The organism is Gaetbulibacter sp. M235 (assembly GCF_043876835.1).
In the GTDB taxonomy this organism is placed as follows: domain Bacteria; phylum Bacteroidota; class Bacteroidia; order Flavobacteriales; family Flavobacteriaceae; genus Yeosuana.
The window spans coordinates 1-57,671 of the sequence record NZ_JBAWJZ010000004.1; the positions used below are offsets into that span (position 1 = coordinate 1).

General features: G+C 33.2%; 48 protein-coding genes and 2 pseudogenes (1 of these 50 running past the window's edge). 33 read left to right on the forward strand and 17 right to left on the reverse strand.

What is annotated here, in order from left to right:
• Positions 1–27: 27 nt before the first annotated feature.
• The 21 genes from V8G69_RS07395 (at position 28) to V8G69_RS07495 (ending at position 23,243) form a co-directional block, all read left to right on the forward strand.
• Positions 28–1,953 (forward strand): glycoside hydrolase family 13 protein, encoded by a 1,926-nt coding sequence (locus tag V8G69_RS07395; RefSeq protein WP_394881199.1) that lies wholly within the window; start codon positions 28–30, stop codon positions 1,951–1,953.
• Between the two features lie 5 nt (positions 1,954–1,958).
• The gene (locus V8G69_RS07400) at positions 1,959–3,095 is read left to right on the forward strand and encodes an alpha/beta hydrolase (RefSeq protein ID WP_394881200.1); all 1,137 of its coding nucleotides are present in this window, start codon (positions 1,959–1,961) and stop codon (positions 3,093–3,095) included.
• A gap of 5 nt (positions 3,096–3,100) precedes the next feature.
• A complete protein-coding gene (locus V8G69_RS07405; RefSeq protein ID WP_394881201.1) occupies positions 3,101–4,057 on the forward strand; it encodes an alpha/beta hydrolase in 957 nt (318 codons plus the stop codon).
• On the forward strand, positions 4,050–6,437 hold the full coding sequence (locus V8G69_RS07410) for a TIM-barrel domain-containing protein (RefSeq protein ID WP_394881202.1): 2,388 nt from the start codon (positions 4,050–4,052) through the stop codon (positions 6,435–6,437). The genes V8G69_RS07405 and V8G69_RS07410 overlap by 8 nt, the downstream gene beginning before the upstream one ends.
• Positions 6,438–6,449: 12 nt before the next feature.
• Positions 6,450–7,886: an alpha-amylase family glycosyl hydrolase gene (locus V8G69_RS07415; RefSeq protein ID WP_394881203.1), complete on the forward strand. Its 1,437-nt coding sequence runs from the start codon at positions 6,450–6,452 to the stop codon at positions 7,884–7,886.
• 71 nt (positions 7,887–7,957) lie between these two features.
• A complete protein-coding gene (locus V8G69_RS07420) occupies positions 7,958–9,766 on the forward strand; it encodes an alpha-amylase family glycosyl hydrolase (RefSeq protein WP_394881204.1) in 1,809 nt (602 codons plus the stop codon).
• A gap of 7 nt (positions 9,767–9,773) precedes the next feature.
• Positions 9,774–11,432 (forward strand): alpha-amylase family glycosyl hydrolase, encoded by a 1,659-nt coding sequence (locus tag V8G69_RS07425; RefSeq protein WP_394881205.1) that lies wholly within the window; start codon positions 9,774–9,776, stop codon positions 11,430–11,432.
• A 72-nt stretch (positions 11,433–11,504) separates the two neighbouring features.
• Complete coding sequence (locus tag V8G69_RS07430) at positions 11,505–12,371, forward strand: acyl-CoA thioesterase (protein ID WP_394881206.1); 867 nt, start codon at positions 11,505–11,507, stop codon at positions 12,369–12,371.
• Complete coding sequence (locus tag V8G69_RS07435) at positions 12,368–13,582, forward strand: NAD(P)/FAD-dependent oxidoreductase (RefSeq protein WP_394881207.1); 1,215 nt, start codon at positions 12,368–12,370, stop codon at positions 13,580–13,582. Before V8G69_RS07430 ends, V8G69_RS07435 begins: the two co-directional genes overlap by 4 nt.
• Positions 13,579–14,121 carry a DUF1697 domain-containing protein gene (locus tag V8G69_RS07440; RefSeq protein WP_394881208.1) on the forward strand — a complete coding sequence of 181 codons (543 nt, stop codon included), beginning with the start codon at positions 13,579–13,581 and terminating at the stop codon, positions 14,119–14,121. Before V8G69_RS07435 ends, V8G69_RS07440 begins: the two co-directional genes overlap by 4 nt.
• On the forward strand, positions 14,118–15,200 hold the full coding sequence (locus tag V8G69_RS07445) for a diphosphomevalonate/mevalonate 3,5-bisphosphate decarboxylase family protein (protein ID WP_394881209.1): 1,083 nt from the start codon (positions 14,118–14,120) through the stop codon (positions 15,198–15,200). The genes V8G69_RS07440 and V8G69_RS07445 overlap by 4 nt, the downstream gene beginning before the upstream one ends.
• Before the next feature lie 29 nt (positions 15,201–15,229).
• Positions 15,230–16,159: a mevalonate kinase gene (locus tag V8G69_RS07450; RefSeq protein WP_394881210.1), complete on the forward strand. Its 930-nt coding sequence runs from the start codon at positions 15,230–15,232 to the stop codon at positions 16,157–16,159.
• A gap of 54 nt (positions 16,160–16,213) precedes the next feature.
• Positions 16,214–17,119 carry a geranylgeranylglycerol-phosphate geranylgeranyltransferase gene (locus V8G69_RS07455; protein WP_394881211.1) on the forward strand — a complete coding sequence of 302 codons (906 nt, stop codon included), beginning with the start codon at positions 16,214–16,216 and terminating at the stop codon, positions 17,117–17,119.
• 86 nt (positions 17,120–17,205) lie between these two features.
• Positions 17,206–18,078, forward strand: coding sequence for a pseudouridine synthase (locus V8G69_RS07460; RefSeq protein WP_394881212.1), 873 nt, complete (start codon positions 17,206–17,208; stop codon positions 18,076–18,078).
• Between the two features lie 333 nt (positions 18,079–18,411).
• Complete coding sequence (locus V8G69_RS07465) at positions 18,412–19,812, forward strand: arginine decarboxylase (RefSeq protein ID WP_394881213.1); 1,401 nt, start codon at positions 18,412–18,414, stop codon at positions 19,810–19,812.
• Positions 19,802–20,728 carry an arginase family protein gene (locus V8G69_RS07470; protein WP_394881214.1) on the forward strand — a complete coding sequence of 309 codons (927 nt, stop codon included), beginning with the start codon at positions 19,802–19,804 and terminating at the stop codon, positions 20,726–20,728. Before V8G69_RS07465 ends, V8G69_RS07470 begins: the two co-directional genes overlap by 11 nt.
• Positions 20,718–21,695, forward strand: a complete 978-nt coding sequence (locus tag V8G69_RS07475; protein WP_394881215.1) for a deoxyhypusine synthase family protein — start codon at positions 20,718–20,720, stop codon at positions 21,693–21,695. Before V8G69_RS07470 ends, V8G69_RS07475 begins: the two co-directional genes overlap by 11 nt.
• Before the next feature lie 2 nt (positions 21,696–21,697).
• Positions 21,698–22,027 carry a hypothetical protein gene (locus V8G69_RS07480; protein WP_394881216.1) on the forward strand — a complete coding sequence of 110 codons (330 nt, stop codon included), beginning with the start codon at positions 21,698–21,700 and terminating at the stop codon, positions 22,025–22,027.
• Positions 22,028–22,060: 33 nt separating this feature from the next.
• Complete coding sequence (locus tag V8G69_RS07485) at positions 22,061–22,273, forward strand: hypothetical protein (protein ID WP_394881217.1); 213 nt, start codon at positions 22,061–22,063, stop codon at positions 22,271–22,273.
• Between the two features lie 9 nt (positions 22,274–22,282).
• On the forward strand, positions 22,283–22,699 hold the full coding sequence (locus tag V8G69_RS07490; RefSeq protein ID WP_394881218.1) for a VOC family protein: 417 nt from the start codon (positions 22,283–22,285) through the stop codon (positions 22,697–22,699).
• Between the two features lie 181 nt (positions 22,700–22,880).
• Complete coding sequence (locus V8G69_RS07495) at positions 22,881–23,243, forward strand: hypothetical protein (RefSeq protein WP_394881219.1); 363 nt, start codon at positions 22,881–22,883, stop codon at positions 23,241–23,243.
• A 20-nt stretch (positions 23,244–23,263) separates the two neighbouring features.
• On the opposite strand, the gene V8G69_RS07500 is transcribed toward V8G69_RS07495, so the two are convergent.
• Together V8G69_RS07500 and V8G69_RS07505 are read right to left on the reverse strand one after the other, a co-directional pair.
• Positions 23,264–24,592, reverse strand: coding sequence for a mannosyltransferase (locus V8G69_RS07500; RefSeq protein ID WP_394881220.1), 1,329 nt, complete (start codon positions 24,590–24,592; stop codon positions 23,264–23,266).
• 32 nt (positions 24,593–24,624) lie between these two features.
• Positions 24,625–25,737, reverse strand: coding sequence for a TolB family protein (locus tag V8G69_RS07505; RefSeq protein ID WP_394881221.1), 1,113 nt, complete (start codon positions 25,735–25,737; stop codon positions 24,625–24,627).
• 93 nt (positions 25,738–25,830) lie between these two features.
• On the opposite strand from V8G69_RS07505, the gene V8G69_RS07510 reads away from it, so the two are divergent.
• Positions 25,831–27,057, forward strand: a complete 1,227-nt coding sequence (locus V8G69_RS07510) for a M28 family peptidase (RefSeq protein ID WP_394881222.1) — start codon at positions 25,831–25,833, stop codon at positions 27,055–27,057.
• Here the strand turns inward: V8G69_RS07510 and V8G69_RS07515 are convergent.
• Genes V8G69_RS07515 through V8G69_RS07530 form a run of 4 tightly spaced genes read right to left on the reverse strand, consistent with a single transcriptional unit; the run spans position 27,054 to position 32,167 of the window.
• Entirely contained in the window at positions 27,054–28,544 is a 1,491-nt protein-coding gene (locus V8G69_RS07515; RefSeq protein ID WP_394881223.1) for a cellulose synthase family protein, read from the reverse strand. The genes V8G69_RS07510 and V8G69_RS07515 overlap by 4 nt on opposite strands.
• On the reverse strand, positions 28,541–29,233 hold the full coding sequence (locus V8G69_RS07520) for a glycosyltransferase family 2 protein (protein ID WP_394881224.1): 693 nt from the start codon (positions 29,231–29,233) through the stop codon (positions 28,541–28,543). The genes V8G69_RS07515 and V8G69_RS07520 overlap by 4 nt, the downstream gene beginning before the upstream one ends.
• 47 nt (positions 29,234–29,280) lie before the next feature.
• Positions 29,281–30,867 carry a 4Fe-4S binding protein gene (locus V8G69_RS07525; protein WP_394881225.1) on the reverse strand — a complete coding sequence of 529 codons (1,587 nt, stop codon included), beginning with the start codon at positions 30,865–30,867 and terminating at the stop codon, positions 29,281–29,283.
• 1 nt (position 30,868) lies between these two features.
• Positions 30,869–32,167: an NAD(P)/FAD-dependent oxidoreductase gene (locus V8G69_RS07530; protein WP_394881226.1), complete on the reverse strand. Its 1,299-nt coding sequence runs from the start codon at positions 32,165–32,167 to the stop codon at positions 30,869–30,871.
• Positions 32,168–32,260: 93 nt separating this feature from the next.
• Here V8G69_RS07530 and V8G69_RS07535 point away from each other — a divergent pair, with 93 nt between their 5' ends.
• Positions 32,261–33,268, forward strand: a complete 1,008-nt coding sequence (locus V8G69_RS07535; RefSeq protein WP_394881227.1) for a glycoside hydrolase family 113 — start codon at positions 32,261–32,263, stop codon at positions 33,266–33,268.
• Here V8G69_RS07535 and V8G69_RS07540 read toward each other — a convergent pair.
• The 11 genes and pseudogenes from V8G69_RS07540 to V8G69_RS07590 all read right to left on the reverse strand — a co-directional run bounded on the left by V8G69_RS07540 (position 33,265) and on the right by V8G69_RS07590 (position 41,778).
• A complete protein-coding gene (locus V8G69_RS07540) occupies positions 33,265–33,957 on the reverse strand; it encodes a TIGR04283 family arsenosugar biosynthesis glycosyltransferase (protein ID WP_394881228.1) in 693 nt (230 codons plus the stop codon). The genes V8G69_RS07535 and V8G69_RS07540 overlap by 4 nt on opposite strands.
• A complete protein-coding gene (locus V8G69_RS07545) occupies positions 33,950–34,651 on the reverse strand; it encodes a DUF547 domain-containing protein (RefSeq protein ID WP_394881229.1) in 702 nt (233 codons plus the stop codon). The genes V8G69_RS07540 and V8G69_RS07545 overlap by 8 nt, the downstream gene beginning before the upstream one ends.
• Positions 34,648–35,534 (reverse strand): annotated as a pseudogene (locus V8G69_RS07550) (sterol desaturase family protein). The gene V8G69_RS07545 and the pseudogene V8G69_RS07550 overlap by 4 nt, the downstream one beginning before the upstream one ends.
• A gap of 7 nt (positions 35,535–35,541) precedes the next feature.
• Positions 35,542–36,657 (reverse strand): inorganic phosphate transporter, encoded by a 1,116-nt coding sequence (locus tag V8G69_RS07555; protein WP_394881230.1) that lies wholly within the window; start codon positions 36,655–36,657, stop codon positions 35,542–35,544.
• A gap of 103 nt (positions 36,658–36,760) precedes the next feature.
• On the reverse strand, positions 36,761–37,729 hold the full coding sequence (arsM, locus tag V8G69_RS07560; protein ID WP_394881231.1) for an arsenosugar biosynthesis arsenite methyltransferase ArsM: 969 nt from the start codon (positions 37,727–37,729) through the stop codon (positions 36,761–36,763).
• Positions 37,730–37,838: 109 nt separating this feature from the next.
• A complete protein-coding gene (locus V8G69_RS07565; RefSeq protein WP_394881232.1) occupies positions 37,839–38,651 on the reverse strand; it encodes a purine-nucleoside phosphorylase in 813 nt (270 codons plus the stop codon).
• Positions 38,644–39,321 carry a TIGR04282 family arsenosugar biosynthesis glycosyltransferase gene (locus V8G69_RS07570; protein ID WP_394881233.1) on the reverse strand — a complete coding sequence of 226 codons (678 nt, stop codon included), beginning with the start codon at positions 39,319–39,321 and terminating at the stop codon, positions 38,644–38,646. Before V8G69_RS07570 ends, V8G69_RS07565 begins: the two co-directional genes overlap by 8 nt.
• Position 39,322: 1 nt before the next feature.
• Positions 39,323–39,814 (reverse strand): rhodanese-like domain-containing protein, encoded by a 492-nt coding sequence (locus tag V8G69_RS07575; protein WP_394881234.1) that lies wholly within the window; start codon positions 39,812–39,814, stop codon positions 39,323–39,325.
• A 3-nt stretch (positions 39,815–39,817) separates the two neighbouring features.
• Positions 39,818–40,873 (reverse strand): arsenosugar biosynthesis radical SAM (seleno)protein ArsS, encoded by a 1,056-nt coding sequence (arsS, locus tag V8G69_RS07580; RefSeq protein WP_394881235.1) that lies wholly within the window; start codon positions 40,871–40,873, stop codon positions 39,818–39,820.
• 51 nt (positions 40,874–40,924) lie between these two features.
• On the reverse strand, positions 40,925–41,260 hold the full coding sequence (locus tag V8G69_RS07585; protein ID WP_394881236.1) for an arsenosugar biosynthesis-associated peroxidase-like protein: 336 nt from the start codon (positions 41,258–41,260) through the stop codon (positions 40,925–40,927).
• 86 nt (positions 41,261–41,346) lie between these two features.
• Positions 41,347–41,778, reverse strand: a complete 432-nt coding sequence (locus V8G69_RS07590; RefSeq protein WP_394881237.1) for a hypothetical protein — start codon at positions 41,776–41,778, stop codon at positions 41,347–41,349.
• A 317-nt stretch (positions 41,779–42,095) separates the two neighbouring features.
• Between V8G69_RS07590 and V8G69_RS07595 the strand changes: the two genes are divergently transcribed.
• The 10 genes and pseudogenes from V8G69_RS07595 to V8G69_RS07640 all read left to right on the forward strand — a co-directional run.
• The gene (locus V8G69_RS07595) at positions 42,096–44,795 is read left to right on the forward strand and encodes a LuxR C-terminal-related transcriptional regulator (protein ID WP_394881238.1); all 2,700 of its coding nucleotides are present in this window, start codon (positions 42,096–42,098) and stop codon (positions 44,793–44,795) included.
• 230 nt (positions 44,796–45,025) lie between these two features.
• Positions 45,026–48,034 carry a SusC/RagA family TonB-linked outer membrane protein gene (locus tag V8G69_RS07600; RefSeq protein ID WP_394881239.1) on the forward strand — a complete coding sequence of 1,003 codons (3,009 nt, stop codon included), beginning with the start codon at positions 45,026–45,028 and terminating at the stop codon, positions 48,032–48,034.
• A gap of 49 nt (positions 48,035–48,083) precedes the next feature.
• A complete protein-coding gene (locus tag V8G69_RS07605) occupies positions 48,084–49,487 on the forward strand; it encodes a RagB/SusD family nutrient uptake outer membrane protein (RefSeq protein ID WP_394881240.1) in 1,404 nt (467 codons plus the stop codon).
• An 83-nt stretch (positions 49,488–49,570) separates the two neighbouring features.
• Positions 49,571–50,884, forward strand: a complete 1,314-nt coding sequence (locus V8G69_RS07610) for a glucoamylase family protein (RefSeq protein ID WP_394881241.1) — start codon at positions 49,571–49,573, stop codon at positions 50,882–50,884.
• Between the two features lie 70 nt (positions 50,885–50,954).
• The gene (locus tag V8G69_RS07615; protein WP_394881242.1) at positions 50,955–51,086 is read left to right on the forward strand and encodes a fibronectin type III-like domain-contianing protein; all 132 of its coding nucleotides are present in this window, start codon (positions 50,955–50,957) and stop codon (positions 51,084–51,086) included.
• Positions 51,087–51,227: 141 nt separating this feature from the next.
• Complete coding sequence (locus V8G69_RS07620) at positions 51,228–53,207, forward strand: hypothetical protein (RefSeq protein ID WP_394881243.1); 1,980 nt, start codon at positions 51,228–51,230, stop codon at positions 53,205–53,207.
• A 150-nt stretch (positions 53,208–53,357) separates the two neighbouring features.
• A pseudogene (locus V8G69_RS07625) lies at positions 53,358–53,534 on the forward strand (glucoamylase family protein); the annotation flags it as partial.
• An 11-nt stretch (positions 53,535–53,545) separates the two neighbouring features.
• Complete coding sequence (locus V8G69_RS07630; protein ID WP_394881244.1) at positions 53,546–54,355, forward strand: prolyl oligopeptidase family serine peptidase; 810 nt, start codon at positions 53,546–53,548, stop codon at positions 54,353–54,355.
• 2 nt (positions 54,356–54,357) lie between these two features.
• The gene (gene bglX, locus V8G69_RS07635) at positions 54,358–56,694 is read left to right on the forward strand and encodes a beta-glucosidase BglX (RefSeq protein WP_394881245.1); all 2,337 of its coding nucleotides are present in this window, start codon (positions 54,358–54,360) and stop codon (positions 56,692–56,694) included.
• Between the two features lie 25 nt (positions 56,695–56,719).
• Positions 56,720–57,671, forward strand: partial view of a discoidin domain-containing protein gene (locus tag V8G69_RS07640; RefSeq protein WP_394881246.1) — the 5' portion only. Its footprint extends 803 nt past the window's final position; 952 of the gene's 1,755 nt are visible here — the first part of the coding sequence; the start codon lies at positions 56,720–56,722; the stop codon falls past the right edge of the window.

Below are 57,671 nucleotides of genomic sequence, written 5' to 3' on the forward strand. Positions count from 1 at the left end.
ACAGTTTAATTTCAAAATTTAATAAATATGAAGAGCCTTGTTTTTATTGTTTCAATTTTAGCTGTTACCTTTTCTACGGCATTCAATGATAACCCTTCAGAAAAATTTAAGCAGAAAATGACTTCAGAATCCTTTAAAGAATTTAATGAGATTGAGAGAGTTGAGCCTTTTAACTGGTGGGTAGGATTTAAAAATGAGACACTTCAGTTATTGGTTAAAGATGCTAATATTTATACAGCTTCAATAGAAATCTCTTATGAAGGGGTTACTATTAAAAATGTGGTAAAAGGGACCAGTCCAAACTATTTGTTTATCGACTTGAATATCTCTCCTGAAACGAAGCCTGGAAAATTCAATATTCACTTTACATTTGATAGTGGAGAAGAAAAAATCCAAACCTATGAATTAAAATCCAGAATAAAACCAGCTGAAGATTATATTGGGTTTAGCAGTAGTGATGCTATTTATCTTATTACACCAGACAGATTTTCTAATGGAGATGCTTCAAATGATGTTGTAACTTATCTAAAAGAAAAGACCATTGATAGGCATGATGACTATGCAAGACATGGTGGGGATATCAAAGGCATTATAAATCATTTAAACTATATACATGATATGGGCTTTACGGCTATATGGCCTACCCCATTATTGACAAACGATATGTATAGAGCTTCTTACCACGGTTATGCCATGACAGACTTCTATCAGGTTGACCCTCGCTTTGGAACCCTTGATGAATATATAGAACTGGCAGATAAAGCCAGAATATTGGGCATAAAACTGGTTATGGACCAAGTGGTTAATCATTGCGGAAGTGAGCATTGGTGGATGAAGGACTTACCGTTTACAGATTGGGTTAACCAACAAAGGGCATTCGAAAACCATGCTCAATTAAAGAACTCTAATCATAGACGTACCACAAACGAAGACCTATATGCTTCAGAAAAAGATAAGCAAGGAATGACCGATGGTTGGTTTGTTGAGGCTATGCCCGATTTGAACCAGCAAAATCCTTATATGGCAACCTACTTGATTCAAAACAGTATTTGGTGGATTGAAACCTTGGGTTTAGGAGGCATAAGGCAAGACACCTATCCATATTCAGACAAGACATTTTTATCAGACTGGTCCGGAGCCATTATGGATGAATATCCAAACTTTAGTATTGTTGGAGAAGAGTGGAGCCTCAACCCATTAATAGTTGGGTATTGGCAAAGAGGCAAGATAAACAATGATGGCTATGTTTCTAATTTAAAATCCCCTATGGATTTTCCCATGCAACATCTAATAGTTGAAGCATTGAATGAAAAAGAACAATGGGATTCTGGATTTGTAAAAATGTATGAAGGATTGGCAAATGATTTTTATTATGCAAATCCAATGGATATCATGATTTTTCCTGATAATCATGACATGAGCAGGATTTTTACGCAATTGCATGAAGATATAACCAAAACCAAAATGGCATTAGGCTATATTTTCATCTTACCAAGAATCACTCAATTTTATTATGGGACAGAAATTTTAATGAACGATACGGCAAAACCGGGAGACCATGGTTTAATACGTTCAGATTTTCCGGGAGGTTGGGAAGGTGATGGAGCTAATGCTGTTACAGGTGAAGGGTTGACAGATGTACAAAAAGACATGCAATTGTTTGTGCGGAAAATGTTGAATTACAGAAAAAGCAGTAAAGCCATCCCTGATGGCAATACCATTCATTTTGCACCGGAAAATGGGGTTTATGTCTTGTTCCGAGTTTTAGATGATGAAACGGTTATAGTTATCCTAAACAAAAACAACAATCCTATAAATTTAGATTTAAATCGTTTTTCTGAAGTAGGTCTTCAAGGAAAAACCTTAAAAAACATTATATCAGGAGAGGAAGTCATTTGGAACGACACTTTAACGTTAACTACAGACGGGATCATGATGTTAACCACAAAGTAAACACTATGAAAACCTTTTTATTTATAATATGTTTTTCCATTAGCCAAATTCTGTTTTGTCAAGTAACATTCATTATAAATAATCTACCTGAAAATCACGATTACAAAAAGGATATCTACATTTCCGGTGATTTTGAAGGATGGTCTGGAGGAGAAGACCAATATAAACTGATAAAAAACCATCAGGAATATCACATTACAATTCCTAAACTAAAAGAAGCCATTAGTTTTAAGTTCACCTTAGGATCTTGGGATTCGGTAGAGTGTGGTCCAGAAAATTCCAATATAGAAAATAGAACGTATTCTTTCACACAACCACAGGATACAGTTGTAATAACCATTAGCAATTGGACAGACAAATCCCTAACTACAAAACACGCTACAGCATCAAAAAACGTGCATGTTTTTACCGAAAATTTTAAGATGCCCCAATTAAACAGGGAACGGAAAATTTGGGTCTATTTACCACCAAATTATGAAACAAGTTCTAAAAGATTCCCTGTTTTATATATGCACGATGGACAAAATGTGTTTGACAATGCAACTTCTTATGCCGGTGAGTGGGAAGTGGATGAAACACTAAATAGGTTAAGTAAAGATTACGGTTTAAATCTTATTGTCGTTGCCATAGACAATGGTGTAGAAAGACTCAGCGAATATTCTCCTTGGGAAAACAGTAAATACGGCAAAGCTGAAGGCGATGCCTACTTAGACTTTATTGTGAGTACGTTAAAACCCGAAATAGATAAAACCTACAGGACAAAAAACAATGCGAAAAATACCGCTATCATGGGTAGTTCTATGGGAGGACTCATTTCACACTATGCCGGATTAAAATATCCAAACGTTTTTGGTAAAATAGGAGTATTTTCTCCATCGTTTTGGTATGCTAGTGAAAGCTTCAACTATACTGAAGAACATGCAAACCAAAAACATTTGAAAATGTATTTTTTGGTTGGTGCTAATGAAGGAGGAGACGAACAAATGGCAAATGATATGCAAGCGATGGTTAAACTTATGAAAACCAATGGGTTCAAAAAAAAGAATGTATACTCAAAAGTAGTTCCTGATGGAATCCATAGTGAATCATTTTGGAAAGTAGAATTTGAAGCAGCCGTTCGTTGGCTTTTTCTTAAAAACTAAATAGTATGAAAAAATGCTGTCTTTTTTTATTGGTATTCATGGTGATGTTTTCGGGGATTTCCCAAAACATAGATAGTATTGTGCCCAAAAAGGTTTCTGATATCAACTTATCAAATGGAGAATTAATGAGAATTGAAAGTTTTCCATCAAAATTTATAGTCTCAAGAAATGTAGATATTTGGTTGCCTGATAATTATTCAAGCAATAAAAAATATGCTGTTTTATATATGCATGATGGGCAAATGTTATTTGATTCTACAACAACTTGGAATAAACAAGAATGGAAAGTAGATGAATGGGCTACAAAATTAATGAGTGAAAAAAAGGTTAAGGATTTTATTGTTGTCGCCATGTGGAATATTCCTGATATTCGACACAGTGATTACTTTCCAAATAAACCTTTGGGTTTTATAAATAAAGATTCCATTTTAGAAAACACAAAAGGGTTTGATTTGCAAAGATTATTTAAAGCAGATATTAATTCAGATAATTATTTGAAATTCATTGTAGAAGAGGTTAAGCCGTTTGTAGATAAAACATTTTCGGTTTTAACAGATAGGGAGGATACATTTATTGCCGGATCAAGCATGGGAGGTTTAATTTCAATGTACGCAGTTTGTGAATATCCCCAAGTATTTGGTGGAGCCGCTTGTATTTCTACCCATTGGCCAGGAATTTTACCATCTGACAATAATCCGGTTCCACAAGCTTTTTTTCAATATATGAGGTCTCGTTTACCTGACCCCAAATCACATAAAATGTATTTTGATTATGGTACAGAAACTTTGGATCAGTACTATCCTCAGTATAGTGATCAGGTAGATGCTGTTTTCTTAAACGGTGGATATGATGACACCAATTTTAAAAATTTAAAGTTTGAAGGAAAGGATCATAGTGAGAATTCATGGAATCAGCGATTGGATATACCATTGTTATTTTTATTAAGTAAAGAAAATGAATAGATATTTTTATACCATAGTAGGTTGGTTTTTTATAAGCGCTATTGCTTTCGCGCAGAACCCAAATAGGATATTTGAAAGTTTTAAAGAACACTCTGATTCAACTTTTGAAATTAAAGTAAATGATGGGAGTTACAGCATTCAGTTTTATTCCTCTGAAATTGTTGAAACCACATTTATTCCTGAAGGTGAAGTTTTCAATCCAAAATCACACGCAGTGGTTTTGACGCCTCAAAGCACTGAAACCAGTGTGAAAGATGGAGAAAACAGCATTGAGATTTCTTCAAAAGAGCTTTCAGTTATTATTAATAAAAACCCTTTTCAAATTGCCTATTCTTATAAAGGAGAAGTAGTTATTTCTGAAAAAGGAGGCTATATTAAAAATGACAATTTAGAAACTATTCAATTCAATCTGACTAAAGATGAAGTTATATATGGAGGAGGTGCCAGAGCTTTAGGAATGAACAGAAGAGGCTATAAGTTGCCACTTTATAACAGAGCCCATTATGGTTATGAAACACATTCTGAGCAAATGAATTTCGCCATACCAATTGTGTTATCATCCAAACAATATATGGTTCATTTTGATAATGCCCCTATTGGATTTTTGGATCTAGACAGTAAAGGAGACAATACATTGACTTATGAAACCATTTCAGGCAGGAAAACCTATCAGGTTATTGTTGGGGATTCTTGGTATGATTTGATAGGTAATTATACAGACTTGACAGGAAAACAACCTTTTCCACCACGTTGGACATTAGGTAATTTTTCAAGCAGGTTTGGATACCATTCTCAAAATGAAACAGAAGCTACAATAGATAAGTTTAAAGAAGACAATATTCCCGTTGATGCTATTATTTTAGATCTATATTGGTTTGGAAAGGACATCAAAGGAACTATGGGAAACCTTGAGGTTTTTAAAGATTCTTTTCCAGATTTTGAAGGCATGGTTTCACGCTTAAAAAATAAAGGTGTTAAAACAGTATTGATCACAGAACCTTTTATACTTACAACATCCAACAGGTGGCAGGAAGCTGTAGATGAAGATGTTTTAGCAAAAGATTCTCTTGGAAATCCCGGCACTTATGATTTCTATTTTGGAAATACAGGGCTGATAGATATCTACAAACCAAAAGCAGAACAGTGGTTTTGGAATATTTACAAAGGATTGGCAGACAAAGGTGTTTCCGGCTTTTGGGGTGATTTGGGAGAACCCGAAGTACATCCTTCAAGTTTGGTGCATGCCACAGGAACGGCCGATGAGGTCCATAATATTTATGGGCATGATTGGGCGCGATTAGTATACGAAGGGTATCAACGTGATTTTAAAGATCAAAGACCGTTTATTCTCATGCGGGCAGGATATTCCGGTTCGCAACGATATGGACTTATACCTTGGTCTGGTGATGTGAACAGAAGTTGGGGCGGCTTGCAATCACAACCCGAAATTGCATTACAAATGGGGATGCAAGGACTTGCCTATATGCATTCCGATCTAGGTGGTTTTGCCGGAGCAAATCTGGATGATGAATTATATGTACGTTGGTTACAGTACGGTGTTTTTCAACCAATTTACAGACCACACGCTCAAGAAGAAGTGCCTAGCGAGCCCGTTTTTAGAAGTGAAAAAGCTAAAGCCCTAGCTAAAGAGGCTATAGAATTACGTTATAAATTACTACCATACAGTTATAACCTTGCTTTTCAAAATAATCAGACAGGAGTTCCATTAATGCGTCCATTATTTTTTGAAGAACCAGAAAACCAATCACTTTTTAGTGACTCGTCAACCTATTTGTGGGGACAGGATTTTTTGGTGAGCCCTATTTTGGAAAACCATAAAGAACAACAAACCGTTTATTTTCCTAAAGAGAATATCTGGTTTGATTTTTATACAGATGAAGCAATTGAAGGAGAACAATCTAAAAATGTTCAAACTAAAGAAAATTCAATACCTACGTATATAAGGGGAGGCGCGTTTGTATTGATGGCGAAACCTATGCAAAATACAGAGGAATATAAAGCAGACAGATTGGAACTTCATTATTACAATGATTCATCAATAAAAAACAGTGAGCGTAAGTTTTATAATGATGATGGAAAAACAGCCAATGCATTTGAAAAGGGAATTTATGAAATGCTTATATTTAAAAGTAAGAGCGAGAAGAAGTGTTTAAAACTGGAATTTACAGCTCAAACAGGGAAAAATTATGTGTCATCAGACAAGCAAATTTTGGTTGTGATTCATAATATTCAAAAAGCCCCTAAGAGAGTTAAAATCAATGATAGAAAAGTTAAATTTAATTGGAATTCAATAGATAGAACACTTACTATTCCTACGGTATGGAATACTGATAAAGATGCCAAAATCATATTAAAATAAAATAACTAAAAGATGAAAAAAATAGCAGTAATCTTATTTACACTTGTCTTATTTATAGCCTGCAATGATAAAAAAGGACAGGCAAACTTAGCTGAACAAGTACAAGCTGAAGCTTTAGCCCCTATGAATTCGGATGTTATGGAAACAGCTGTGATCTATGAGGCCAACATTCGTCAATACTCACAACAAGGGACGTTTGATGAATTCACTAAAGACATTCCGCAACTAAAACAATTGGGGGTAAAAATCATTTGGTTAATGCCAATCAACCCCATTTCGGTTACCAAAAGAAAGGCTACTGGAGGTGATTTTGCATCAAAAATTGAAGATGAAACAGAGCGAGCCAAAATGCTGGGAAGTTACTATGCCGTTTCAGATTATACCAAAATAAATCCTGAGTTTGGAACCCTTGAAGATTTTAGGGAGTTGGTGAAAACCGCCCATGATAATGGTATTTATGTGATTTTAGACTGGGTGCCAAACCATACTGGTTGGGATCATAATTGGATTAAAGAGCATCCTGATTTTTATGTAAAGAATGCTGATGGTGAAATTACAGATCCGTTGAATGACGATGGTACATCAAAAGGATGGGGAGACGTTGCTCAATTAGATTATTCAAATATGGCAATGCAAGAGCAAATGATAAAAGATATGATGTATTGGGTTGAGAAAGAACAGGTTGATGGTTTTAGATGCGATCACATACAGCCGGTGCCGGTGTCTTTTTGGGAAAAGGCTATACCTCAATTGAATGAAAAAAGAGCCCTTTTCTGGTTGGCAGAAAATGATGAACCAAGGTTCATGAAAGCAAATTTATTTGATATGGAATATGGTTGGAAACAACATCATTTAATGAATAGAATTGCTCAAGGTTCCAATTCGTTGGAAGATTTTGATTCTCTTACAGAGTATATTGCTTCTGACTTTGAGAAGGATGATATCTTAATGAACTTTGTTACTAATCATGATGAAAATTCTTGGGCAGGAACAGTTGAAGAACGTTTAGGTGATGCTTCAGAGGTAATGACAGTCTTTAGCTATATGGTTCCGGGAATGCCATTGATCTATTCAGGACAAGAGTACAATTTGAACCACAGGTTAAAGTTTTTCGAAAAAGATTCCATTCCAAAAACAAAAGGAACTATGTGGCCACTTTTGGAAAAATTAGGGAAGTTAAAAAATGAAAATATTGCTTTAAATGGAGGGAAAAAGGCTGCTTCCTCTGAAAGAATAAAGACCGATAACAAAAACATTCTTATATATACGAGGTCAAAAGGAGATCAAACCATTTTGTTTGTTGCAAATTTATCTTCAGATGAGCAAGAGTTAAACTATATGCCACAAGGTACATTTTTAAACTATATGAATGATGAAGAGGTAAATTATACAGACTCAGGAATCATCAAGTTAAACCCTTGGGAATATAAGATATTAATAATGAAATAAAACTTTTTATGAAAAGGGTTGCTTACAGTATATTAGGACTATGTATAATGATGTTGTCAAATTGTAAAAAAATGGAAAAGGATCTTGAGGATCAGAATAATGAGGTGAAACATAAACAAGTAGTTTACCAGGTGTTTACCCGTCTTTTTGGGAATGCCAATACAACCAACAAACCTTGGGGGACCATTGAAGAAAATGGTGTTGGAAAATTTGCTGATTTTACCGATAAGGCCTTAAAGGAAATCAAAGATTTAGGAGTTACTTATATTTGGTATACAGGTGTGCCTCATCATGATGTCATTACAGATTACACTAAGTATGGCATCTCCAATGATGACCCCGATGTGGTTAAAGGACGTGCAGGATCACCTTATGCTGTTAAGGATTATTACAATGTAAACCCTGACCTAGCAACAGATCCGGCAAACAGGTTGGAAGAATTTAAGGCACTTATTGAAAGAACTCATAAAGCAGGATTAAAATTGATCATTGATATTGTTCCAAACCATGTGGCCAGAAATTATCAAAGTTTAAGCAATCCGGAAGGCATTGAGGATTTTGGCGCTAAAGATGATAAAACGGTTGCATATAATGTCAACAATAACTTTTATTACATTCCGGGAGAAGCCTTTAAAGTACCGGTTTTCAGAGATGGTTATAAGCCTTTAGGAGGAGATACTAATTCGTTAAGTGATAATAAATTTGAAGAAAACCCCGCAAAATGGACAGGTAATGGGTCTAGGCTTAGTCAACCCGATTTTTACGATTGGTACGAAACCATTAAAATTAATTACGGAATATCACCCGATGGCCAAAAAGATTTTGATGAATTACCGGAAGGTTTTGACTATGAAAGTTATAAGAAACACTTTGAGTTTTGGAAGGACAAACAAGTACCAAACTCCTGGGTTAAATTTAGAGATATTGCCCTGTATTGGTTAGATTTTGGTGTTGATGGTTTTAGATATGATATGGCCGAAATGGTTCCTGTGGAATTCTGGAGCTTTATGAATTCAAGTATTAAAATGAAAAATCCGGAAGCCTTTTTGTTAGCCGAAGTTTACAATCCAAGCCTTTACAGAGATTATATAAGAAAAGGGAAAATGGATTACTTGTATGATAAGGTGCAACTATATGATACCATTAAACATATCATGCAAGGACATGGAAGTACAGATCATATTTCACCTATTCAGGAAGATCTAAAAGATATTGAACATAACATGCTTCATTTTCTTGAAAACCATGATGAGCAACGTATAGCCAGTCCGGAATTTGCTGGTAACGCAGAAAAAGGAAAACCGGCTATGGTGGTGTCTGCCACTATTAGTACAGCTCCAACCATGGTCTATTTTGGTCAGGAAGTTGGTGAGCCCGGAGCAGAAGATGCAGGTTTTGGGAAACCTTCACGAACCTCTATTTTTGATTATATAGGGGTGCCACATCTTCAGCGTTGGGTCAATGACAAACAATTTGATGGAGGCCAGTCAACCGATCAAGAAAAATCCCTTCGTGATTTTTATAAGAGACTGCTTAACTTTACTGTTAACAGTTCAGCATTGATGGGACAGTATCAGGATATTCATCACTATAATAGAGCAAATACTGAGTGGTATAATGATAAAGTGTTGTCATATATGCGTTGGAGTGATGAAGAACAATTGATTATTGTGTCTAACTTCAATGATACAGATACTTTTGGTTTTGAATTGCAATTACCGGAAGATTTGGTAAGTAAGTTAGACCTCAAGGATGGTGATTATCAGGTAACCGATCAGTTGTATGGTTCATACACGTCAACATTGAAAGTTATTGATCATAAAGCGTCTGTAAGAATTGATGTTAAACCATTAGAATCCTTTATTTTAAAATTAAAATAATACTTAAATGAAATTTATTGTATTAATTATAGCATTAACGACTGTGTTAAACTGTCAGGGGCAGAAAAAAGAACAAGTTAATATTGAGAAACAAAACCCTTCTTTTATATGGGAAGGCGCTAATCTTTATTTTTTGTTGACTGATAGATTCAATAATGGTGATGAGTCTAACGATGTCAGTTTCAACAGAACAAGAGAAGCAGGTAAATTAAGAGGTTTTGAAGGTGGTGATATCAAAGGTGTCACTCAAAAAATAGAAGAAGGATACTTTACCAATTTAGGGGTTAATGCCATTTGGCTAACACCCATTGTTGAGCAAATTCATGATGCAACTGATGAAGGTACAGGGGTGACCTATGGATTCCATGGGTATTGGACACGGGATTGGACAGCGCTAGACCCTAATTACGGTACAAAAGAAGATTTAAAGCAATTGGTTGAAGTGGCACACAGTAAAGGCATCAGAATCGTTTTAGATGCTGTAATAAACCATACAGGTCCGGTAACCGAAGAAGATTCAGCTTATCCTGAAGATTGGGTGCGAACCGAAGGACAATGTACTTATCAGAATTATGAAAGTACAGTGAGTTGTACCTTGGTTAGAAACCTGCCAGATATAAAAACAGAAAGTAATGAAGATGTTGGACTACCTGATTTTTTGGTTGAAAAATGGAAAGCAGAAGGTAGGTATGAGCAGGAAGTTGCAGAATTAGATGCGTTCTTTAAACGTACCGGGTATCCAAGAGCACCACGGTTTTATATCATTAAATGGTTGACCGATTATATCACAGAGTTTGGCATTGATGGGTATCGTGCAGACACAGTTAAACATACCGAGGAGAATGTATGGCAGGAGTTTAGAACAGAGTGTGACTATGCCTTTTCAGAGTGGAAAAAGAACAACCCTGAAAGAGTACTTGACGATAATTCCTTTTACTTGGTTGGAGAAGTGTATGGCTATAATATCGTTAACAAAAAACTATATGATTTTGGAGATAAGAAGGTTAACTATTTTGACAATAGTTTTCATAGTTTGATCAATTTTGGATTTAAATATGATGCTAGAAGCACATATGAAAGTTTGTTTTCAAGATACTCAAACATTTTACAAAATGACATGAAAGGATTTGGAGTACTAAACTATATATCATCTCATGATGATGGGGGTCCTTTTGATGTAAAAAGAGAAAAGCCTTATGAGGCAATGACTAAATTGTTACTATCCCCGGGAACGTCTCAGACTTATTATGGTGATGAGACTGCAAGACCATTAATTATTGATGGGGCGGTAGATGATGCCAATTTAAGATCGTTTATGGATTGGGAATCCATTGAAAACAATCAGGATACTAAAGATTTGTTATTGCACTCACAGAAATTAGGTCAATTTAGGGCAAATCACCCTGCTGTGGGAGCAGGTACACATCAAATGATCTCACAAGACCCTTATTTGTTCTATAGAAGTTATAGTAATGGTAATTACCAAGATATGGTAGTGATAGGATTGGACTTGCCTATAGGAGTGAAAACACTTGATGTTTCTAAGGTATTTAAAGATGGAGATGTGTTGCGTGACGCCTACTCAGATCAAGAGTTAAAAGTTGAAAATGGTAAAGCCAAGTTAGAGTCTCCATTCAAAATTGTTTTATTGGAAAAAGCCGATTAGTTAAACTTATATAAAGTTTGCTGAAAGCTGATATGATTTTAATAGTTTTACAAGTTCAAAAAAAGACTATTAATGACATCAGTTCAGGACTTATTAAGCCTTTTGGTTTTAGACAAGGTTGACGATACACAATTTATTGGCTATAGTAAAACGGTAGGTAATCAATATGTGTTTGGCGGTCAGGTTTTGGCGCAAGCCATTAATGCTGCTAGCAGGACTATAACTAATCAGCGTGTTCTGCATTCCATGCACGCTTATTTTTTAGAAGCAGGACAATTGCATTTGCCAATTACTTTTAATGTGAGTTATGTCAGGGACGGAGGCAGTTTTTCAGTGCGAAGAGTAACAGCACAACAAAACAATACAACCATTTTTATTTTATCAGCTTCATTTCATAAAAAAGAAGAAGGGTATGACCATCAAATAGAAATGAAGACTAATTTAAAACAACCGGAAGATTTATTAAGTTGGACAGATATATTGCACCAATATGGAGACTTTTTACCAAAAAGTATTAAAACATTTTTTGAAATAAAAAGACCTATAGAGTTTAAGCCAACAGTTGTAACAAATCCTTTGGACAGAAAAGATTTACCTCCATTTAGTGACGTTTGGTTCAAGCTTAAAGGAGATGTGAAAAATTTGGATCTGGCCACTAAACAACAAATTTTAACCTATATTTCCGATTATAATATTTTGGTGTCTGCACTTAATCCACACGCCAGTAAAGCCCATTGGGGGAATACACAAACAGCCAGTTTAGATCATTCTATGTGGTACTTCAGGGACTTTGATTTTGATGATTGGTTATTATTTTCAATGGAATCGCCCAATGCATCAAATGCCCGTGGATTTGCCAGAGGGAATATTTTTTCTATAGACGGGAAACTAGTGGCCTCGGTAGCCCAAGAAGGATTGATGAGACCCCTGAGTAAATGATGAAGATGTATGACATTATAATTGTTGGTGGTGGTGCAGCAGGATTTTTCGCAGCCATTGATATTGCAGAGCAAAATCCTTCTTTAAAAGTTGCTGTTTTAGAACGTGGAAGCGAAGGTTTAACCAAAGTTAAAGTGTCTGGTGGTGGACGTTGTAATGTGACTCATGCTGAATTTATTCCTTCAGAATTGGTGCAAAATTATCCAAGAGGAGAAAAGGAATTGCTTGGACCTTTTCATCAATTTATGACTGGCGACACAATAGAATGGTTTGAAAAAAGAGGCGTAGAACTAAAGATTGAAGATGATGGACGTATGTTTCCTGTATCTAATTCTTCACAAACCATTATTGATTGTTTTTTAAATGAATCAAAAAAACATGGTGTTGAAATTTTATATAACCATGCTGTAAAAACCTTTCAAAACGAAAATGGTTTATGGAAAATAGAAACTTCAGAAGCTGATTTTTTAACAGAAAAACTGGTAATTGCAACAGGAAGTAATTCTAAAATATGGAGTCTTTTAGAAAATTTGGGACATACTATTTCACCACCAGTTCCATCGCTTTTCACCTTTAATATAAAAGATGTTCGCATTAACGATATACCTGGAGTTGTGGCTTCAAATGTAGAAATTCATATTGTTGATACCGATTTTTATTCTGAAGGGCCTTTGTTAATTACCCATTGGGGAATGAGTGCACCAGCCATATTAAAACTATCAGCCTTTGCTGCTTTAGAATTAGCTGAACGTAATTACAAGTTTCGAATAGAAATTAATTTCATTAGAAAATCAGTTAACGATTGTCTAGATTGTTTGAAAGATTTTAAAAATGAACTTGCTAAGAAATCGGTTTTTAAATCGGCTCAATTTGATTTACCTAAACGTTTGTGGCAACAATTGGTTTTAGCTTCTGAAATAGATATTGAAACTCGTTGGGCAGAGTTGAATAAAAAGCAGTTAGAATTGTTAGCAAATCAATTGACTCATGCTATTTTTAATGTAATTGGAAAAAGTACCTTTAAAGAAGAATTTGTAACTGCTGGAGGCATAGATTTAAAAGAAATCAATTTTAAAACCTTTGAAAGCAAGTTGTTTAAAAACTTGTATTTTGCTGGTGAAGTTTTAAATATAGATGCCGTTACAGGAGGATTTAATTTTCAAAATGCGTGGACAAGTGCTTTTATAGTTGCTAAATCAATCTCACAATGAAAACGTACATTGTTCTTTTAAAAGGTATTAATGTTGGTGGACACAAAAAAGTGCCAATGGCTGAATTGCGTGAATTGCTTTCTAAATCTGGTTTTGAAGACGTGCAAACCTATATTCAAAGTGGGAATGTCGTTCTGCAATCTTCAGAAAAAAAGATTCAAAAAATAGAAGAAACAATTAAGAATGCGATTTTAGATTATTTTGGATTTGAGGTTTCTGTTTTAGCAATAACAAGACCTGACTTGAAACGTATTTTTGATGATTGTCCATTTTCAGAAGAAAAAAAGAAAACGAGTTATTTTATGATGTTGCATGATACGCCAAGTAATGAGTTGATAAAAGTTGCTTCAGAAAAAGTGTATGAAGGTGAAGAGTATAAAATCATTATGGATTGTATTTATTTTTACTGTGCTAGCGGCTATGGTAATGCTAAATTTAATGCAAATTTTTTTGAGCGTATACTTAAAACATTTGCGACATCGAGAAACTATAATACAATGGTAAAGTTATTATCTTTGTCTTCAGAACAAGCAACATGACAGAACAAGATTTTATTCCTGAATTATATTCAAAATCACTTGAAAGCGGAAGTATTTCTTGGGAATCTCCAAGTAATATTGCGTTGGTTAAGTATTGGGGTAAAAAGGAAAATCAAATGCCTCAAAACCCATCCATTAGTTTTACTCTAGATAATTGTAAAACTATTACAACACTTGATTTTGTAAAGAAGAAAAATGAAGAAGATGGGTTTTCGTTTGATGTATATCTAGATGGAGAAAAAAAAGAGGATTTTAAACCAAAAATCGAAACCTTTTTTAAAAGAATTGAAGTTTATGTACCTTTTTTAAAAGATTATCATTTTGTTATAGAAACATCAAATACGTTTCCTCACAGTTCGGGAATTGCATCTTCAGCAAGCGGAATGAGTGCTTTGGCAATGTGCTTAATGAGCATCGAAAAGCAATTGAATTCTAAAATGGATGGCGATTATTTAAATAAAAAGGCATCGTTTTTGGCGCGATTAGGCTCTGGAAGTGCTTGCAGAAGTATTGAAGGCGATTTAATTGTTTGGGGTTATCATAATGATATTGAAGGTAGCTCAGATTTGTTTGGAGTTAAATATCCTTATGAAGTCCATGAAAATTTCAAAAATTACCAAGACACTATTTTGTTGGTTGATAAAGGCGAAAAACAAGTAAGCAGTACGGTTGGACATAATTTAATGCACCATCATCCATTTGCTTCACAACGTTTTGCTCAAGCCAATGAAAATCTGACGAAGCTAATACAAATTTTTAAGTCTGGAGATGTTTATGCTTTTATTGAAATAGTGGAAAGTGAAGCGTTAACGCTACATGCTATGATGATGACTAGTTTGCCGTATTTTATTTTGATGAAGCCAAACACCTTGGAAATTATCAATAAAATATGGGAATTTAGACAAGATACAGGTTTGCCTGTTAGTTTTACGTTAGATGCTGGTGCAAACGTTCATGTGTTGTATCCAGAGAAAGATGCAAAACCAATTTTAGAATTCATTAAAAATGAATTAGTTGCATATTGTCAAAATGGACATTATATTTGCGACAAAATTGGTTTTGGTGCAAAACAATTGTAACTTTATAAACCCAATATCAAAAGCAGTTAATGAAAGGACCACTTTTTTATTCTAAAATTTTACTTTTTGGAGAGTATGGAATTATCAAAGATTCCAAAGGTTTATCAATTCCTTATAATTTTTATAATGGGGCATTAAAAAAGGATGAAAATCTTTCAGAAATTGCTTTAAAGTCAAATGAAAGTTTGAAACGGTTTGTAACGTACTTGCAAAGCATAAATTCACAGTTAGTAACTTTTGATATTGCTTCTCTTGAAAATGATGTTAATGCCGGTATGTATTTTGATTCTTCAATTCCTCAAGGATATGGAGTAGGCAGTAGTGGTGCATTAGTAGCTGCTATTTATGATAAATATGCTTTTGATAAGATTACGATTTTAGAGAATTTAACCAGAGAAAAACTATTGAAGTTGAAAGCAATTTTCTCTGAAATGGAATCGTTTTTTCATGGAAAATCTTCAGGGTTAGATCCGTTAAATAGTTATTTGAGTATTCCTATTCTAATTAATTCACAAGATAATATTGAAGCAACAGGAATTCCTTCTCAAAAAATTGAAGGGAAAAATGCGGTGTTTTTGTTAGATAGTGGCATTATTGGAGAAACTGCGCCTATGGTAAGTATTTTTATGGAAAACATGAAACAAGAAGGTTTTCGAAATATGCTTAAAGACCAGTTTATAAAGCATACAGATGCTTGTGTTGAAGATTTCTTAAAAGGTGATATAAAATCGTTATTTAAAAACACTAAACGATTATCAAAAGTGGTTTTAAACAATTTTAAACCTATGATTCCACAAGAGTTTCATGAACTATGGAAAAAAGGTATTCAAACAAACGAATACTATTTAAAGCTTTGTGGCTCTGGTGGTGGTGGATACATTCTTGGTTTTACAGAGGATATTGAAAAAGCAAAACTAGCACTTAAAGGTTATAAGCTGGAAGTAGTTTATAACTTCTAAACCACTCTTTGTTTTCCTGAATTTATTTCAGGATTTAATCAAAACAAATTTTTGATGTTAACCAGAAAGCAAAAACATATTCTAATAAAGTTTTTCAGCATGTTTTCGGTGGTTAGAGGTTACAATATCTTGATTATTGTTATAGCTCAATATCTTAGTTCAATTTATATTCTCGCTCATAATAGGCCATTAAGACAAGTTGTTTTTGATCTTAATTTATTTATGCTTGTTTTAGCTTCTTCGGCAACTATTGCAGGTGGATATATTATTAATAATTTTTACGACTCTGAAAAAGATTTGATTAATAGACCAATTAAATCTAAACTAGACAGATTAGTTAATCAAAATACCAAGTTGTCATTTTATTTTGTTTTAAATTTTATAGCCGTAATTCTAGCTAGCTATGTGTCTTTTAGGGCTGTTGTGTTTTTTTCAATTTATATTTTTGGTATTTGGTTTTATTCACATAAATTAAAAAAGATTCCTCTTATTGGAAATTTAACATCAGCTATTTTAACCATAACACCTTTTTTTGCTGTTTTTATTTATTATAAAAATTTTGAAACGGTCATCTTTGTTCATGCTACATTTTTGTTTTTAATAATTTCAATGAGAGAGTTTACTAAAGATTTAGAAAACTTAAAAGGAGATTTGGCACTTAATTATCACACAATTCCTGTTGAATATGGTGAAAATGTTTCTAAAGTTATGCTATCTGTTTTGTCATTTTTAACCTTAATACCAATTCTTTTATTATTATTTACGTTTGAAATAGGTTATATGTATATCTACTTTTATTTAAGCGTTTTTTTACTAATGATTTTTCTTTTGCTACTCTGGAAATCTAAAACCAAAACACATTATTTAATTCTTCATAATATTTTAAAATTTATTATTGCGTTTGGTGTTTTTTGTATTCTTTTGATTGATGTTGATAAAGTGTTGAATAGACTGTTTTAAAAATAGTTATCCATATTTTTTTAAAATAAAAAACGAAAAACTGTAAATAGTAATTTATAAAGTATCTTTGCACAAAATAATTAGAAATGAGTAGACATCAAGATAGTAAAGGAAAGGGAAAATCATCAGGAAGAGGAGCTAATAATAGTCGCTCAAAAAGTTTTGCACGAGGCAATGCTCCAATAAAAAAGGGTACTGTTAGTGCAAAACCAGAAGATATTGTAAAAAAAGCACCAGCTAAAAAATCTAATACTGATGAAATCAGATTAAATAAATACGTGGCCAATTCTGGGGTTTGCTCTCGTAGAGAAGCAGATACGCATATTGCAACTGGTTTAGTAACTGTAAATGGTAAAGTAATTACAGAAATGGGTTATAAGGTTAAGCCTGACGACGAAGTTCGTTATGATGGCGCAAGGGTTAATCCAGAGAAAAAAGCCTATGTATTGCTTAATAAGCCCAAGGGTTTTGCTACTACCACAAGTGAAGGAAAGGGGAGAACGGTCATGGATTTAGTTGCTAATGCTACAACTTCAAGAATTAAACCAATTGGTAGATTAGGAAGAAATTCAAAAGGATTGTTGTTATTTACTAATGATGAAGCCATTGTTGAGAAATTTACAAACTCTAAAAATGGTGTGGCCCGCCTATTTCATATTGAATTAGATAAAAATTTAAAGCTAGAAGACTTGAAGAAAATTCAAGAAGGCATTAAAATAGAAGGTAAGTTAATTGCCGTAGAAGAAATAAGCTATATTGATGGCGCTTCAAAAAATGAAATAGGTCTTAAAATAAAAAACACTGGTAATACAATTATTCGTTCCATATTCGATTTTTTAAAATATGAAATTGTAAGTCTTGATTGTGTTGCAATTGGTCATCTTACTAAAAAAGATATACCAAGAGGACATTGGAAGCATCTTTCCGAACAAGAATTAAATACACTTAAAATGTTGTAGGTTAATGACTTGTAAATTTTTCAAAAAAAATAAAAAAAAAGTTTAAAATTCAATTTTTTATATTTCATTTGTACTGCATTTAGCTGAACAATATTGAAATATGTTTCTATGTTTGGGCTTATGAGCATTAGGAAGTCGTGTTCAAAAGCAGCTTTTAGATTAAGTAACCAAATTTTAAAGCTAACTTCCTTGTATTCAATCGTATCAAGTCAGCACATCTATGGTTTTGTGCCAACAACTTGTGTCCAAAAGCAAATTTGATTTTCTTAGAAATTATTGATTTATACTTTGTAATTAAAATATTTTTGAGAAATTTATACCAGATAGAAAATAATGAATACTAAATATATTGACCTTATTAGCCAAACTTTTGACTTTCCACAAGAAGAATTTAAGTTGGAAGACAGAAATCTACAATTTCATGATATTAATTTAATGGAATTAGTAGAAACCTATGGGTCGCCATTGAAATTTACTTACTTGCCACAAATTTCAAACAACATTAATAGAGCAAAGGGATGGTTTGAAAAAGCAATTAAGCATAATAAATATAAAGGTAAATACAACTATTGCTATTGCACCAAAAGTTCGCATTTTAAGCACGTTTTAAATGAAGCGTTAAAAAATGATATTCATATTGAAACATCTTCGGCATTTGATATTGATATTGTTGAGAATCTAAAAAAAGAAGGTAAAATAACCGATAAAACCTATGTGATAAGTAATGGATTTAAACGCGCACAATACATTTCAAATATTGCTCGTTTAATTAACAATGGACATAAAAACTGCATTCCTATAATTGATAATTACGAAGAAATTGACTTATTATCTGAAGAAATCAATGGAAAGTTTAATATCGGGATTAGAATAGCTTCTGAAGAAGAACCAAAATTTGAATTCTATACTTCAAGATTAGGAATTGGTTATAAAAACATCGTGCCATTTTACAATAAACAAGTGAGAGATAATAAAAAAGTGAAATTAAAAATGCTTCACTTTTTTATTAATACAGGTATTAGAGATAATGCCTATTATTGGAATGAATTATCAAAATGTTTAAAAGTATATACCAGTTTAAAACATATTTGCCCATCACTTGATAGTTTGAATATTGGTGGAGGATTTCCTATTAAAAACTCATTGGCATTCGATTTTGACTATGAATATATGGTTGATGAAATCATTAATCAAATAAAACTGGCATGTGATGCAGAAGAAGTACCAGTTCCAAATATATTTACAGAATTTGGAAGCTTTACAGTTGGCGAAAGTGGTGGTGCTATTTATGAAGTTTTATATCAAAAGCAACAAAATGATAGAGAAAAGTGGAATATGATCAACTCATCTTTCATAACAACGTTGCCAGATACTTGGGCAATAAATAAGCGTTTTGTAATGCTGCCAATTAATAGGTGGAATGACAGTTATGAGCGTGTATTATTAGGTGGCTTAACTTGTGATAGTGACGATTATTACAATAGCGAACAACACATGAATGCTATATATTTGCCAAAATACAATAGAGAAAAACCTTTGTATATTGGCTTTTTTAATACAGGAGCTTATCAAGAAACTATTGGAGGATTTGGTGGATTACAACACTGTTTAATACCATCGCCAAAACATATTTTAATTGATAAAGATGAAGATGGAAATATTACAACTGAACTATTTAGTGAACAACAAAAAAGTGAAGACTTACTTAAAATATTAGGTTATAATGAACAATAAAACGTATGCAGGGATTCCTGAGGAATTTTCTAAGGTAGAACAAGCAAAAATTGTACTCATTCCTGTTCCTTATAATGGAACTGGCAACACAGAAAAAGGACCAGAAGCTTTTTTAAGAGCATCAGAAAATATAAACCTTTATGATATTGAAACTGATACAGAAGTGTTTCAACAAGGTGTTTATTTAGCAGAAACAATTTCAGAAAATACTTCTGCTGAAGCTATGGTAAATGCAGTGCATCAGTTAACAAAAAAATACATTAAAAAAAATAAATTTGTAACACTTATAGGTGGAGACCATTCTATATCTATTGGAGCAATTCGCGCCTTTAATGAATGTTTTGACAGTTTATCTGTTCTGCAATTAGATGCCCATACAAATTTGTTAAAAACGTATCAAGGCTCATCGTTTCACAAAAATTGCGCACTTTATGAGGCCAGTCAAACCACTAATTTGATTCAGGTTGGAATACGTTCTATGAGCGCTAAAGAAAAAACTGTAATTGATTCAGAAAAAGTTTATTTTGCTCATGAAATGGCAGTTGATGATTCTTGGATGGACTCAGCTATTGATCAAATGACTGGTAATGTATTTGTTACTCTTGATTTATCAGCAATAGATATTTCTATTATGACATCTGTTACAAATCCAGAACCAGGAGGATTATTTTGGTATGAAACCTTAGAGTTTTTAAACAAATTAATTCAAGATAAAAATATTGTTGGCTTGGCTCTTGTTGGATTATCTCCAAATGAGTTAAATGCATCTTCAGCCTTTTTAGCAGCAAGATTATATTACAAAATATTAAGTTATAAGTTTGCAGAAGAGAATATTGGCGATGATTATGACAATTCATATGAAGGCTCAAACCAAAAAAATAACCTTTCAAAATTTGAAGATGACGATGAGTACTAAAGGACCGATTTCACAGTTTATAGAAAAAAACTATTTACACTTTAATTCTGCAGCTTTAGTTGATGCTGCCAAAGGATATGAAACGCATTTGTTGGAAGGTGGAAAAATGATGGTAACTTTAGCTGGTGCTATGAGTACTGCTGAGTTAGGAAAGTCGTTAGCCGAAATGATTCGTCAAGATAAAATTCATATCATATCTTGTACTGGTGCCAATCTTGAAGAAGACATTATGAATTTAGTAGCGCACAATTCATATAAACGTGTGCCTAATTACCGTGATTTATCACCACAAGAAGAATGGGATTTATTGGAAAATCATTACAACAGAGTTACAGATACTTGTATTCCAGAAGAAGAAGCGTTTAGAAGACTACAATCACATTTATACGATATATGGAATAAAGCTGATAAAGCAGGAGAGCGCTATTTTCCACATGAATTTATGTATCAAATGTTAAATTCTGGAGTTTTAGAACAATATTATGAGATTGATCCAAAAGATTCTTGGATGATTGCTGCTGCCGAAAAAAACTTGCCAATAGTAGTTCCAGGATGGGAAGACAGTACTATGGGAAACATTTTTGCGTCTTACTGCATTAAAGGGGAATTTAAACCAACAACAACTAAAGGCGGTATAGAATACATGATGTGGTTAGCAGATTGGTATCCAAAAAATTCAGCAGGAAAAGGTGTTGGCTTCTTCCAGATAGGTGGTGGTATAGCAGGAGATTTCCCCATATGTGTTGTACCAATGCTTTATCAGGATATGGAAATGCACGACATTCCTTTTTGGAGTTATTTTTGCCAGATAAGCGATTCCACAACAAGTTATGGGTCGTATTCTGGAGCCGTTCCAAATGAAAAAATAACTTGGGGAAAATTAGATATTAATACACCAAAATTTATTATAGAAAGTGACGCAACTATAGTTGCTCCACTTATTTTTGCCTACCTATTAGATATGTAATTATGAATAAGAAAGACAATCGAAAAAGAGTCATTGTAGACTTTAAAAAGCTAACTCCAGAAATTCTGGGACTATTAGTAGAGAAATTTCCTGAAGGGTACGATGAAGAAGATATCATTACTTTCAGAAATGCTAAAAATGAGTTGGTTGAAGCTGTTGAAGTAAATACAGAAGACACTAAATACCTCATAAAAGTAAGCACCAAATTGGTGAAAACTATGGAAAATTATGATGAGGATGATTATGAGGATTTTGACAGTAATGATCCAGATGCAATTCAAGATCCTGATATAGAAATTGATGAAGAATCTGAAGAAATGGATTTAGATTAATTATTATTTTTTGAAATGATTGAGGCTGTTTTTATGTCTTACAAAGACGGATATTTTAAGTTTTTGTTTGAAAGTGGAGAAGAAATGGTTTTTGAAGAAGTGCATCCTAGAGCACTTAAGCAATTTGATTTAAAAAACGATAAAAGTTTAATTGGTAAATCATTTAGAGTATCTTTTATTGAAGTTATTGAAGATTCTGATGAAGATTTTGTAATTTACAGAATAGAAAGTTTAAAACCACTTTAATCACATTATATGAATTCGCCATTTCACATGTCATTGCCATGTTTTAGCGTAAAAGGGACAAAAAGCTTTTATGTTGATTGCATTGGAGCTACTTATGGTAGGAATACTCAAAACTGGATAGATGTAAATTTATTTGGACATCAAATAACATTTATTAAGGCTAAAAAATTCAATTTCAATAATCCTAACTATATTTTCGAAGGGAAGATATTGCCTTCTTTTCATTTTGGGGTTATTGTAGATTTTGATACTTGGAAAAAAGTGTATGCTAAAGTTCAAGGATTAGAATTAGAATTGGTAACAGATTCTGTTTATTTAAAAGATCAATTAGGAGAACATCAGTCTTTTTTTGTTAAAGATCCTAATGGTTATATGCTGGAATTTAAAACATTCAAAGAATCAATAGATATTTTTAAAGCAACATAGGTTACTAGCATTACCACATGTAAAATCATAAAGAGTTTTACTAAAAGTATTTTCAGACTTGAGGTGGCAAATTTCTGAAGAAATCTCACAATTTTATTTAACTTTTTACAAGCATTAAACTATTATTTCTAAATACAGTTTATTGGTTGTGATTGCTTGTAAAGCAAATAATAGTAAAACCATGAAAACAATATATTTGGTAATTGTTGCTTTTTTAGTAACTCCCCTTTTTTCATTCACATCGTTAAAAATAAATGAACCTATTTTAGCAAATCAAGATATAACTATTGTTGAAGCTGTATATGATGGTCATGAAGATTATGGCTATATTTTTATTGCAAAACATAGCGATGACGAAGAATATACATTAACCTTTCAAAAGGTTGATGAAGCTGTATCTGTTGAATTCGATTTAGATTCAGACGCATTAATTGGAACAAAATTTAGAATTACTTATAGAACTAAAACCATTGTTACTAAAGATGCCGATGGTTATGAAGATGAAACCATTGTCAATACCATTACAAAACTCGAAAAGCTTTAAAAGTTTAAAACAATTAAACTTTAGGCTGCCATTTTGGTGGCCTTTTTTACGAAAACTTCCCAAATAAAAACACTATAAATTATTAAATATTCCAACCCAATTATATACAGGTTTTCAGTATTATTTGAGTTAGTGTAGGCTAAATAGCTCAATATACCAACAAAACTCCATACCAAAGGAAATTTATATTTAGTGAATATACTTAAAATTAAAAGCGTTGCAACATACCAAGGATGTACAGTTGTTGCCGTAAAATAATAAAAAGCCAACACAAATAGTAAAGCGGAAATTAACTCAACTGTAGATTTGTTTTTTCTAAAAAAAGTGATAATCAACACAAGTAAGATTACTAATATGGGGATGAACTTACCAATAATGGCAATTTCATTATAGCCTCTAAAAGTATAACCTATGGATCTAGCAATATAATACAAGCTTGCATTGAATTCAAAACGTTGAAACCACAATCCAACGGTTTCAAAATAGTTCATTATAAATTCATTGGTAATAAATGGAACAAATGATATAAGAGTGATAAAGCCAATTATAGTGTAAAATCCCAAGCTTTTTTTCCAACTTAATTTTTGAAACAAAACCGGTAAAAAGATTAGGGGAATTAGTTTAACTGAAATGGAGCAAGCAAAAACAATAGCTGAAAAATGCCATTTTCCAATATGAAGCAGATATAAACTCCAAACTAAAAAGAAAATCATAACGCTCTCAAAATGAAGATTTCCTGTGAGCTCAATTATTATAAATGGATTGAGTATATACCAAAAAATAGTATTAACTGGAATATTTAATTTTTCAAGTAGTTTTTTTCCAAAATACAGTGTTCCAAAATCTGCTGAAATGATAATTAGTCGCATTACAATTACAGAACCTAAAATGCTTTTACCAGCAAATAAGCCCGCAATAACAAAACACAATTGATTTAAAGGTGGATAATTTGTAAAATGACTTCCATTTAAAATGCCCATACCATTATATAGTTCTTGAGCTTGTTGTATGGGATAAATATGATTTAGTATAAAGGATTCTGGTGTGGATAAATACGGATTGAAACCTTGAAGAATCATTCTTCCATCCCAAATAAATCTATAAAAGTCTTGTGATAAATTAGGTGTTGCAAATAAAAATAGAACTCTAAAACTAAAGGCTAAAATTGCTAAAAATGTAAAGTTCTCTTTATTTATTTGAATGAGTTTATAAAACATAACAAATAAAGCCACATAAAGTGAAATTAGTTTTATATAATCATTTCGGTTTAAATCATAGGCAAAACTTAAATAGAATAGACTGGTTAATAAAATAAAAATTAAAGACGATTTATATTGTTTTAATAACAAAAGTTCAAGTATTTATTAAATTAAATATTTTATTAATCTACCCATTCAGCGATAAAAAGGTTAGTGTCTCTTCCACCTCCATTATTTCTGTTAGATGAAAATGCTAAGTATTTACCATCGTTTGAAAACACAGGAAAAGCATCAAAAGTTTCACTATGAGTTACACGCTCTAAATTTTTTCCATCAAGATCAATCATATATAAGTTAAATGGAAAACCTCTTTCAGCTTCAAAATTTGATGAAAATAATATTTTTTTACCCGATGGATGGAAAAACGGACTCCAATTAGCGTTACCTAAATTTGTTAATTGCCGCATATCACTTCCATCAGCATTACAGATGTATAATTCCATTTCGGTTGGTTCTACCAAACCATTTGCTAAAAGTTCCTTATATGCTTTAATGGCTTCTTCAGTTTTTGGCCTTGATGAACGAAAAATTAATTTACTTCCGTCAGGAGAAAAGAAAGCGCCACCATCATAACCTAATTCATTGGTTATTTGTTTAACATCACTGCCATCAATATTCATGGTGTAAAGTTCTAAATCTCCACTACGTGTTGAAGTAAATACAATTTTATCGCCTTTTGGAGAAACGGTTGCTTCAGCATCATAACCAGTCTCATTGGTAAGTTGATCAGTTATATTTCCATCAAGATCTGCAACAAAAATGTCAAACGAATCATAAACGGGCCAAACATATTTTCCGTTTTTTCTTAGAGGAACTTCAGGACAGTTTTCATCAACCAAATGAGTTGAAGCATACACAAAGTGTTTATTGTCTGGAAGGAAATAGGCACAAGTTGTACGCCCTTTTCCTGTACTGATCATTTTAGGTTTAGAGTCATTAAAAGTGTCTCCGTTATTGATTATAAACATTTGGTCACAATTAAGTCCCCAATTTTTATTGTTAGATTGGAAAACCAATTGTTTGTCATCAAAACTCCAATAGGCTTCAGCATTATCACCTCCAAATGTGATTTGTTTTATAGTTTTAAAATGTTTTTCTTCAGGAAAAATTAAAGAATCCTTTTTTGCTTCTATGGTAGACTCAGAAGATTTTTCTTCATTAATGTTTTGTTTGCCTTTGTCGTTTTTACAAGAAAGGACACATAAAAAAGCTGATATAATTAAGATGAATTTCATTTTTAAACTTATTTTTATATAAAAATAAACATTCTTGTTTATTGACTAATTAGTTATTAAACTTTTTTACAAACATTATAATAATCATATCCAATGAAACCACTTTATTCTCTTTTAGTAATAGTATTATTTTTGTCGTGCAAAGAAATACAACCTCTTGAGGTCTCAATGCGAGAAGATGTTACTTTATTGGCATCTGATAGTCTTCATGGAAGACAAACAGGAACAAGTTATGAGATTTTAGCAGCTGATTATATTGCTGAAAGATTTAAAAATTTAGGATTAGAGCCTAAAGGAACAAATGGTTATTTCCAGGAATTTTCATTCAAAGATAAAAGCGATCCACATGGAAATGTTAATTATGTGAATAAATCTGATGATAGTACCATTACTGGAACAAATGTAATCGGGTATTTAAATAACAAAGCAGAAAACACCATAGTTATTGGTGCACATTATGATCATTTAGGAATGGGAATTGAAGGTTCATTATATAGAGGAGAAACTCCGCAAATTCATAATGGAGCAGATGATAATGCCAGTGGTGTTGCAGTCATGTTGAATATTATTAAAGACCTGAAAAATGTAAATACTGCTAATAATTATTTATTTATTGCTTTTTCAGGTGAAGAAATGGGATTGTTAGGTTCCAATTACTATGTTAAAAACCCTACCATTGATTTAAAAAAGGTAGATTATATGCTTAATATGGACATGGTTGGGCGTTTAAATAATGAAAAAGCAATTGCAGTTCATGGCGTAGGAACATCTCCAATATTTAAACAAGTACTTTTTGCAAACAAAGGAGAGTTAAATTTAACCGAGCATGAATCTGGAGTTGGGCCAAGTGACCATACTTCTTTTTATTTGATGGATATACCAGTTTTGCACTTTTTTACAGGTCAGCATGAAGATTATCATAAGCCTTCTGATGATTCAGATAAGTTGAATTATGATGGTATGGAAACTATAACTCAGTTTATATTATCTATTATAACAGAGTTAAATGATGATGGAAAAATAGCTTTCAGAAAAACAAAAAATGAAAGTCAAGAAGTTCCTGCTTTTAAAGTTACTTTAGGAGTGGTTCCAGATTACTTATTTAATGGAAAAGGAATGAGAATTGATGGTGTAAGTGAAGATAAACCTGCACAAAAAGCAGGGATGCAAAAAGGGGACATTGTTGTTAAAATGGGAGATTATGAAATCACAGATATGATGAGTTACATGAAATCTCTAGGAAAATTTGAAAAAGGCAATACTACTAAAGTGACTATTAAAAGAAATGAAGAAACACTTGTTTTAGATGTTACTTTTTAGGCCTTTGAAGTTAGAGAGCTCATAAACACATATCCAAAACCTAAAAACAACATGAGATGAAATGGGAATAGACCAAAATCACCTCCTTGGTTTCCAACTATAAAGGCACTATACATTCCAAAAGCAAAATAAAGCATTAATAACCCTTCAAAAATAACATTTAAAGAAATGCCTTTCTTAATGTATTTGTTGCCTTTCCAGCTTTCTTTTAATGAATTGACATTGAATTTAGGAGTACGTATGAATTCACTTTTTTTACCAAAATGACCTTCTAACACTGCAATAGAATTGTGAAGAGAAAAGCCCATGGCAATAGAGAAGAATGTAAAAAACATTACAATGTATTTTATGAAATTTTTTATTCCACTTCCATATATGTTTTTATACATTATCCAATAGCACACAAAGAATATAACAGTACTTATAACAAAGAAACTCATTACATAAAAATAGGGTTTTAAATGCGCATACTCGTTTTTAATATAAAGCATTGGAATGCTTAAAACTGCAACTATAAGAACGTTTAAAAACATGGTGCTATTTAGAAGATGTAATATACCATGCACTTTTGTTTTGGTTGAAATATTTTCATTCTTTATAAGGCGTAAAAGCATTTTTCTAAAGTTCTCAGCGCCACCTTTATTCCATCTAAATTGTTGAGATCTTGCTGCGCTTATTATTATAGGCAATTCAGCAGGTGTTTCAACATCTTCAAGATATTTAAACTTCCAGTTTTTAAGTTGTGCCCTGTAACTTAAATCAAGGTCTTCAGTTAGAGTATCACCTTCCCAGTTTCCTGCATCGATAATGCAAGATTTTCTCCAAACCCCAGCAGTGCCATTAAAATTAATGAAATGCCCTTTGCTGTTTCTTCCTACTTGCTCTAAGGTAAAGTGGGCATCTAAAGCAAAAGCTTGAATTTTTGTAAGGAGGGAATAATTTCTGTTAAGATGTCCCCAACGTGTTTGAACAACCCCGATTTTTTCATTTTTAAAGTAAGGAATGGTTCTTTTTAACCAGTCATTTTTAGGAAGGAAATCCGAGTCGAAAATAGCTATAAACTCACCTTTGGCAATTTTTAATCCTTCTTTTAAAGCCCCAGCTTTAAAGCCGCTTCTATCAGTTCTGGTGATTTGTTTAATATCTAATCCTGTTTGTTTTAGCTTTTCAATTTGCTCAAAAGTTGTTTTTACTGTTTCATCAGTTGAATCATCTAAAACTTGAATTTCTAATTTTTCTTTAGGGTAATCTATAAGAGCAATGTTATCTAATAAACGCTCCATAACATACATTTCATTATAAACAGGAAGCTGTATGGTTACATATGGAACTTCATCAGGATTTGAAAAATCAAAAGTCTCAGACTTGTCAATTTTCTTTTTTGAGGAGAGATAATTAAACAATAAATTGAGTTGCGCTAATGCGTACATGAATATTAGCACCAACGAAATGGTATAAACAATAATGGTTAAAGTAGCAAAAATCATTTTTTAATACTATATTTAAAAATCCAACCTAAAATTACTAAGCCTGCAAAGATACTACCTTTTATTGTTCCTGATACTTTTGAGACGCCAATTCTTTGTCTATATTTTACAGGAATTTCTATGTATGATAATTTTTGTTTAAGAGCTTTCAACTGCATCTCAATTGTCCACCCATACGTCTTGTCTCGCATGTGCAAAGCTAATAACTTTTCATATTTTATAGCTCTAAATGGCCCTAAATCTGTAAAACGGGCATTGTACAATATTTTCATCAAAAATGTTGCTAGCCAGTTTCCAAAAATCTGTTGAGGTGTCATTGAATTATTTTCCCTCGAAGCTTTAATACGTGCCCCTATAACCAAATCAATATCATCATCTATAATAGGTTTTATAAGTTTAGAAAGTTCTTCAGGATAATCGCTATAATCACCATCTAAAAACACAATAATATCTGGTTTTGTAGATAAATTTGATATATATTCCATTCCTTTTAAACAAGCATAACCGTACCCTTTACTAGTTTCAGTTAATACTGTAGCACCAGCATTTTTAGCGTTTTTAGCTGTATCATCATTAGAGTTATTGTTGATAACAATAACTTCATCAACAATTTTAGGAATGTCATTAATAACATTTGCTATAGAATTTTCCTCATTATAAGCGGGAATGATGACTTTTATGATGGGCATAAAGAATTAACTTTCATGGTGCAAAAGTACGATAATTTATGAATTTTTTAACGTTTTAATAAATCTATTAAATTAACATTATTTCCTAATAAAATATCATTTGAATTGATGCGTCCTTTAAGACTTCCATTCTCTAGTTTTAAAACACCTCTAGGACAAACTGCTGAACAAACACCACATCCAACACAACTAGAACGAACAATATTTTGACCCTTTTGAGCATAAGAACGCACATCTATACCCATTTCGCAGTAAGTGGAGCAATTACCACAAGAAATACATTGACCGCCATTGGTGGTTATTCTAAATTTTGAAAATAAGCGTTGTTGAAATCCTAAAATAGCTGCCATTGGACAACCAAATCGGCACCAAACCCTGTTTCCTAAAATAGGGTAAAAGCCAGTTCCAATAACACCAGAAAATATAGAACCTATAAAAAGACCATAAGCGGAGCGAAGAGCGCTACCTTTAATAAAAAATACTTCATTAGTGGTTCCTGTGAAGTGCATGACGAGAAGCAATGCAATCACAGCAAAATAACCAATAGCTCCATATTTGGCATCTTTGCCCAATTCTTTGCGTTTAAAGGCCATGACTGCTAAAAAAAGCAACGTTAAAAAGCCTATTACCAACCTAATAAAAAGGTTTCTTGTTAACCAGAATTTATTGGAATCATACCCCAAATAGGTGTAAACCATAGCTATGGTCATAACCACAGAAAAAACCAAAACGGTATGAATTAGCCATCGTTCCAGTTTCCAAGCCGATAGTTTTTTAGAAGATAATTGTCTGAAAGGGTCACCGGCTGTTTCAGCCAAACCACCACAACCGCAAACCCAGGAACAGTACCAACGTTTGCCAAATTTATAGGTTAAAATAGGAGTGATTACAAAGATGGATAATATTCCAAAAACAATTAAAGCCAAGCCCAAATTGCCGTTGGACAGAAATCCTTTTACAGACCATTCATCAAAAATATAATAATTTAAAGGCCAAATACTTTTGAGATCGTAATATGGCAGGTTGGAATTCATGCGATACAAAAATTCTGGTATTAAAAACGCAAAGCCAAGTTGAAAAAACATGACCGATCCGGTTCTCAATTGCTGATATCTGTTATGGCGATACTTTAAGATAAATTTGTAACCAAAAAACAATATCGCTATTGTGTATAAAGATCCATAAACAAACCATTGGCTGGCAGGTCTTCCGCTTAATAAATTGCTTAAAGGGTCAAATAAGGAAATCAATCCAGTATTTGGGGCGCCATTTTTACCAAGACCCAACAATTGTGGAAAAAAGTAAAGAACAATATAAAACGACGTTAAAATTATGCCAGTTGCCCAGCCCAAAACACCTCTTGAAGAGATGGATTTAAACCAAACGCCATCATTTTTTATGCCTTTTGATTTATTTAAATAAGCATTGTTTGAAAATAATATAATACTAACAGCTATGAATCCTAGAGCAAGAGATAAAACTAGACCCTGATTAGGTAAGTGAATGTTTAAAAGTGCTAAAACCAAAATAAAAAGCCCTAAAACCCCAATAAAAAATGAAATTTTTTGCTTTCTTGTTAAATCTTTGGCATCCGGTTTAGCTAAAGACATGCTTTCTTGTAATTTATGATTCATCTTATATGTTTTGTAACTGATTTTTATAAGTTGTTTTTATCTCTGTTTCAAAATGGGTATAGAATTCTGGATCAAAATTAGCTTCGCTTAAATGGTCAATAACGTAATCAACGTCACGTTTTTCATTTAGCCAGGTATTGAAAACTTCATGCCTCATTCGCATCCCAAAAGTGTTTATCCCTATGAATTCATTGGTAAGTGTATTATATTCTATAGTAATGCATTTGGTATCATCATTATGTTTCCAATGAAAATGGGCATGGTTTTCCTTTGGTTTTGCAAATACCCAACCATAAGTTTGGTACTCGATATCAAAAAACTTGGCAGAATTAAACCAATGACCCGGGTTGTAAGGTATTCTGTTTCCACAAATGGTTTGAGCTACAATTTCTCCCATCATGCGTCCGGTGTACCAAACGGCCTCAACAGGTCTTCGGTTTCCTATTGGGAGACGTTGTTCCGCACAATCGCCAATAGCATAGACGTCGGGGATATTGGTTTCAAGAAACCTGTTTACCAAAACGCCTCTATTTGTTTCAATATTTGAAGATTTAACAAACGCAATATTTGGTGTAACGCCTGCAGTTAAACCAACAACATTGCACACAATTTCTTCACCCGTCTCTTCAATAATCACTGATTTGGCCCGTCCATTTTCATCAGATTTTATTTCCTTTAAATTGCATGATAATCTTAAATCTATGTGATGGTTTTTTATATGTCTGTTTATCATTTGGCTCTCGCCATTGGGTAAAACACCATCCCAAAAACTATTTTCTCTCACCAAAAAAGTTACGGAAATGTTTCTTGAAGAGAGCATTTCGGCCAATTCAATGCCAATAAGACCACCACCAACAATAACGGCTCGTTTACAATTGGTATTATTGGGGGCATATTGTTCAAGAGCCTCTAAATCTTGCTTATGGTACATGCCAAAAACTCCTTGCAAGTCTTGCCCCGGCCAACCAAACTTATTTGATTTGCTGCCTGTAGCTATAATAAGTTTATCATAGCTTAACGTATTTCCTGTTTCAAAATGAAGGGTTTTAGTGTCGGTATCAATGGTTTTTACAAATCCATTAACAAGTTCTATGCTGTTCTTTTTCCAAAAGTCATTTTCGTAAGGTTGTGTAAGTTCAAATGTCATATGCCCCATATACACATACATAAGTGCTGTTCTTGAGAAAAAATAATCGGTTTCAGATGAAATAATGGAGATTTTTTTGGAGGAGTGTTTTCTAATATGTCTGGCGGCAGTAACGCCTGAAATTCCGTTTCCAATGATAACAATATGTTCCATAAAGTTTATTAATTGTTGATTTTGTCGCAAGATATTTTAAAACCTTAATTATATTTTAGTAGTTTGTTTAAATTTAAGCATTAATTTAAATTTATGAAGCCACTTTTGAAAGTTTGTTTATTTATTGTATTATGTGGGTGTGCCATGACATTACATTATCCTGAGAAAATAAATGGGGTAGGGTATGTGGCTTCAAAGGATTCTATTTCATCTAAACACATAAAACCGATATTGTATGTTCATGCCAATTATGCCTCGGTGATGCCTTTTGGTTTTATTAGGGAAGTATCACACCCAGAAATTCAATATAATTCAAGCAGACAATGGTTTGGAGAAACACAAGCAGGGGTGAGACAATATATTCTGGAATTAAAAAAGGAAGGAATTAAAATCATGATGAAACCTCAAATCTGGGTTTGGAGGGGTGAATTCACGGGAGAAATTAAAATGACCAACGAAAACGATTGGAAGATTTTAGAAGCATCTTACACTAAATTCATATTAGACTATGCTGGAGTAGCACAAAAAACCAAAGTGGAGATTTTTTGTATTGGCACTGAATTGGAAAGTTTTGTAAAAGAGCGACCAGAATATTGGAAATATTTGATTACACAAATACGAAACGTATATCATGGAAAACTCACGTATGCAGCTAATTGGAATGAATATAATAAAACACCCTTTTGGGATGACTTAGACTATATAGGTATTGATGGGTATTTTCCCATAAGTGATTTAAAAACACCTTCGATTGAAGACTGTAAATTAGGCTTAGAACGCTGGAAGACTGAGATAAAAGGGTATTATGATACCTATAAAAAGCCAATTTTATTTACTGAATTCGGGTATAGAAGTGTGGATTTTACAGGAAAAGAGCCATGGCGTTCTGATAGGGACATGAACTCGGTTAACCTAGACGCTCAAGCAAATGCCCTAAACGCTTTTTTTGAAATGTTTTGGCAAGAGGACTGGGTTGCAGGAGGTTTTATATGGAAGTGGCATCATAATCATGAACACGCAGGAGGTAAAGATAATTCACGGTTTACACCACAAAACAAACCGGCAGAAATGATTATGAAAAATGCTTTTTTGCAAAACTAAGTAATATGTTTTTTGTAGTAGCTGTGCAATTCATAGGCATTTGCCCCTAGCCAATGTTTTAAATGAATCCTAAAAAAGTGATATTGTAGTCTCCAAACTCCAAGCCTTTTATATAATCTGGCCGATGTGATGAGGTCTTTTTGAATGACTTTAAATTGGCGAATAGCATATAGTTTTTTGATAAACACATTGTCTTCATAAATAATATATTGCTCATCATACCCACCAAGAGAATTAAATAATGAGGTTGTTATAAAAAGGCTTTGGTCGCCTCCTCTGCAAGCTATCCAATTAAACCTTGTTAACCAACCTGCCAAACGCATCCACCAATGATTGCTGTCAAATCTCATTTTAAAACACCCCGAAAGATTCCCCTTTTCAACTTCATTGATGATGAGTTTGTCAAAGTTTTTTGGAGGAAAGGAATCGGCATGCAAAAAATACAGAATGGAGCCGGTTGTGTGTTTGGCTCCCAAGTTCATTTGTTTGGCTCTTCCTTTTCCAGAAGTGATTAAAAAAACAGGTTCAAATTTTGAGGCAATGGCAGTGGTTTTGTCTGTGCTACCTCCATCAACAACAATCAACTCAGCAATGTTTTCTTTGGAGGACGATTCTATTAAATGATTGAGTAGTTTTGCAAGAGTTTCAGCTTCATTTAAAACGGGAATAATGATAGAAATCTTATTCATTTAAGTTCCAATTGTAGTCTTTAAATTTGACCTTTGCGTCTTTTGAAATGTTAATTTGAGAATATTGATTTAAAAAAGCAATTAAATCACCATTTTTTTTGAAATCCTTTGGAAACCATTGAAAAATTTTTGAAAGATATAGATGTTTTTCAGAGATATCATTTTTTGTGTTATCTGAAAGGAATTCCTTAGCCGCATAGGATAATTGAACGTCTAATTTTGAAGCAATAAGGGCCTCGTTTTGCAATTTAGGGCAAGAAACTGAGGCACAAACAATAGCAAAATGGATTCTGGGTTCTTCCATTTTTCTTAAAATATTGTGCTCTATATGATTTAAAGATAAGGTTTCACCACCAATAGTGATAAAGTTTATGTCCCAAGGATTTTCAATGTCTTTTATACTTTTTAACGGATAATTATCTATAATCAATTTTACAGTAAACGCATTGTAGGCATTAATCCAATAGGCTAAGGTTTCATTTTTTGACCAACGCTCATCTGGTGTTGTTTTGCTTAAAGCTAGTAAATATTTGTCAAGCTTATCATGGTTTTCCTTAATGGCTTTATAATTAACATGGCCATCACTTGAGACATATTCTTTTAAGATTGAATTCCATATGGCATGGTCAAAATTTTGGGACTGAATAGTGAAGCTTAAAAGGATAAAAAAGATAGAAACGAAAACTTTCATCATGGTTTTTTGTTTAAGGGATAGAGTTCTTGATTGGCAAAATCTTTGGGAAATATTCATCGCCTTCAAATCCCAATTCAATATCTCTGCCGTTATATGGAATGTAATATGTTTTAAAAAGATAATCCCAAAGGCTTAATGTAATCCCATAATTAACACCATATTTATTGCTATAGGGCAATTCCTTGGCATGATGCCAAATATGCATTTTTGGGTTGTTAGGTAGGTATTTTAAGATTCCGTAATTCCAGCCCAAATTGGCGTGATTTAAATGGCCTATGGCGATGTTGAAAAAATAAATAAAAGCCACATCTTGTGCGTTGAAACCACGAATGATGGACAAGGGAACATAAAGTAATGATTTGTAAACAACAGGCTCCATCCAATGATACCCTAAATGGGCAGCAAACCCCATTTGTTTTACGGAGTGGTGCACTTTATGGAAATCCCATAATATGGGGACTCTATGCAATAATCTATGGGTGTTCCATTGCACAAAATCTGTAACGATAAAAAACATGAATAGGCCTAAGGCTTTTGGTAAATCATCTACATCGAAAAGCTGAAAATTGGAAACAGATAATCCAACGGTTTTCAAAATGTCGTTGAAAAATTCGGCAACCGTATTAGACAAAGCTATTAAAACAATAAGATTGAGGATAAAGAAATTAAAAAACATGTAAAAGGCATCCAACCAAAAATCTTTTCTGAATATTGACTGGTTTTTTCGCCAAGGGAAAATCATTTCCAACCCCCAAGCAAATAAGGAGATTAAGATTAACCCATAAAAATAGTTATCCCAATGGTTAAAGGAAATAAGCTCATTTTTGAGGTAATTCCAATACCCTAAATAGGAATGTTTTATGATGTCTATGTATTTTTCGATAACCTAATTAAATAAATGTTTCTAGCAATTTAAAAAGTATAGCAGTTATAACAGCAGCCAATGGCAATGTTAATACCCAAGATAATAATATTTTTCCAATCATTTTATAATCGGCTTTTTTAGTTACTTTGCCAATTCCAAAAATAGAACCCACAGAAACATGTGTGGTAGAAACAGGTAACCCATGAATACTGGCTGTTGTTACTAATAGGCCGGTTATTAAGTTTGCAGTAAACCCTTGCCCTGAATTCATAGGAGTTATTTTTTTACTCATAGTAACCCCTACTTTTTTGGCGTTTATCAGTCCACCTAAAGCCATGACTGTGGCTATAATGATTATACTCCATTTGATGTCAATGGTATTAAAGATTAAAAGTAACCCCACTATTTTTGGGGTGTCATTCAATCCGCGGGCAAAACTCACTATTCCGGCACTCAAGTAATGTAAGGTGTCTAAAACCTTTTGAGAGTTTAACCCCAAAATTTCACCATGGTAGGTTTCTGTTTTATTTCTAATGGTAGCCTCTAAGGTTTCATTGGTTTTTAATGCGATAGTACTGTCTATATTAAAAGTATCTAAGGGCACCTGTTGCTTTTTATGAATGCTTAGCTTTGTTTTTTTAGTGATGCCCATTTTTTTTCTTAAATATCTGAATAAAATATAAATGATATAACTGATGACAGCTGCCATTAAAGGGCTTACCAATAAAGGCATCAAAAAGGTGTTTCCTAACTTTTCAAAATTGAATTGATCACCAATAGCCATAATGCCGGCTCCAAAAAGGGCTCCAACCAACCCGTGTGTTGTAGAAATTGGCATGCCAATTTTTGTTGCCAAAAAAACAGTTAACGCGGCACCAAAGGCAATAGAAATTGCAAAAACAGGCATACCTATCAGTTCATTGGGCACCAAGCCTTTACCGGAAAAATTTTTCACTAACTCTTTGGCGAAAAAAATAGCAGCAATCGAACCTGAAAATGTAGTTACAGTAGCCCAATTAATTGCATTTTTATAATTTGTAGTACCACTGCCAAAAAGAGTAGCCACTCCTTTAAAATTATCATTTGCACCATTACTATAAGCCAAAAAACAGGCAGAAATGAATAGAAGTATTAAAAGCATAAATATGATTTATACTGAAGTTTGACGGAATAAGATAAGAATGCTTACTTAAAAGAAGAGCGTTTAACAAAAACGCCCTTTAATTAACTTTTGAAAAATTGTACTAGCAGCATCCACCACCATCATAATGATAGGTAGATTCACTAATAAAAATATCGTCTCTTCCAATAGAAGCCAAGTCTGCTGCTGTTTTATCACAAATAGCCAGCGGTTGGTTTTTCAATAAAATATGACCTTTTTTGTCATCAATAAAATCATTGTCACCAAAATATATGGCTGCTTTTCCGGTAAAAATACAAGGACCATCTTCTGGCATTGGATCTTTAATGGCAGCAACTTCAATAGACTCAATATAAATCAGTTTATCTGTTGCATAGTGCTTTGGGTCTAAGATTCTATAAGGTTTTCTGGCTCTAATCTCAATGGTGCCAAAACCGGCATCGGTTAACATCTTTACATAATCGGCAATAGGCAAACTACCGCTTAAACAAAGAGCACGTAGTCTGTCATCGTTCCTTAAATCATCATTCATTGGCTGTTCGCAAGTGGGATCGCTCATCACCAATCTGCCATGTGGTTTTAAAACGCGGTACATTTCGGCAATGGCTTTCTTTAAATCGTCTGCCTTAAAAATGTTGAACAGACAATTTTGTGCAGCTACATCAATGATGTTGTCTTCAACAGGGAGATTCATGGCGTCTCCTTTTTTGAGCTCTACAAAGTCACTTTTAAACCAGGGGTTTAATGCTTCAGCTTCCTTAAAATTTCTTTTTGATGCTTCCAGCATTTCATCAACAACATCCACGCCAATAACCCCTCCTTTTTGTCTGTTGAAATACGAAAATTGCAATAATTCCATACCGCCACCAACTCCCACGTACAACATTTTGGGATTGTTGGTTAAATCGCGTGCATGCACGGTACTCCCGCAACCATAATTCATTTCCTGCATGATTTTAGGAATTTTTAAACCAGGGAGTTCCCAAATTGGGTTGGTAGTACAGCATAAGCCAATATCTGGTGTTAGGGCTGCCTCTTTATATACATTTTTTGTTGTTTCTAAATAATTCATATTTTTAGCTTTTTTTGTTTTTGTCATTGCGAGGAATAATTTGTCATTGCGAGGAATAAAATGACGAAGCAATCTTTTATGAGATTCCTTTACTTCGCTCGGAATGACGTTATATTGTTTTAATCAATTCTTTAAATAAAGTAATCATGTTAGGCTCTGCTTTTCCTGCCATGTTTATTATGTCGGCGATATCAACAGGCTTTAAGTTGTTTGGGTCGCATTCATCGGTTAAAACTGACACCGCTGCTGCTTTTATTTTTAAGTGGTTAGCCACAATAATTTCTGGAACGGTACTCATACCAACGGCATCAGCACCTATGGTTTTAAGCATTTTATATTCAGCGCGTGTTTCAAGTTGGGGTCCAACAACACTTACATAAACACCTTTATGTAAAGTGATGTTATGCTCTTTGGCAATCTGTTCAAATTTTAAATTTATTTCCAAGTCATAAGGTTTACTCATATCTGTAAAACGCTCACCCAAATGTTCTACACCTTTAAAGGCTAAAGGAGAGCTTCCTTGTAGATTAATATGGTCTTCAATCAACATTAATTCACCTTTTTTGAAGTTAAGATTGATAGCTCCTGCAGCATTAGAAACCAAAAGGGTATGAATGCCTAATTTTTCCATAATACGAACTGGGTATGTAACATCTTGAAGTGAATAGCCTTCATACACATGAAAACGCCCTTGCATAACCACTACTTTTTTGCCTTCTAAAATGCCGTAAATAAGTTTACCTTTATGAAACTCAACGGTAGCTGTTGGGAAATTAGGAATGTGGTTATAGCTTACTTCGTGCAGTATCTCGACTTTTTCAATAAGTTGTCCTAAACCGGTTCCTAAAATGATCCCAATTTCGGGTTTGTCAAATCCTTTAGCTATAAGGTAATCTGTTGTTTCTGTAATGTATTTAATCATTTGTATTGTAAAATTTCTTAAGTTCTTGATAGGGTTTTATATCTTCAAAGGTATCAACATCGTTCAATTCTTCCAGTAAATCAAAAGTACAATTTTGTATGTCATTTAAAGTGTCTTTTAATACGGTTGAGGTACCCCAAGCTTTATTTTTAAAGATAGTTGGATGAAGTTTTTTTATTCCCAGCAGATAATAACCGCCGTCTTTGGCGGGCCCAATAACCACATCATTTTTGCTTAATGAGGAAAAGGCTTTTTCAATATGACTAGAGGTAAGGTCTAATAAATCACTGCCAATAATAATAACTTTTTCATAGCCTAATTGAAATAATTCAGAAAAGGCATTTTCCATACGAGCTCCTAAATCATAACCATATTGTAATTTTTTTCTAAAAACTTCAGACTTCCAAAAATCTTGCTTTATTATATTTTCAGAATAAAACACATATTTGTCTGCCTCTGTTTTTTTTGAAACTTTGGCAGTGTGTTGCAATAAATACTTGTAGATATCTAAAGCGGATTTTTCTCCAATGGTTTTGGCCAAACGTGTTTTGCATTTCCCTAACTCTGGGTTTCTTGTAAAAATGACAAGGGCATTTTTAGAACTTGGAAAGTAAAAATTGGTAGCCAGTTCATTGTTAGAATCTGAATCCTTAGCGTTTAATAATCCCATTTTAGAATACTTTGCGACCTTTCTTCAGCCATTTGCTCCATTCTTCTGAAAAAATATGTATGTTTTCTGTTTCTTGTTCATCCGAATTGTAAACGGGAAAATTGTTGTTCTTCCATTCGAAAATACCTCCATAGAGATTAAAGACATTTTTATATCCTGCTTTTTTCAGTTTGTATGCAATGGTTTCAGATCGAATTCCAATGGAACAATACACAACTATTTTTCCATCTTTATTTGGAACATTTTTTATGACAGAATCTAATTCAAAAAAACCATAACCAACAGGTAAGGCATTCTTTAAATGACTGGTTTTATATTCTTGGTATTCTCTGGCATCTAAAATAATAGCTTGCGTCTTTGGCATTGCCAATTCCTGAACGGTAATATACGGGATGTTTTTGGTGTTGTATTGTTTTAATAACTCAGGAAGTGATTCCTGTGCATTAGCTGCAAGAACCACCAGCGCAAAGAAAATATTAAGTAGAGTTTTCATAATTTAAGCTACACTTCCTTGACAACTACTACCTGCACCAGCAGTACAGCCATAACAATGTTGAGAAATAACTATATCTCTGTTAAAAAGCAATTCCTCGTTATATTCAGAGATATGTTTTGCCTTACCGTTTACAGGTAATTGAAGCATTTGGTTAAAATCACAATCATATAAATACCCATCCCAACTTATGGATAACGTGTTGGTACACATCACATTTTCAACAGCAGCTGGATTGTAGGCTTCAACCAAATTATACATATAATCTTCATAATTGTCTGAAGCAATTAGATAATCTAAAAACCGGCTCACAGGTAAGTTGGTTATAGCAAATAGATTATGGAAATGCACATTGAAATCTTCTAGCAACGCTTTTTTGAAATCTTTTTCTAAAGAAGATTGGTTTCCTGGTAAAAAAGCTCCTGAAGGGTTGTAAACCAAGTCCAATCTAAGATTGCTGTCTGGCATGCCATAACCTATGGCGTTTAAATCTCTAAGGGCTTCAATAGATTGATCAAAAACACCTGTGCCTCTTTGTTTGTCTGTTTTTCCACGAGTCCAATGCGGCATTGAAGAGACCACATGCACATTGTGTGATTTAAAAAACTCTGGTAAATCTGAAAACTTTTTATTGGCTTTCATAATGGTTAGGTTTGAACGCACAATGAAATCTTTGATTCCTATTTTAGAGGCTTCATCAACAAACCAGCGAAAATTTGGATTCATTTCAGGAGCGCCACCGGTTAAATCCAACGTATGGGCCCCGGTTTTTTTAATGACTTCCAAGCATTGTAACATGGTCTCCTTGGTCATGATTTCTTTTCTGTCAGGACCGGCGTCAACGTGGCAATGTTCACAAACTTGGTTACACATATAACCCACATTGATTTGAAGAACTTCCAATTTTCTGGCTTTTAAAGGAAATTGGTTGGTTTCTGCTATTTTTTTGGCAAAAGTGGGTAAGTCTCCACTTTTAAAAATGCTGTTTGATAATATTTCCAGCTGTCTTTTGCTATTTGCCAACTCGCTTTCGCGTTTATGTAGTGATTTTGTTATCAATTGAGAAAATGATTTTTAGTGTAGATATTAAGACGACTAAAATAATAAAACTTACATGTCAAGCTTATTTACTTTATTCATCATTTGAACACCATGAACTAAAGATGCTCCACCACGAATAGCTGTTGCCACATGAAGGGCTTCCATCATTTCTTCTTTGGTAATACCACGCTTCAGTCCATCACCTGTATAAGCATCAATACAATAGGGGCACTGAATTGCATGTGATACAGCCAATGCTATCAGTGATTTCTCTCTCCCTGATAATGTGCCTTCTTCAAAAACTTTTCCGTAATAATCAAAGAATCTTTTTCCTAGTTCTTCATTCCATTCAGAGATCTTTCCAAATTTTTTTAAATCGGCAGGATCGTAATATGTTTTTTGCATTTGTTTAAATTTTAATAAAGATATGAATCTAAAATCATTTGTCGAATAGTTTAAAGGGACATAACAAAAGTTTAGAATGAAATGAATCATTCCTTAACCTTTAGCTTGCTTATTTCGTTTTCAACAAGTTCGAGATTTGAAATATCAACATCAACATGGCTTAGGACGCCTTCCATAGAGCTAACAACTTCATAATATAAATTTTTTATATTGTCATTTAACTTGAATAACATGGCATTAGAAACTTGACTTGGGTTGTCTGTAAACAGTGCCATATTTTTGTGGCTATCATTTAGGGTCTCTTCAACCCAATCCCCATATAATTTAAGCTCAAGGAGAGACATTTTAATGTTGGCCAATCTCAAGTCAATAATAAAATTAAATTTGGGATTATAGTTACTATCCCTTATAATGGATTGCTTAAGGGCTTTAATCCCGTCAAAGGTCAAATCATTTTGATGGAATTGAATGATAAGTTCAAGTGGCTTGATAATGGAATATTTATAAACACCATCCATATTGTTAAAAATAGGTATATTTTATTAGTAGAAAGACAACTTTTAAGTTTTTAAGGGCATAATTAACTATGCAAAAATATATAATTTATACATACTAAGAGATAATAGAAATCAAATCCCAAAATTTTAATAGTTCAATTGTCCTCAGAATAAATTAGATTTGGTGACAACAAATTTTAATTTTATATCTTGGTTTGTTATTTGTTTGAGATTTGTAAGTGATAAGATTAATATTAAATACTGCCTTTTTTTTGTTTTTCCTGCTCATATCATTTTCAGCAGAGGCACAATATACCCCTTTTTTTCAAAATTATGTTTTGTCTGAGTATAATGCAGGAAACCAAAACTGGGATGTTTCAAGATCTGATAATGGAAAAATTTATGTTGCCAATAACAATGGCTTATTAGAATATGATGGTTTAAAATGGGACTTTAAGGAACTGCCTAATAAAACTACAATACGTTCGGTTTTAGCATATAAGGATAAAGTTTATACTGGGTCTTTTGAAGAATTTGGCTTTTGGAAAAGAAATTCAAGAGGAGTGTTGGTTTATTCTTCTTTAAGTGATTCTATAAAGGAGGATATTTCCCAAAATGAAGAGATTTGGCAAATTGTATCATATAAAGATACCATTGTCTTTAGGTCTTTCCTTAGTATTTATCTATATTATCCCTCTGGGGAAATCAAAAAAGTGAATCCTGAATCCACAATTATTTCATGTAATGTGGTTAATGGCGTATTATATGTTTCTACATTGAAAAAAGGGATTTATCAGTTTGAGAGCAACAAGTTAATGCCTAAAATATATGATGATATTTTAAAGGAAGCCCAAATTATATCGATAAACAGATATAATGATAAACTAATAATAACAACATCATTACTAGGCTGCTTTTTATATGATAACAATAAACTAACCCCATTAAATGTTGAGGTCAATAGTTTTATAAAGCAACACCAACTTAATCATTTTTCCATATTGAAAAACGGGAACATGATTTTTGGAACCATCAAGGACGGTGTTTATCTTACAAAAAACAATGGTAAAATAATTTTTCATATCAATAAAGAAAACGGACTCATTAACAATACGGTTTTAGGCCAATATGTTGATGAAAATGATACTTTATGGCTGGGATTGGATAATGGCCTAGCTTCAGTTGACCTGAGCAGTCACAATTATTTTTTTAATGATGTGTCCGGTAAATTAGGGGCTGTTTATGATGTTATTCGGTTTAAAGATGAAGTGTACCTTGGTAGCAATACTGGGTTATTCTATTTAGATAAGGACAATAAACTGCAATTTGTTAAGGGGTCTCAAAGTCAAGTCTGGAGTTTGAAAGAAATTGATGGAGAACTTTTTTGCAGCCATAATTACGGTACTTTTTTGGTTAAGGATAAACAATTAATCCCTATATGTAATAATACTGGAGGTTGGATAATCAAACGTGTCCCCGAGCATAATGATATCTATATAGAGGGTACCTATACAGGATTGGTAAGGTTTAAAAAAGGCGTGTCAAATTGGGAAGAAAAACACTTGGGCAAGACCACTATCCCAATTCGATTTTTGGAGTTTGAAGACCAGTATACGGCATGGGCCGCTCATGCTTATAAGGGCTTGTATAGAATTAAGTTTGATGAGAATTATGATGCCATATCCAGCATTGAAAATTATAAAAACAAAGGGGTTTTCTCAGAATTTAACGTAAGGGTTTACAAAATAAAAAATGACATTTGTTTTAAAACCAATGACGGATGGTTAAAATATGAGCCCATATTGGACAGTATTGTTTCTTATGATCTTTTAAATGAAAATTTCGGGCGCACATCATACATAATTTCTGAAGAGGATGTAGAAGGATTAGTGCTTAAAAGCACAAATAATGTTATAAGTTTTAAATCATTGTTAAATGATAAAAAAAGCATTGCCCTTTCTAATAATTATTTTGAGGATCGTTTAATTGTAGGCTATGAAAATGTTTCAAAAATAAGTGATTCAACATTTGCACTCAATTTGAATAATGGTTTTATGCTTATTGATAAAAAGACCAATTCAAAAACCATCTTAAATATGCCCCAAATAGAGGGGATTAAAATTGATAAGGAACTAATAGAGATAAAACAAAATCAAATAATTGAGTTAAAATTGAATAGTAGTGTCAATATCTCTATTTCATCCCCAAAATCAAGTAACCATTTTTTTGAGTATTCAATAACAGAACTAGATGCGGCAAAATGGAACAAATTAGATAAGGACAAATTAGAGTTGTCAAATTTAAAAGACGGTACTTATACCGTTTTATTTAGAACCAGTAATAATCTAGGAAAATCATCATTGCCAATCAAAGTACAAATAAGGGTGTTGCCTCCTTGGTACAAGGATACTTTAGGATTGGTTATTTACTTAATAACTTTGGTTATTATAGTTGTAGTTGTTTATATATTTAACAAGAGAAAGATTAACAAGGAACAAAGATTATTAAGGATAAAATATGCAAAAGAGCAACAAGAGTTGTTGAAGGAAAAAGCTTTGGAAAACGAAAAAAGAATTGTTCAATTGAAAAATGAATCGCTCAAAAGTGAAGTTAAATTGAAGAGCAAACAGCTGGCAAATACTGCAATGGCCTTAGTTAAGAAAAATGAAACCTTACAAGACATTAAAAGAGAATTAGCTGTAAATAAGGACAGTTTTGATAACCAATATGCTTATAAAAAGATATTAAAGAAAGTTGATAGCTCAATAGCACATAAAGACGAATGGAAAATCTTTGAACATAACTTCAATCAAGTACATGAAGAATTTTTTAAAAACCTCAAGTCTAGGCATTTTACTTTAACACCTAAGGATTTAAAGATTTGTGCCTACATCAAAATGAATTTATCCAACAAAGAAATAGCTCCTCTAATGAATGTCTCTGTAAGAGGTTTAGAAACCCACAGATATAGATTAAAAAAGAAATTGAATTTGGAAAATGATGTTTCCGTTACATCTTATTTAATAAATTTCGAATAATAGGCATAAAAAACTACGTTATTTGTGAATTTTTTTACGCCAAAACTACGTCATATAACGTTTTATATGCATTTATTGCTCACTTTTTTGTTCGCATAATATACGTCAACAGTAGGTTTTTTTAGTTTTTCAACTATTAATGGCGTATTTAAAGTGTAAATGGTTTTTGCTTTAAGAGTCAAATTCATTTTATCTTGTACTCAACTAAACAATTAATTCAAATCATTTCTATGAAAACAAAAATTATTCTCTTATTACTTTTTCTAGTATCCGTTTATGGCTTAGCTCAAAGCAAATCTGTCACGGGCGTTGTTACTAGTTCAGAAGACAATACACCCATACCAGGTGTAAATGTTATTGTACAAGGAACCAGTAGAGGTGCCAGTACTGATTTTGATGGGAATTTTTCCATTCAGGTTAGTGTTGGCGAAATATTGGAGTTCAGTTACGTTGGGTTTAAAACAAAGACCATAACTGTAGGAAACCAAAATAGTATTAACGTAATACTGGATATTGATGTTGAATCTCTAGACGAAGTTGTTATTGTTGGTTATGGAACTCAGAAAAAAGCGGTTCTTACAAGCTCAGTGAGTTCAATTAAAGGCGAAGATTTAGCTAGTGAGCCTATAGCTAATGCAACACAAGCATTACAAGGAAAAGCGGCAGGGGTTCATATAATTGCTTCAGATGCTCCTGGGTCTGCTTCAACAGTTATTATTAGAGGATTGGGTACCATACAAGGAGGAAGAGATCCATTGTACGTTGTAGATGGCGTTTTGACTGGTAATATAAATAACATCAATACTTCTGATATTAAAACCATGAATGTTTTAAAAGATGCGGCTTCATTAGCAATTTATGGTAATAGAGGTGCTAATGGGGTTATAATCATTACCACTAAAAAAGGACGTTCTGGAAAAATGCAAGTCTCGTTTGATTCCTATACTGGTTTCAGGGATATATTAAGTAAAGTAGATATGGCGGATGCTTCTTCTTTTGTGACTTATAGTAATGAGGCTGCCTTAAGGGATTTATTAAATGACAATGATCCAAGTAACGACAATGATACAAGTGGTTTTTTTCCAACAAACCAACAATATAATACCAACTGGCTTGATGCAATTTCAAGAACTGCCAGAGTATCAAATTACAATTTATCACTATCTGGTGGATCTGATAATATTCAAGCATTTTTTAGTGTAGGATATAATAAGGAAGAAGGAATTTTAAAAGATAATGATTTTAATAGACTTACTATAAGAAGTAATGTTGAATATAAAATTAGTGATAAGCTTAGCCTTTCTCAAAATGTAAGTGCAACAATAACACATGTTGCACCAAAATCATTTAATGCATTTACTACTGCTTACAAACAAGCCCCTATAGTTCCTGTAAGAGATGAAGATGGACGGTTTGGTGCATCTGTAGCCTTTAATAATGTTGGGAATCCTGTAAAAGATTTATTTTATCAAGATGAAAATCAAAAGTTCTTTAAAATACAGGCCTCACTTAAAATGGATTATAAAATAATAGAGCCATTAGTCTTTACTTCTCAGTTTTCTATAGAATCTGAAACGGCAAGATTATATAATTTTCAAGATAGATTAGGTTCTTATTTGGCCAGTAATCCTGGGAATACAGAAGAGAATTTTGAAGGGGGAATAGAAAACCCAGCTAAAACTAGGCTTACTGTTGAACATAAAAATAATTATCATTGGTTTTTAGATAATTATTTCACGTTTGAAAAAACATTTAGTGAAGATCATACCATAAAGTTGACTGCTGGTATTACCGCAGAAGAAAGCAGAGGTGAATTTTTAAAGGGTACTAGAAATAATGTGCCTTTAGATTCAAATCTTAAATATAATTTGGGGCTGGGTGATGAAGATGATACACAACTTTCAGATGGCTCATTTACAGTATTAGATAGATTATATTCTTTAATAGGGAGGGTGAATTATGATTATAAAAACAAATACATTTTTAATGCTTCTTATAGAAGAGATGGTTCCAGCAAGTTTCAAAAAGGATTTAGATATGGTGATTTTTTTGCTGTGAGTGCCGGTTGGGCAATAAGTAATGAAGACTTTATGCAAGATGGATTTTTTGATGTTTTAAAGCTTAGGGCAAGTTATGGAGAGTTAGGAAATCAAAATGTTCCTTTTAATGTCCTGTCAGCAACAACTGGCAGCGGAGGGTTTTATGCATTTGGACCTAATCAAGATTTACAACAAGGCATCACAATAACAGGGACTGTTCAAGAAAATTTGTCTTGGGAAAATACCAATGAATATAATATAGGTATAGAATATACACTTCTTGATTATAGATTGAGTGGTGAAATAGATTATTACCAAAGAGTAAATGAGAATGCTACTTTAGAAATTCAGCTTCCAGATGTTTTTGGTTTTGATCCTTTCAATTCTCATGTAGGTAGAATTGAAAATACAGGTGTAGAAGTCCTTTTAAATTGGTCAGATAAAATAAATGACAAGTTAAAATATCATGTTGGTGGTAATTTTTCATACAACAAAAATGAATTGACCAAAGTAACCAGTCCTTTCTTTAATGAACAAACAGGAGGAAACATTGATAATGGACAATACACTAAAAAAGTAGCAGTTGGACAACCATTGGGAAGTTTCTATTTATATGAAGTAGCTGGTATTGATGATAGAGGGGAATTTGTTTATAAAGATTTAAATAATGATGGTGATATAACCGAAGATGATAGAAGATTCTTTGGTTCTTACATTCCAAAATATTTCTTCGGTTTCAATTTTGGATTCGATTATGATAATTTTGATTTCAGTGTTGACACTTTTGGAAATTTTGGAAATGTGGTTTATAATGGTAAAAAAGCACAACGCTTCGGAAATGAAAACATTGAACAAAAAACATTTGATAACCGTTGGACTTCTGGAAGACCAAGCAATACAACACCTATTGCTTCAAACGATGTACCAAAATCTTCCAATTACTATCTTGAATCAGGAGATTTCTTTAGAATTAATAACATAACATTGGGTTATACTTTCCCGAGTGAGAAATTAGGGCTGTTTTCTAAAATTAGAATTTATGCATCAGCAAAAAACCCAATTATTCTTAAAAGATTTTCAGGGTATTCTCCAGAATTATCTGGAGGCGATAATGGAAACCCTCTTAATACAGCTGGAATTGAACTGAATGCTTATCCAACGTTGCGATCATTTTATATAGGAATAAACACATCATTTTAATAAATAAAGAAAAATGAAAAATTTAACTAAAAAATCAATTTGTTATAGTATGTCAATACTATTAACACTAGGGTTTACACTCTCCTGCAGTGAAGACTTTATTAATGTTGCGGCTAATAAAGAAACTGAAAGTGCAATAACTGCGGATAAAGCCCCTGAACTGGTAAACGCTGTTTACAATAACCTTAATCAATGGGCTATGAGCTCATTTTCATGGAATGGTGTTAGTAGCATCACCTCTGATGATGCTGATAAAGGCAGTGATCCTGGAGATACGGGTGGGGATAAAAATTTATTAGATGGACTTACTTTTGATGCCACAACCATATCATTCGATGAGGTTTGGGCTGCACATTATGATGGCATACAAAGAGCCAATCAAGCCATAAACAGACTAGAGGCATTTGATTTAGATCCTACATTAAAAAGTAGGCTTATTGGGGAGGCGAAATTTTTAAGGGCATTAACATATTTCAGACTTGTAAAAACTTTTGGAGGTGTTCCATTAATAGCAGGTATCCCAGACCTTAGTGTTGATCCTGCACAACTTCTTAGTAGAGCTACAAAAGAAGAAACTTATGCTTTTATTGAGACAGATTTAACGGAAGCAATCGCCTCTTTACCAGAAAAAAGTGGGTATCCCATTTCAGAGTTAGGAAGAGCAACCAAAGGAGCCGCTAAAGCATTACTGGCAAAAGTGAGCATGTACCAAAATAAATGGCCAGCAGTTTTAACCTTAACTAATGAGATTATTGCATCTGGTGAATATGGCTTAACCCCTAATTACGAAGATATTTGGAAAGAAATATCAGAAAATAATATAGAATCCATTTTTGAGATTCAAGCAAGGGGAGAAACTCCTACTGCTGGAACGCAAGGCTATAGTGTTACTCAAGGTGCTAGAGGTGCTGGCGGTTGGGGCTGGGGCTTTAATACGCCTTCACAGAATTTAGCCGATTCTTATGAGGCTGGAGATACTAGACGAGATGCCACCATAATTTTTAGGGGAGAAATTTTGTTTGACGGAAGACTAGTACCAAACACCGTAGTAAACCCTATGTATAATCAAAAAGCCTATTCCAGCGCATTTTCAGATGCTTGGGAAACAGGGAAAAACATCCGCATACTACGTTATGCAGATGTATTATTAATGAATGCAGAAGCGGCATTAGCAACTGGAGGTGATGCGGCAACACCTTTGAACCTGGTGAGAAATAGAGCCGGATTAGGAGATGCGCCTGTTGTTAACCAAATGGCTATTTGGGAAGAGAGAAGACATGAATTGGCTTTTGAGCATGACCGTTATTTTGATTTGGTTCGCCAAGGAAGAGCGGGTACTGTATTAAGAGCTTTAGGCAAACCTTTTGTAGATGGTAAGCATGAAGTATTCCCTATACCTAATGAACAAATAATTAAAAGTGGTGGATTGCTTGAACAAAACCCTGGTTATTAAAAACCGTATAAAAATGATTAAAAATTAAGAGGTTTAAATATATAAAATCAGTGTTCATTATAAAAGTAAAAAGAATATTCTCGATGTTTCCATATTGTTTTGTATTGTTAATGATGCTTAATAGTTGTGGAGGAGGAAGTGATATTTCACCTCCTCCGCCAGACGTGCCTATTATTCAGGAGCCTACAGTATCAGAAATTCCTTTTGAGGAATTATTGAACTTGGTGCAAGAACGCACATTTAAATATTTTTGGGATTTTGCTGAACCCACAAGTGGTTTAGCTAGAGAGCGTTCGCAATCACTGGAAACAATGGCTACTGGAGGTTCTGGTTTTGGTATTTCGAGTTTCCCAGCTGCAGTTAATAGAGGGTGGATAACTAGAGACCAGGCCATTCAGCAATTAAAAAAAATATTAACCTTCCTTGAAAATGCGAACACATATCATGGTGCATTTTCACATTGGTATCGGAAAACAGGTGAAACACAACCTTTTGCTGATAAAGACGATGGAGGGGATATTGTTGAAACCGCATTCTTAATTCAAGGACTGCTGATTAACAGACAATATTTTTCTGGTAACAGTGCCGATGAAATTGCCATTCGTGATAGGATTACTGCCATTTGGGAAGATGTAGAATGGGATTGGTATACTCAAGGGAACAAATCGATTACTTGGCATTGGTCTGAAAACTATGGGTTTGAACTAAATCATATAATTACTGGATGGAATGAAGCATTGATTGTATACATATTGGCTGCAGCATCACCTACACATACTATTGATAAAGAAACTTATGACAATGGATGGGCACGTAATGGTGATATGAAAAACAACTCAACTTATTACGGTCATATTTTGCCATTAGGAGAAAATTTGGGAGGACCGTTGTTTTTTGCCCATTATTCATTTATTGGTTTAAACCCTAGGGGCTTATCCGATCAATATGCTAATTACAATACACAGAATATAGCACATAGCCTTATTAATTACGAATATTGTAAAGCAAACCCAAAAGGTTATAAAGGGTATAGTGAATATTGCTGGGGATTAACTGCAAGTGATAACATTACGGGTTATTCGGCCCATAGTCCAACAAACGATTTGGGAATTATTACACCAACAGCAGCACTTTCATCATTCCCATATACCCCTATTGAATCAAGAAAAGCATTGGAGTATTTTTACTATCAACAATATGATAAATTATGGGGAAAATATGGGTTTTATGATGCTTTTTCAGAACAACAAAATTGGGTTGCAGACGGTTATTTAGCGATAGATCAAGGGCCTATAATAGCCATGATAGAAAATTATAGAACTCAATTATTATGGTCTTTATTTATGCAAGACCAAGAAATAAAAGATGGATTAACAAAATTAGGGTTTACATACTAACTAAATAAACTCAAGAATAACGGTTACGGCTAACATAACCAATACATTAAATTTTGATGGTTAAGAAATTGTGCAATTATATATTAAAGACAAATTTGGTATTATTACCAGACCTGTTAAAAAGTTAAAAGGGTTCAAAAAAACGAATTTGAAAAAAGGAGAAACAAAAACAAAGGGATTTTTATTACTGCCAACGATTTAAAATTTTATGACAGTAATTTAAATTTTGTAAACGAAGAGGACGATTACGAACTTTTTGAAGTAGGTAGCTCAGATTATAAATTTGCACATCAATTTTATTTACAAAAAGATTAAAACAATAAAGCTAATTAAATAAATTATTATGAAAACAACTAAATTTTATCTAAATGCATTTCTGCTTTTAATAACGTTGATATTTTTAGCATCTTGTGAAGATGATTTAAATAAATATCCAACTATAGCATATGCTCCATGTGAGGATACTAATGTTACAATAGATGATAACATTATATCAGATTTTGAATGTCAGGCAAACGTCGATTTGACAGGAGTAGAAGTGGTAAGAAATCCTGCAGAAATACAAATTAATACAAGTAGATTTGTTGGTAAATATATTGATGGAACTGGTGCTTGGGATGCTTTGATTATTGATTATGGCGCTCCCATTGATTTAACAACATATAATATTTTTAAGCTAAAAATTAGAACAGCAATAGCGGGAACATTGATTGTAAAATTGGAAGGAGGAACTTCTACTCCATCTGAAAAAACAACTAATGTAACTGGAAATAATGGTTGGGCAGAATATTCATTTGATTTTAGCGATCAATTTAATCAAAATCACAATAAGCTTGTGTTATTCTTTAATGCAGGTGTTGATACTGATGGTACAAATGAATACTTTATAGATGACCTTAAATATGTTTTATCAGGAGATCCTTGTGCAGGAGTTGTTCCAGATCTTAGTATCGTTAGTGATTTTGATTGTCAAATGAATCAAGATACTCCAGAGGTTGAAAAAATAGCCACTCCCAATAAAAATGATGTAAATAGCAGTAAATTTTCTGGTAAATATATTGATGAAGTTGGTGCTTGGGATGCCGTAATAATAGACTTTGGAGCTCCTATAGATTTATCAACAAAGAATGTGTTTAGTATAAAAGTTTTTGCACCGGTAGCGGGAATTTTAAAAGCTAAGTTAGAAGGTGGTACTTCAGGAGGGATTGAAGTTGATGCCCAAATCACAAATACAGGAGTATGGAAGGAATACACTTTTGATTTTAGTAGTCAGGCAACAGAAAATCACACTAAAATAGTACTCTTCTTTAATGCAGGTGTAGACACCGATGGTACTGAGGTTTATTATATGGATGATTTAAAATTCATAGAACTTTCAGACCCATGTATTGGTGTAGCCCCTGATTTAAGTGTTATTAATGATTTTAATTGTCAGCAAAATTCAGTGGTAACCTGTTGTATTCCAAATCAAATTGTTGTTAACCCAGATTTGAATGCAGCTAATCCAAGTGATTCCGTATTAGAAGTAACAGATAACGGTACCGATGCTTGGGATGCTTTAGTCCTTGATTATGGTGGCGCAATTGATTTAACAACTAAAAATTATTTACGAATTAAAATTTTATCAACTAGAGCAGTTCCTTTATTGGCAAAATTAGAAGGAGGCACATCTGCTGGAAAAGAAGTTTGGGGTGCCATTACTACAGCAAATGCTTGGACAGAATACATCTTTGATTTTAGTGATCAAGCAGCAGAAAATCATCAAAAAGTAGTATTCTTTTTCAATGGTGGTGAAACAAATGGAACTGCATCAGATCTTTATTACATTGATGATGTAAGATTTAGTGAGTTTGACCCTTGTTTCGGAGTGTCAATAGATACAAGTATTGTTAACGATTTTGAATGTCAGCAAAATTATGATGTGGTATGCTGCGTAAATACAGCTATTCTTGATAATCCTGATGTTAGCGGAATAAATGTCAGCACAAGTGTACTTGAAGTTACAGATAATGGTACAGATGCATGGGACGCATTAGTATTTGATTTTGGAGATGTCATTGACTTATCTGTAAAAAATCAATTGAAAATAAAGATTTTGTCAACTGTAGCAGTACCGTTGCTGGCTAAACTAGAAGGAGGCACATCTGGTGGGAAAGAGGTTTGGGGAGCGATTACTACAACAAATGCTTGGACAGAATATACTTTTGATTTTAGTGATCAAGCAGCAGAAAATCATCAAAAAGTAGTATTCTTTTTCAATGGTGGTGAAACAAATGGAACTGCGGCTGATATTTATTATATCGATGATATAAAATGGCAATAGTTTAGTAATTACAAAATTGGTCAAGTAAAAAACTAAGATATTAGGGATTGAGTAAATTTGCTTGAATAAAAGGGAGAGGCCTTATTTTCCTCTCCTTTTTTAATTTATTGCAAAATAAACGAATATTATTTAGTGTAAAAGATGACAAGTTTTTATGATGCTTTTAGTCCACAATATAATTATTGGGTTGCCGATGCTTATTTGTCCATCGATCAGGGTCCAGAAATTATTATGATTGAAAATTACAGATCTGGTTTGTTATGGAATTTGTTTATGCAAAATGCAGATGTTAAATTAGGTTTAGATAAATTAGGATTTAATTATTAAATATTTGTAGAATGAAACATTATCAAATAAAATATAGCAATCAGAATACGTTTTGGGTTCTATTTTTTTTTGTCTCTAATTTTTTAATAGCTCAAAATAAAGAACTTTTTTCAAAGGAATTATATTTTCATAATAATGATACTTTAAAGTACCGCTTATTACTTCCTGAAAATTTTTCAGAAGAAAAGGAATATCCTCTTGTTTTATTTCTTCATGGAAGAGGGGAACAAGGAAACGACAATGAAACTCAACTGGTACATGGCAGCAAATTATTTTTAGAAAATTATAGTAAAGATGAATTTCCAGCAATTATTATTTTTCCACAATGTCCAAAAGACGATTATTGGGCTAATGTAAATCGAAATGAATCGAAAAAAGGACTTGAAAAATACAAATTTAAACGATTAGGAAAACCAACAAAGTCCATGACGCTTGTTTTGAGTTTAATGGAAGATTTAACTAAAAAATCATACGTTAAAAAAGATCAGGTGTATGTTGGAGGACTTTCTATGGGAGGCATGGGCACTTTTGAAATTATAAATAGAAAACCAGACATGTTTGCTGCAGCATTTCCTATTTGTGGAGGAGGAAATCCAAAATCTGTTAACAGATATGCAAATAAGATTTCGCTTTGGGTATTCCATGGAGGAAAAGATGATGTTGTAATCCCCTATTTTTCTTTAAGAATGGTAGCAGCGCTTCAAAAAAAAGGAGCTGATGTAAAATTAACATATTTTGAAAATGATAATCACAATAGCTGGGACTCTGCATTTGCAGAACCTGAACTTTTAAGTTGGCTATTTTCAAAAACAAAAAAATAAAAATGAACAAACTATTCAAAATTAAACAAGCTTTGTTTGTAATTACAGTAACATTAATTGTATCATGTAATCAGAGTCAAAATAAAACTAATAGAAATTTAGTAGATAATCCATTTGAAAAAAAGGTAGATTCTATTTTAAATTTAATGACTGTTGAAGAAAAAATAGGCCAACTTAATCTTCCTGTTTCTGGAGATATTATAACGGGTCAAGCACAAAGCTCAGATATTGCTAAAGAAATTGAGGAAGGTAAAGTAGGAGGCCTTTTCAATATCAAATCTGTTGAAAAGATTAAAGAAGTGCAAAAAATAGCCGTTGAAAAAAGCCGATTGAAAATTCCTTTAATTTTTGGAATGGATGTCATTCACGGTTATGAAACAACCTTTCCAATACCATTAGGTTTATCCTGTTCATGGGATATGGAACTTATCAAAAAAACAGCTAAAATGGCAGCCCAAGAGGCAACTGCCGATGGAATTAACTGGACATTTTCACCAATGGTTGATATTTCAAGAGATCCACGTTGGGGTCGTGTTTCAGAAGGTTCAGGTGAAGATACCTTTTTAGGAAGTGAGATTGCCAAAGCAATGGTAAAAGGATATCAAGGAGATGACTTGACAAAGAATAACACAATGATGGCTTGTGTAAAACATTTTGCATTGTATGGTGCGCCAGAAGGAGGTAGGGATTATAATACGGTAGATATGAGCAGAATGAGAATGTACAACGAATATTTGCCACCGTATAAAGCAGCCGTTGACGCAGGTGTAGGCTCTGTCATGGCATCGTTTAACGAGATTGATGGTATTCCGGCAACAGGTAATAAATGGTTGCTTACAGATTTGTTGAGGAATGATTGGAGCTTTAATGGATTTGTAGTGACAGATTATACTGGAATTTATGAAATGATTCATCATGGCATGGGAGATAAATATGACGTTGCTGCACTAGCACTAAACGCAGGAGTTGATATGGATATGGCAGGAGATTCGCCAGTAATTCCAGCAGCATTTATTAAAACATTAAAACAATCTGTTGAGAATGGGAAAGTATCTATGCAAAATGTTGATGCTGCTGTAAAAAGGATGTTAACTGCAAAATACCAATTAGGATTATTTGATAATCCTTATAAATATTGTGATGAAAATAGAGCAAAAACAGAAGTATTTACAAAAGAAAATAGAGCATTTGCCAGACAAGTTGCTTCGCAATCCATGGTATTACTAAAAAATGACAATGATATATTACCATTAAAAAAATCAGCTAAAATAGCTTTAGTAGGGCCATTAGCATACACTAAAGAAAATATGGCTGGTACTTGGAGTGTTGCAACAAAGCAAGATGAATCCATTACATTGTTGGAAGGTATTAAGGATGTTGCAGGTAAAAATGCTACTGTTTTATACGCTAAAGGAAGTAACTTGTCTTATGATAAAGATTTCGAAAAAATTGCAACCATGTTTGGTAGAGAAATTCCAAGAGATGGTAGAACAGATGAACAGTTAAGACAAGAAGCAGTAAATATTGCAGCAAAATCTGATGTTATTATAGCAGCTATTGGAGAATCATCAGAAATGAGTGGAGAAAGTAGCAGTCGTTCAGATATTTCAATTCCTCAGGCTCAAAAAGATTTATTGAAGGCTCTGGTAAAAACAGGAAAACCTATAGTTATTGTTCTTTTTAATGGTAGAGCATTAGTGCTTAACGAGGAATCTAAATCAGCTACCGCAATTTTAGATGTTTGGTTTAGTGGAAGCGAATCTGGACATGCCATAGCCGATGTGTTATTTGGCGATGTTAACCCTTCAGGAAAACTAACATCAACATTTCCAAGAAGCGTAGGACAAATCCCGCTTTATTACAATCATAAAAACACAGGTCGACCTCTTGGTAATAAAGAAGGAAAGTTTGAAAAGTTTAAATCAAACTATATGGATGTTCCTAACGAACCTTTATATCCGTTTGGTTTTGGGCTGAGTTATACCAAATTTGATTATAGTAATTTGAAGTTGAGTGCAAATCAATTAAATGCAGATAGTAATATTGAAATTTATGTAGATGTTACCAATTCTGGAGAATTTGATGGTAAAGAAATTGTTCAATTATATATCCGTGATTTAGTGGGTTCTGTGACTCGTCCGGTTAAAGAATTAAAAGGATTTCAAAAAGTAGAAATTAAAAAAGGTGAAACAAGGACTGTCTCTTTTAAATTAACTGTTGAAGATTTAAAATTCTATAATTACAATTTGGATTTTGTTGCAGAGCCAGGGGATTTTGATGTGTTTGTAGGTGCCAATTCTGATGCTAGTTTAAAATCACAATTTGAATTGGTTGAATAAAAATTAGTTTATTTAAAATATTCAAATGAAAAAAATAGCAATTCTTATTATATGGTGTTCGTTTCACTCATTGATTGCTCAGCAAAAAACCTATTGCAACCCTATCAATATTGATTACGGTTACACACCTTTTGATGTGTTTTCAAAACAAGGAAAACATCGTGCAACCGCCGATCCTGTAATAGTAAATTTTAGAAACAAATATTTTTTGTTTTCAACCAACCAAGAAGGCTATTGGTGGAGCGATGACATGCTTAACTGGAAGTTTGTGTATCACAAATTCTTAAGAGATAATAAATACATACACGATCTTAATGCTCCAGCAGTTTGGGCAATGAAAGATACCCTTTATGTGTATGGTTCTACATGGCAATCAGACTTCCCAATATGGAAAAGTACCAATCCAACAGTTGATGATTGGGAAATAGCTGTAGATACGCTAAAAGTTGGTGCTTGGGATCCCGCTTTTCATTATGATGAAGATAAAGATAAGTTGTATCTCTATTGGGGATCAAGCAATGTTTGGCCCATTTTAGGAACTGAAATCAACACAAAAACCATGCAATCTGAAGGATACACCGTGCCAATAGTAAGGTTGTTTCCAGAAGATCATGGTTGGGAGCGCTTCGGCGAATATAATGATAATGTGTTTTTGCAACCCTTTATAGAAGGGGCGTGGATGACTAAACATAATGGTAAATATTATATGCAATACGGTGCTCCGGCAACAGAATTTAGTGGGTATTCAGACGGTGTTTATGTAAGTAAAGATCCTTTGGATCGATTTGAATATCAAAGTCATAATCCGTTTTCCTATAAACCCGGCGGATTTGCAAGAGGTGCCGGACATGGTGCAACTTTTCAAGATAATTATGAAAATTATTGGCATGTTTCTACCATTTTTATTTCAACAAAAAATAACTTTGAAAGGAGGATTGGTATCTGGCCTGCCGGTTTTGATAAAGATGATGTAATGT

Excerpts from the sequence above, each read along its gene's own strand:
- V8G69_RS07420 (WP_394881204.1), top strand. The coding sequence starts at position 7,958 with ATGGAAAAGGATCTTGAGGATCAGAATAATGAGGTGAAACATAAACAA.
- V8G69_RS07610 (WP_394881241.1), top strand. The coding sequence starts at position 49,571 with ATGTTTCCATATTGTTTTGTATTGTTAATGATGCTTAATAGTTGTGGA.
- V8G69_RS07450 (WP_394881210.1), top strand. The coding sequence starts at position 15,230 with ATGAAAGGACCACTTTTTTATTCTAAAATTTTACTTTTTGGAGAGTAT.
- V8G69_RS07555 (WP_394881230.1), bottom strand. The coding sequence starts at position 36,657 with ATGCTTTTAATACTTCTATTCATTTCTGCCTGTTTTTTGGCTTATAGT.
- V8G69_RS07435 (WP_394881207.1), top strand. The coding sequence starts at position 12,368 with ATGATGAAGATGTATGACATTATAATTGTTGGTGGTGGTGCAGCAGGA.
- V8G69_RS07590 (WP_394881237.1), bottom strand. The coding sequence starts at position 41,778 with ATGGATGGTGTTTATAAATATTCCATTATCAAGCCACTTGAACTTATC.
- V8G69_RS07585 (WP_394881236.1), bottom strand. The coding sequence starts at position 41,260 with ATGCAAAAAACATATTACGATCCTGCCGATTTAAAAAAATTTGGAAAG.
- V8G69_RS07505 (WP_394881221.1), bottom strand. The coding sequence starts at position 25,737 with ATGAAATTCATCTTAATTATATCAGCTTTTTTATGTGTCCTTTCTTGT.
- V8G69_RS07430 (WP_394881206.1), top strand. The coding sequence starts at position 11,505 with ATGACATCAGTTCAGGACTTATTAAGCCTTTTGGTTTTAGACAAGGTT.
- V8G69_RS07510 (WP_394881222.1), top strand. The coding sequence starts at position 25,831 with ATGAAACCACTTTATTCTCTTTTAGTAATAGTATTATTTTTGTCGTGC.
- V8G69_RS07605 (WP_394881240.1), top strand. The coding sequence starts at position 48,084 with ATGTCAATACTATTAACACTAGGGTTTACACTCTCCTGCAGTGAAGAC.
- V8G69_RS07460 (WP_394881212.1), top strand. The coding sequence starts at position 17,206 with ATGAGTAGACATCAAGATAGTAAAGGAAAGGGAAAATCATCAGGAAGA.
- V8G69_RS07475 (WP_394881215.1), top strand. The coding sequence starts at position 20,718 with ATGAGTACTAAAGGACCGATTTCACAGTTTATAGAAAAAAACTATTTA.
- V8G69_RS07480 (WP_394881216.1), top strand. The coding sequence starts at position 21,698 with ATGAATAAGAAAGACAATCGAAAAAGAGTCATTGTAGACTTTAAAAAG.
- V8G69_RS07630 (WP_394881244.1), top strand. The coding sequence starts at position 53,546 with ATGAAACATTATCAAATAAAATATAGCAATCAGAATACGTTTTGGGTT.
- V8G69_RS07425 (WP_394881205.1), top strand. The coding sequence starts at position 9,774 with ATGAAATTTATTGTATTAATTATAGCATTAACGACTGTGTTAAACTGT.
- V8G69_RS07600 (WP_394881239.1), top strand. The coding sequence starts at position 45,026 with ATGAAAACAAAAATTATTCTCTTATTACTTTTTCTAGTATCCGTTTAT.
- V8G69_RS07405 (WP_394881201.1), top strand. The coding sequence starts at position 3,101 with ATGAAAAAATGCTGTCTTTTTTTATTGGTATTCATGGTGATGTTTTCG.
- V8G69_RS07575 (WP_394881234.1), bottom strand. The coding sequence starts at position 39,814 with ATGAAAACTCTACTTAATATTTTCTTTGCGCTGGTGGTTCTTGCAGCT.
- V8G69_RS07565 (WP_394881232.1), bottom strand. The coding sequence starts at position 38,651 with ATGATTAAATACATTACAGAAACAACAGATTACCTTATAGCTAAAGGA.
- V8G69_RS07520 (WP_394881224.1), bottom strand. The coding sequence starts at position 29,233 with ATGCCCATCATAAAAGTCATCATTCCCGCTTATAATGAGGAAAATTCT.
- V8G69_RS07535 (WP_394881227.1), top strand. The coding sequence starts at position 32,261 with ATGAAGCCACTTTTGAAAGTTTGTTTATTTATTGTATTATGTGGGTGT.
- V8G69_RS07395 (WP_394881199.1), top strand. The coding sequence starts at position 28 with ATGAAGAGCCTTGTTTTTATTGTTTCAATTTTAGCTGTTACCTTTTCT.
- V8G69_RS07570 (WP_394881233.1), bottom strand. The coding sequence starts at position 39,321 with ATGGGATTATTAAACGCTAAGGATTCAGATTCTAACAATGAACTGGCT.
- V8G69_RS07415 (WP_394881203.1), top strand. The coding sequence starts at position 6,450 with ATGAAAAAAATAGCAGTAATCTTATTTACACTTGTCTTATTTATAGCC.
- V8G69_RS07485 (WP_394881217.1), top strand. The coding sequence starts at position 22,061 with ATGTCTTACAAAGACGGATATTTTAAGTTTTTGTTTGAAAGTGGAGAA.
- V8G69_RS07525 (WP_394881225.1), bottom strand. The coding sequence starts at position 30,867 with ATGAATCATAAATTACAAGAAAGCATGTCTTTAGCTAAACCGGATGCC.
- V8G69_RS07445 (WP_394881209.1), top strand. The coding sequence starts at position 14,118 with ATGACAGAACAAGATTTTATTCCTGAATTATATTCAAAATCACTTGAA.
- V8G69_RS07440 (WP_394881208.1), top strand. The coding sequence starts at position 13,579 with ATGAAAACGTACATTGTTCTTTTAAAAGGTATTAATGTTGGTGGACAC.
- V8G69_RS07465 (WP_394881213.1), top strand. The coding sequence starts at position 18,412 with ATGAATACTAAATATATTGACCTTATTAGCCAAACTTTTGACTTTCCA.
- V8G69_RS07515 (WP_394881223.1), bottom strand. The coding sequence starts at position 28,544 with ATGATTTTTGCTACTTTAACCATTATTGTTTATACCATTTCGTTGGTG.
- V8G69_RS07495 (WP_394881219.1), top strand. The coding sequence starts at position 22,881 with ATGAAAACAATATATTTGGTAATTGTTGCTTTTTTAGTAACTCCCCTT.
- arsM (WP_394881231.1), bottom strand. The coding sequence starts at position 37,729 with ATGAATTATTTAGAAACAACAAAAAATGTATATAAAGAGGCAGCCCTA.
- V8G69_RS07530 (WP_394881226.1), bottom strand. The coding sequence starts at position 32,167 with ATGGAACATATTGTTATCATTGGAAACGGAATTTCAGGCGTTACTGCC.
- V8G69_RS07620 (WP_394881243.1), top strand. The coding sequence starts at position 51,228 with ATGAAAACAACTAAATTTTATCTAAATGCATTTCTGCTTTTAATAACG.
- V8G69_RS07470 (WP_394881214.1), top strand. The coding sequence starts at position 19,802 with ATGAACAATAAAACGTATGCAGGGATTCCTGAGGAATTTTCTAAGGTA.
- V8G69_RS07490 (WP_394881218.1), top strand. The coding sequence starts at position 22,283 with ATGAATTCGCCATTTCACATGTCATTGCCATGTTTTAGCGTAAAAGGG.
- V8G69_RS07545 (WP_394881229.1), bottom strand. The coding sequence starts at position 34,651 with ATGATGAAAGTTTTCGTTTCTATCTTTTTTATCCTTTTAAGCTTCACT.
- V8G69_RS07540 (WP_394881228.1), bottom strand. The coding sequence starts at position 33,957 with ATGAATAAGATTTCTATCATTATTCCCGTTTTAAATGAAGCTGAAACT.
- V8G69_RS07400 (WP_394881200.1), top strand. The coding sequence starts at position 1,959 with ATGAAAACCTTTTTATTTATAATATGTTTTTCCATTAGCCAAATTCTG.
- bglX (WP_394881245.1), top strand. The coding sequence starts at position 54,358 with ATGAACAAACTATTCAAAATTAAACAAGCTTTGTTTGTAATTACAGTA.
- V8G69_RS07455 (WP_394881211.1), top strand. The coding sequence starts at position 16,214 with ATGTTAACCAGAAAGCAAAAACATATTCTAATAAAGTTTTTCAGCATG.
- V8G69_RS07410 (WP_394881202.1), top strand. The coding sequence starts at position 4,050 with ATGAATAGATATTTTTATACCATAGTAGGTTGGTTTTTTATAAGCGCT.